This window comes from Paraburkholderia silviterrae (assembly GCF_004353915.1).
Classification (GTDB): Bacteria; Pseudomonadota; Gammaproteobacteria; order Burkholderiales; family Burkholderiaceae; genus Paraburkholderia; species Paraburkholderia silviterrae.
On record NZ_SMRP01000041.1, the window covers coordinates 1 to 52486 of the forward strand.

The window sequence follows — 52486 nt, forward strand, 5'->3', positions numbered from 1 at the left end:
GTCGATGAAGGACGGTTCGGACGCCGTGAGCGACTGGCCGCTGCTCAACGCACTGCTGAATACGGCAGGCGGCGCATCGTGGGTGTCGCTGCACCACGGCGGCGGCGTGGGCATGGGCTTCAGCCAGCACTCGGGCGTGGTGATCGTGGCGGACGGCACGCAGGCGGCGCATGAGCGTCTGGGCCGGGTGCTGCTGAACGATCCGGCGACGGGCGTGATGCGTCACGCGGATGCCGGCTACGAGCTCGCGCAGCAGACGGCGCGTGAAGCGGGTCTCAAGCTGCCGATGCTGGGCCGATGAGTCAGGCCCACGAAACGGGTACCGCGCAGCTCACGCTGCTGCGCGGCGCCGATCTCGTGGCGTCGCCGTGGAAGAACGGCGGCGGCGTCACGCGGGAGATCGCGGTCGCGAATGTGTCCAAAGCGGTGGCCAAAGCGGCGCCCAATGCGGCGCCCGGCGCTGCGCCGGACGCGTTCGCGTGGCGCGTGAGCGTAGCGGACGTCGCGCAAGCGGGTCCGTTTTCGCGCTTCGAGGGCGTGGCGCGCACGCTGGTGCTGCTCGAAGGCGCCGGCATGGTGCTCGACGAGACGGCGCCCTCCGGTGGCGCGCTCGTGCGCACGCATACGCTCACGCGCGCGCTCGACGTTGCGCGTTTCGATGGCGAAGCGCCGATCGACGCGCGCCTCGTCGACGGGCCCACGCGCGACTTCAACCTGATGGTGCGCCGCGACGCGGCGCGCGCGTCGTTCGACGTGTGGCGCGATAATGTGGCGCGCCGCATCGAAGCCGACACGGTGCTGCTCTATTGCGCACAGGGAGCAGTGAACGTATGCGTGAATGGCGGCGAGCCCACGCGGCTTGCGGCAGGCGACACGCTGCGCATCGACACCACCGCGGCAGCGGATTTGGCGCGTGCCGTCCGGATCGAGACACGGATCGAAACGCAGGGCGGGGGCGCGCTGCTCGCCATCGCACTGGACCTCGTGAACGCACACGCGGATTGAGAACCTGATAGCGACGCGGCGCATCGCAGCGCCGTGCAATCTCCATGAACCAGACTGTCTGGCATCACCTGAAACTGTGCGCGCAGGGCGACCCGCGGCACACCATCGAAGACGCCGCGATCGCCGTCGAGAACGGCAAGATTGCGTGGCTTGGCGCGGCGTCGGCCTTGCCGGCGCAGTTCGCGCAGTGGCCGCGCGAGGACCTCGGGGGCGCCTGGGTGACCCCGGGCCTCGTGGATTGCCACACGCACCTCGTGTACGGCGGCCAGCGCGCCGACGAATTCGCGCAGCGCCTCGCGGGCGTGAGTTACGAAGAGATCGCGCGTAACGGCGGCGGCATCGTTTCCACGGTGCGCGCAACGCGCGCTGCGAGCGAAGCCGAACTCTACGCGCAGTCGGCCGCGCGCCTCGAGCCGCTGCTCGCCGAAGGCGTCACCGCTGTCGAGATCAAGTCGGGATACGGCCTCGAACTCGCCGCCGAGCGCAAGATGCTGCGCGTTGCGCGCCAGCTTGGCGAGCGCTACCCGGTCACGGTGCGCACGACCTTCCTCGGCGCGCACGCGTTGCCGCCCGAATACGCGGGCCGCGCCGACGACTATATCGACGAAGTGTGCGAGCGCATGCTGCCCGCACTGGCCGACGAAGGCCTTGTCGATGCCGTCGACGTGTTCTGCGAACGCATCGGCTTTTCGATCGCGCAGAGCGAGCGTGTGTTCGAAGCGGCCGCGCGCCGCAATCTGCCGGTCAAGATGCACGCCGAGCAATTGTCGAATAGCGGCGGCGCGGCGCTGGCCGCGCGCTATGGCGCCTTGTCGTCGGACCATCTGGAGTTTCTCGACGAGGCGGGCGTGGCGGCAATGAAAGAGGCGGGCAGCGTCGCGGTGCTGTTGCCCGGCGCCTACTATTTCATCCGCGAGACGCAATTGCCGCCGCTCGAATTGCTGCGCCGCTACGAGGTGCCGATCGCGATTTCGACGGACAGCAATCCCGGCACGTCGCCGACAACTTCGCTGCTGCTCATGATGAACATGGCGACCACGCTGTTCCGCATGACCGTGCCCGAAGTGCTGCAAGGCGTGACGCAACACGCGGCGCGCGCGCTCGGCGATGCCGAACGCCACGGCACGCTCGCAGAAGGACGTCCGGCGGACTTCGCGGTGTGGGACGTGCAATCGCTCGCGGAGCTGGCTTACTGGATCGGCCGGCCGCTTTGCGCGCGCGTCGTGCGCGGCGGCAAGACCGTTTTCGAGCGTCGTTTGACCACGAATTGAACGCATGAATCAGGCATCGAACATGAATTCCAACTCTCGCGCGCTGTTCGCGGCGCATGCCTGGCTGCCGCAAGGGTGGCGCCGCAACGTGCTGCTCGAATGGGACGCTTCGGGCACCCTGCAACGCGTCCAGGCGGATCTTCCCGCCGCGCCCGCGGGTGTTGCGCAGGCGGCAGGCCCGGTCATGCCAGGCATGCCTAATCTTCATTCGCACGCATTCCAGCGCGCGATGGCCGGCCTCACCGAATACCGTGCAAACCCCACCGACAGCTTCTGGAGCTGGCGCGATCTGATGTATCGCTTCGCCGCGCGCATCACGCCGGACGACCTCGGCGCCATCGCGCGCTGGCTGTATGTGGAGATGCTCAAGGCCGGCTATACGTCCGTCTGCGAATTCCACTACGTGCATCACGCGCACGACGGGCAACGCTACGCCAACCCGGCCGAGCTTGCGCAGCGCGTGGTCGACGCCGCGAGCGAGACTGGCGTCGGCATGACCATGCTGCCGGTGCTCTATCAGTACAGCGGCTTCGGCTCGCGTCCGCCGCGCGACGACCAGCGGCGCTTCATCAATACGCCTGAGCAACTCCTTTCGATCATCGAGACGGTGCGCGGCGAGCGGCCAGAGCACGGCGCATTGCGCTACGGCGTGGCGCCGCATTCGCTGCGCGCGGTCTCGCAGGCCTCGTTGCGCGCGTTGCTCGAGGGGCTCGATGCGTCGTTGCCCGGCGCGCCGGTGCATATCCATATCGCCGAGCAAACCGCCGAAGTCGACGCCTGTGTCGAGACCGAGGGTGCGCGGCCCGTGCAATGGCTGCTCGACCGTTTCGACGTGAACGCCCGTTGGTGCCTCGTGCATGCCACGCACGTCGATGCGCAGGAGACCCAGGCACTCGCGAAGAGCGGCGCGGTGGCAGGGCTGTGCCTCACCACGGAGGCGAATCTCGGTGACGGCATTTTCCCGGCGCACGATTACCTCGAGGCGCAAGGCGTGTTCGGCGTGGGCTCGGACAGCCATATCGGCGTGGACTGGCGCTCGGAATTGCGTCTGCTCGAATACGGCCAGCGTCTCGTGAGGCGCGAGCGCAACGTGCTTGCCGCGCCGCAGGCGGCCAACGTGGCGGACCGGCTCTATACCGCCGCGCTCGCGGGCGGCGCACGCGCGGCTGGCCGCGCGGTGGGCGCGCTCGAAGCGGGCGCGCGTGCCGACTGGATCGTGCTCGATCCGCAGCATCCCGATCTCGCGGAAAAGACGCCGCAAACGTGGCTCTCTTCGGTCGTGTTCTGCGAACACGGCGAAACGCCCGTGCTCGATGTCTACACTGCCGGCGAGAAAGTAGTCGAGGGCCGGCGCCATCGTGCGGAGGAGCGCCTCTACGCGGACTATCGCAAGACGCTCGCACGCCTGCTGGCCGACGCTTGAACGCCGTAAGCGCCGTGCACTGTGCGCCGTAATCCGCCGTAACCTGTTGAACGGACCGACTCATGACAGACCTCTACACACTCGAGCGCGGCGACGCGCCCCTGCTCATTTCGATCCCGCATCTGGGCACGTCCATTCCCGAGTCGCTGCGCGGCCAATATACGGACGTTGCCCTGAGCCTCGCCGATACCGACTGGCATCTCGACCGCCTCTACGCTTTCGCCAAGGCGCTGGGCGCGACGATTCTGGGCGCGCGCGTGTCGCGCTACGTGATCGACCTGAATCGTCCGCCCAACGACGAAAGTCTGTATCCGGGCCAAACCACCACGTCGCTGTGCCCCACCGAAACGTTTCGTGGCGAGCCGCTCTACCGTGAGGGCTGCGCGCCCGACGCAGCCGAGCGTCAGCGCCGCGTGGCCGCTTACTGGCAGCCCTATCACGACACGCTGCGCGCCGAGCTGCAGCGCCTGCGCAGCCAGCACGCGAACGTGCTGCTTTGGGAAGCGCATTCGATCGCGAGCGTGTTGCCGCGTCTGTTCGAAGACAAGCTGCCGGACCTGAATATCGGCACTCAGGAAGGCCGCACCGTGCATGCTTCGGTGCAGGCGCGCGTCGAGCAGGCGGCCGCGGGCAGTGCATATACATGGGTGGCGAATGGGCGCTTCAAGGGCGGCTATATCACGCGCCATTTCGGCGTGCCGGTCGATGGCGTGCATGCCATTCAGCTCGAAATGTGCCAGTCCACCTATATGAACGAGCACGCTCCGTTCGATTACGCGCCCGCGCTTGCGGAGAAGGTCGAGCCGACGCTGCGCGAGATGGTGGGCGGCGCGCTCGATGCCGTGGAGGCGTTGAACGCCGTCGCGGCCTGAAGACGCGAAGCTGACGTGATTGCGCGCGTTGCGCGCAATAAAAATGGCTCTGGATTATTCATCCAGAGCCATTTTTCATTTCAGGGCATTCAAAGTTATCGTGCGCAGTGCGCCGATCGCGCACTGCGCCGGCGGCGCATCAGTCGCGTTCCACCGGCAGAATCAGGCGCTCGGGAATGGCTTGCGGAGCGCTGCGCATCGTGACGTAGTAGACCACGCCCGGAACGACGAGCCCGAGAATCCACGAGATATCGGTGCCGCCCAGCGCATCCACGAACGCACCCGTATAGAAGCTCGTGGACATGAACGGCAACTGCACGAGCACGCCGAGCACGTAGATGGCGATGGCCTTCACGTTCCAGCGGCCATAGCGCCCGTTGGGGTCGGAGAGCGCGGGCACGTCGTAGCGCGATTGCGTGAAGCAGTAGTAATCGACCAGATTGATGGCGCTCCACGGCGTGAAGAACGCCAGCAGGAACAGGATGAACGCCGTGAATTCCTTGAGGAACGAATGGCGCCCGGCGAGCGCGACCAGCGTCGAAAGCCCCACCATGCCGACGATATAGACGAGGCGGTGGCGCGTGGAGATCGCGCGCCGTGAGCGAAACGCGCTGACAACCGTCGCCATCGACATGAAGCTACCATAGGCGTTGAGCGTGGTGACGGTGAGCTTGCCGAACGCGATGCTGAAGTACAGCATGGCCGCGACCGCGCCGCTCGCGCCCAGGCCCACGATATACGCGACTTCGTGATGCGCGAACGCGTGCCCGGCGAGCGCCGCGGCGAATACGCCGAACACCATGGCGGCCTGCGCGCCGATCACCGAGCCGAGCCCAACGGCCAAAAACGTCTTCGCGGGCGAAGTCGAGCGCGGCAGATAGCGCGAATAGTCCGCAACGTAAGGGCCAAACGCGATTTGCCACGAGGCGGAGAGCGACATGGAGAGCAGGAAGCTCGCTATCGAGAAGTGGCGGTTGGCGAGCAGGGCGCCAACGTCGTGATGCGCGAAGAGCTGCGCGAACATGTAGACGAAAGCGAGCACGCCGATCACGCTGGCAATACGGCCCACGAAGTGAATCGAACGGTAGCCGAGAATCGTCAGCACGACGATCAGCGCCGCGAACAGGCAAATTCCGGTCGTATCGGAAACGTTCAGCAGCTGGGCGGTCGCCTGGCCCGCGAGCACGGTGCCGCTCGCCGAAAAGCCCACATACATGATGCACACGAGCACGATGGGTATGGCGGCGCCATAGACGCCGAACTGCACGCGGCTGGAGATCATCTGGGGCAGCCCGAGCTGTGGGCCCTGCGCGCCGTGCAAGGCCATGACCGTGCCGCCCACGAGTTGTCCAATCAACAGCGCAATGAGCGACCAGAACACGTCGCCGCCGAGCACGACGGCCAGCGCCCCCGTGATGATCGCGGTGACCTGCAGATTCGCCGAAAGCCACAGCGTGAACTGGCTGAACAGGCTGCCGTGCCGTTCTGCGTCGGGGATGTAGTCGATGGAACGCGTTTCCAGCAACTTGCGGCCTTCAGGCTCGAGCTTGACGGTGGATTCGGGAATAGCCAAGGGTTGCTCCGATTTCGATAACCAGACAGGGTGCCCGCGCGAGCGGACGATGAGATGGTCCGATCTTCTTGTATAGACAACTGTGAGGGAATCGGGAAATACCCAGGCGCGGCGCGTTGAACGCGCAAGTTTCGCTTCGGAAATAAGTGTGCGGTGCCGCTTACAGCAGCCACTCGATGGGGAGAATGGAGAAGAACCAGACCGCGAGGCGCGTGCTCCAGCGCGAGTTTGGCTCCGTGTCGTAGCGGATGACGTTCTCGCCGGATTGGCGGATCCAGTAGAGCGAGCCGTCGGGAGCGAGCTTCACCTGATACGCGAGCTGGGGAACCTGGGTCCAGAACGCCGATTCGATGCGGCTCGCAAGCACGGAGCTTTCGATCACGAGGCCGAGTTCGGTATTCAGGTTGGCGGAACGCGGGTCGAAGTTGAGCGAGCCGACGAAGACGCGCTGCGCGTCCACCGCGAAGGTCTTCGCGTGCAGGCTCGAGCCCGAGCTGCCGAAGCTGCCCGGCGCCTGTTCCTTGCCCGCGCTCGCGCCCGCGGCCCTGCGCAATTCGAAAAGCTCGACGCCGCTTTTCAGGAGCGGCTTGCGTCTGCGCGCGTAGCCGGCGTGCACGGGCAGCACGTCGGTGGCTTCGAGCGAATTCGTGAGCACGCGCACGGTCACGCCGCGTGCCGCGAGCCGCGTGAAGTACTGCGTGCCCACCTCGCCGGGAACGAAGTAAGGCGAGACCAGGTCGAGCTCGCGCTCGGGCTCGCCGAGGATGTCGTGCAACTGGCTGAGCACGAGCGACTCCGGCGCGGCTTTGCCTTGTGCTTTCGCGGGGTCGTCGCTCACGAGCCGCGTACGGGCCCATTCGAGCGGCAGCGTGCCGTCCAGCAGGCGGCTCACATCGGTCTTTTCGTGCAGCGTTGCGGTATAGGCCGCGGCAGCGGGATTGTCCTGAACCGCGTGCGCCGCGCGGTCGAGCGCGTCGAGCCCACCGGGGGGCGGCGCAGGCAGGATCTCATGCAAGGGCCATGCGGGCGCGCTCGCCCAGTAGCGGTCGAAATCTTGCGCGACATCCGTGGCCGCCGGGCCGATCGCGAGCACGTCGAGATCGGCAAAGACGACGCCATCGGTTGCGCCGAAGTACTCGTCGCCGATATTGCGCCCGCCGAGGATCGTGGCGATGCCATCGGCGGTCAGCGATTTGTTGTGCATGCGCCGGTTCAGGCGCGAGAAGTCCGTGAGGTAGCCGATGAACTTCGGCTTGCGCACGACGAACGGATTGAACAGGCGCACTTCGACGTTCGGATGGGCGTCGAGCGCGGCGAGCGTGCCGTCGAGCGAATGGGGAATGCCGTTGTCGTCGAGCAGGAGCCGCACGCGCACGCCGCGGTCGGCGGCTTCGCGCAGTTCTTCGAGCAGGAGCGTGCCGGTGAGGTCGTTGCGCCAGATGTAGTACTGCACGTCGAGCGTGCGCTGCGCGCTGCGCACCAGATCCACACGTGAGGCGAAGGCTTCGAGCGGATTCGTGAGCGGATCGATGCCGGTCAGGCCCGCATGCGTCGCCAGCGCGCCTTCGATCGCCACGCCCAGCGGGGTGCCGCGCGCCTGCACGGCAGTGAGGGCGGACGAATGCGTGCGCTCGCGTGGCGGCGGGAGCTGGCACGCGGCGAGCGCCACGGCGCACAGCAGGACCAGCGCCCAGCTGGCGGGTCCGTGGCCAGGCTTCGTAATCCGGGAGAGGAGCGAACGTTGCATGGAGCGGGTGTGCGGAGGATCGCGCTAGCTTAAGCGATTGTCGGCAACCATTCCACTCACGCGTGCGCACGGCGAGGGTGTTCTTTCAACGTGCCTTTTACCTTGCATTCGTTGCAAAGAAATTCGGATCACTAATGATCAATCAACGCAGCATTTCCGCGAGCGTAGTGAACAGCAACGTCCGCTTGTTCGACTTACGGTGAATCATGCCCACCGTGCGCATGAACGGGGGATTGCAAAGGGGAATCAGCCGCAGGTTGGCGTCTTCGTGCCAGTTGCCGTTGTGGAGGACGGGCAGCACGCTCACCCCCACATCGTTGCGCACGAGCGAGACGATCGTTTCGATCGAGTTGAGCTCCAGATGCTCCTGCGGCTTGATGCCGAGCGTGCGCAACGCTTCGTCGATCACGACGCCCGTCGGCACGCGGCGGTCGAAGCGCAGGAAGCTGCGTTCGCGCAGAATGCGGCGCGCGTCGCTGCCCGCCGTGGCGCGGCTCGTCACCAGCATGAGCGGCTCTTCATAGAGCGGCGTCCACGACAGCGATTCGTGCAGGGTGCCGTCCGCGTTGCCGACCACCACGGCGAGATCGACTTCGCCCGCTTCCACCAACTGAGCGAGCTCCGCGGAGCGCGCGGAGGTGAGCCGCACTTCGAGCTCGGGATGCTCGGTCTTGAGGTGCGCCACGGCGAGCGATAGCGCGCCGATCACGGAGACCACGGCGCCGACGATGACCGAGCCGCGGATCGTGTCCTCGGCGCGGGCCGGCAGTTCATCGATCAGCTCGAGAATGCGCTCGACCTTCGCGCAGACATCCCGGCCCTCGCGTGTCAACGCCACCTGGCGCGCGCGGCGATCGAAGATCTGCCGGCCTAGTGCCTCCTCGAGCGCGCGCATCTGCAGGCTCACGGCCGCCTGCGTGAGCGCCGTCTTTTCCGCCGCGAGGGCGAACGAGCCGCTACGGGCCACGGCTTGCAGGGTACGCAGCATGCGCAAGGAGAACATGTAAGAAAAATTTAAGTATCGAAAACAAGATATTAATATTTTCTTGCCTTAGTTTTCAAGATAATCGTCAGGTTGACTGGCGCGCCCCTATTGCACGGATTGCACGGATTGCAGGGGCGCGTGGCTTGCCGCGCAGCCCGCACGGCCTGCGTTTCTCCGCTCATTCCATCGATACCGCCATGACACGCTTCAACTGGCAGAACCCCTATTCGACGCCGCGCCTGCCGGTGTTCGCCCGCAACATCGTCTCGACCTCGCATCCGCTCGCCGCACAGGCGGGGTTGCGCATGCTCTGGAAGGGCGGCAACGCCGTGGACGCCGCGATCGCGGGCGCGGCGGCCATCACCGTGGTCGAGCCGGTGTCGTGCGGGCTAGGCGGCGACGCGTTCGCGCTCGTCTGGGACGGCGCGCAGCTGCACGGCCTCAATGCTTCGGGCACGGCGCCCGCCGCATGGAACCCCGATTACTTCCGGCGCAAATACGGCGAGGAAAACGGCCACGCGAAACAGCCGAAACGCGGCTGGGATACCGTCACGGTGCCCGGCGTGATTGCCGGCTGGGAAGCGCTGCACGCGAAGTTCGGCTCGCTGCCGTTCGCCGATCTGATGGCGCCCGCGATCGAAATTGCCGAGCGCGGCTACGCCCTCGCGTCGATCGTCGCGCGTAAATGGCAGGCCGCCATTCCCGAGCTGCGCGACCAGCCCGGTTTCGCCGAGACCTTCATGCCGCGCGGCCGGGCGCCCGAAGTGAGCGAGCGCGTGTGCCTGCCGGGCCACGCGGCCACGCTGCGGCGGCTCGCCGAGCTTGGCCCGCGTGCCTACTACGAAGGCGAAATCGCCGAACGCATTGCCGCGTTCGCGCGCGAAGGCGGCGCGGCGCTCACGCTCGACGACTTGCGCAACTATCGCGCGCAATGGGTCGAGCCAATTTCGAAGGGGTACCGCGGCTATCGGGTGCACGAGATTCCGCCCAACGGGCAGGGCATCGCCGCGCTCATCGCGCTGGGCATACTCGAGCAATTCGACGTGGCCTCGTTGCCGCGCGATGGCATCGAATCGCAGCATCTGCAGATCGAGGCCATGAAGCTCGCATTCGCCGACGTGTATCGCTACGTGTCCGATCCGGACTCGATGGAGGTGACGCCCGAGCAGATGCTCGACGACGCGTATCTCAAGGCGCGCGCGAAACTCATCGACCCGAAGCGCGCCATGCATTTCGACTTCGGCATGCCGAGGTCGGGCGGCACGATCTACCTGTCCGCCGCAGACGAACGCGGCATGATGGTGAGCTTCATCCAGTCGAACTACATGGGCTTCGGCTCGGGCGTGGTGGTGCCGGGGCTCGGGATTGCACTGCAGAATCGCGGCTGCGGGTTCTCGATGGACCCGGTCTCGCCCAATGTCGTCGCAGGCGGCAAGCGCCCGTTCCACACGATCATTCCCGCGTTCCTCACGCAGCAGGTGGACGGCCGCGAAGAGGCGGTCATGAGCTTCGGGGTGATGGGCGGCGACATGCAGCCGCAAGGCCATCTGCAGACGCTCGTGCGCATGCTCGACTACGGCCAGCAGCCGCAGGCCGCGTGCGACGCGCCGCGCTGGAAAGTGAACCGCGATTTCTCGGTCGATATCGAATCGACCTTCGACCCGCAGGTCGCGCAAGCCCTGGCCGCGCGGGGCCACGAAATCAAGGGCATCGACGATCCGTACATGGACTTCGGCTCCGGCCAGTTCATCTGGAAGCTCGATTGCAACGATCCCGAGCGCGGCTACGTGTCGGCGAGCGACACGCGGCGCGACGGTCTGGCCGCAGGATTCTGAGCGCACGGTTGCGCCGGGCCGGCTGCGTGTGCAACGCGGCCGGCCTGTGGTGGAACGCCGGCGACCGGCTCAGACGAATCGATGAGTAGAGCAAAATAATAGGGCGGGGAGACGAAGCATGAGAGGCGATTCGCAGTCCGTATCGGATTTCGTGGAGGTGGAGGAGGCCGGGAGCGCGCAGCCGCCGCTCACGCGTGCCATGGTGCGTCGCATCGTGTTCTCCTCGTCCATTGGCAATGCGCTCGAATGGTTCGATTTTCTCGTCTACGGCTATTTCGCGCCCGTGATCGCGAAGCAGTTCTTTCCCGTGCACGACGAGTGGCTTTCGACGCTGCTCGCGATCGGCACGTTCGGCATTTCGTTTCTGATGCGCCCGCTAGGCGCCATCGTGCTAGGGGTGTATGGCGACAGGAAAGGGCGCAAGGCCGCGCTGACGCTCTCCATCGCGCTCATGATGGCGGGCACGCTCGCAATGGCTGTGATGCCGCCGTATGCCACGATCGGCCTCGCGGCGCCGTTGCTCGTCCTGCTCGCGCGTCTCGTGCAGGGCTTTGCGGTGGGCGGCGAATTCGGCAGCGCGACAGCGTTCATGGTCGAGCACAGCAGCACGAGGCGCGGCTATTACGCGAGCTGGCAATTCGCCAGCCAGGGCGCCGCGGCGATTCTCGCGGCGGCTTTCGGCTCGCTGCTGGCGCTGTGGCTGCCGCCGGCGCAGCTTGCTTCGTGGGGCTGGCGCGTGCCGTTTTACTTCGGACTCGTGCTTGGCCCGATTGGCTATTACATTCGCTCGCATCTCGACGAAACGCCGGAGTTTCTTGCGAACCGCGAGGCGATGGTCACGCAGCGACCGGTCGATGAGACGAACCAACCGGCCGGCCGCCGCTGGCTCGATCTGCTGCTCGCGGTGGGCATCGTCGCGCAATCGACGGTGGGCGTATATATCCTCCAGCTCTATATGCCGCTGTATGCGGTGAAGCAGTTGCACATGGCCGCGGCGACTTCATTTGGCGTGGTCGTGCTCAACGGTGGCCTGCAATTCGCGCTTTCGCCCGTGATGGGCGCGTGGTCCGATCGCATCGGACGCCTGCGCATCATGCTCACCACGTCGGTTTTGCTGGCGGCGTTCACGTACCCCATGTTTGCGCTGCTCAAGGCGCATCCAACGCTCGGATGGCTGCTCGTGCTGCAGGGTGCGGCGGGCATCTTCAAGGCCGCCTATTCGGGCCCCATGCCCGCGCTGATGTCCGAGCTCTTTCCGGTGCGCATGCGCTCGGCCGGATTGTCGATCGCATATAGCCTCGGTGTAACGCTGTTCGGCGGTTTCGCGCCCACCATCGCCGAGGTGCTGATTCACTGGACCGGCGACACGCTGGCGCCCGCCTATTACGTTTCGCTCGCCGCGGTCGTTTCAGGCATTTCGCTGTCGATCGTGGGCTGGCGCATGCGCCAACCATCGCATGCCCGCTGAATGCAATACAAAAATTCTTTTTTTGCCGCGATTGTCCGCGTCGCTGAACGGATTGCGAAGCAGTGCTATATTCGCGATCCTCGTCGCAATTTAGCGATGAAATGTTTACGTTTTGACAGGTAGCGGAGAGTGTATGGCGATCGAATACCGAGGCTTTCAAATCAATGTCGATACGAAAGCGGACGCAACGGACACGCAATGGCTGTGCCGCGCGGAAATCAACGGGGCAGAGGATGAAGTGCGCGACGTCGCACTGCCTTGTGTGGAGCTTACGTTTCCCAAACTCAAGATCGACGTGCTGATGGTGGTCAGCATGGTGGAGCACAAGGCGCGTCAATCCGTCGATGAATGGTTTGCAGCGCAGCCTGCAATGGCGTGAGCGTCATGACGCAGATTGGCTTTCAAGTTTGAAAGACTGAGAGTCATCGCAGGGGCCCGAAAGGGCCCCTTGTCGTTTGTATCGCGGCATTTGCTTATCATCTGTCGCTTGTTTCCGGCAGGAAACTCCGCATGGCAATCAATCCGGGCGCACGATATTGCGCGGGCGGCCGGCGTAAAAGCTGGCAATGTTGTCGATCAGTTGATCGGCGAGCGCCTGGGTGGCCTCGTCGCTGGCCCATGCCACATGGGGCGTGAGAATGAAACCCGGGTGCGAGAGTATCGCCTGAAACGGGTGCGTGGCCGGCAGCGGCTCCTGCGACACGACATCGAAACCCGCCCCCGAAATTTGACCGGACTGCAGCGCTCGTACGAGCGCCGCTTCATCCACGAGCCCGCCGCGCGCCGTATTGATGAGGAGCGGGCGGCGCGCCATGCGCGCGAACGCGTCAGCATCGATCAGGTGGCGCGTCGCGGGCGTGAGCGGGCAGTGCAGCGAGACGATGTCGCTGTGCGCGAGCAGCGCGTCGAGCGGCATGCGTTCGTCGTCCGGGCGGGCGCCGCTGCCGCAATGCTTCTGCGTCTCATGAGAGGCGAATACCACGCGCAGGCCCAGCGCGCGGGCCATGGCGGCCGTCGCGCGCCCGAGCGCGCCGGCGCCGACGATTCCCAGCGTCGAGCCGGCCAGGTTGCGGATCGGAAAATCGAAAAAACAGAACTGACCCGATTCGAGCCAGCGCCCGGCGCGCACGGCCTCGCGATAGGCCAGCAGACTGCGCCGTAGCGCGAAGATCAGCGCGAACGTATGTTCCGGCACCGTGTGCACCGCATAGTCGCGGATATTGCTCACGATGACGCCGCGCGCCGCACAGGCCTGCAAGTCAATGTTGTCCGTCCCGGTGGCGGCCACCGCGATCATGCGCAGCCGGGGTGCCGCCGCGAGCGTTGCCGCCGTGATGGGGGTCTTGTTGGTGATGACGATCTCGGCGTCGCCAATGCGCTGCGCGACTTCGGCGGGTGCCGTGCGCTCGAACGTATGCAGCACATGCTCGAACGGCAAGGGACGTAACCGGGTTTGCGGCGGGAGCGTAGCGCGGTCGAGGAAGACGATCTGGGTTGGCGCGGCGGAGCGGGTCATGGGCGAGCGCGAAAGAAATGAGCGGAAGCGGAAACGCGCGAAACAAACGGCGCGCTGGGTCACGGCGTACGACGAGGCCGCATTGTGGAGCGCGCCGGGCCCGCGCGGCTTGCTCATTGCGACACGCGACTTTCCGATGCGGAAACAGGCGGCTCCCGTTCCCGCTACGCGCGCCATGCGGCACGGCTCGGGGCCGCTCAGCCTTTCCATTTGATCAAGCCAGATTGAGCAACCGTCGATTATCAACGCGTACGATCCGGCTCATCATGATGTCCAGAGTCGAAACCCTTCTGGAGACAGCCATGTCACGTCCCCTCACCGGCATCCGCGTGCTGGAGCTCGGGCAGCTCATCGCGGGCCCGTTCGCCGGGAAAATGCTCGCCGAATTCGGTGCGAGCGTCATCAAGGTCGAGCCGCCGGGCACCGGCGATCCGTTGCGCAAATGGCGCCTGCTGCACGAAGGCACTTCGGTCTGGTGGGCCGCGCAGTCACGCAACAAGCAGTCGCTCACGCTCGATCTGCGCTCGCCGGAAGGGCAGGATGTGATCCGCCGTCTCGTATCGGAAACGGATGTGCTGATCGAGAATTTTCGTCCCGGCACGCTCGAAGGCTGGGGGCTCGGCTGGGAAGCGCTCAGCGCGATCAATCCGGGACTGATCATGCTGCGCGTGTCCGGCTATGGACAGACCGGGCCCTATCGCGACCGGCCCGGCTTCGGCGTGGTCGCCGAGGCGATGGGCGGCTTGCGTCATCTGAGCGGCGAGCCGGGGCGCACGCCGGTGCGCGTGGGCATTTCGATCGGCGATTCGCTTTCGGCGCTGCACGGCGTGATCGGCGTGCTGCTTGCGCTGCGCCACCGCGAGCAGCATGGCGGCAAGGGCCAGGTCGTGGACGTCGCGCTCTACGAGTCCGTCTTCAACATGATGGAGAGCCTGTTGCCCGAGTATTCGGTGTTTGGCGCAGTGCGCCAGCCGGCAGGCAGCAGCCTGCCCGGCATTGCGCCGAGCAATGCGTACCGCTGCAGTGACGGCAAGTACGCGCTGATCGCGGGCAACGGTGACAGCATCTTCCGCCGCTTGATGGAGCTGATCGAGCGGCCGGACCTCGGCAGCGATCCGGCGCTCGCGCAGAACGACGGGCGCGTCGCCCAGGTCGAGCGCATCGATGTGGCCGTTGGCGACTGGTGTGCGCGCCACACGCTCGACGAGGTGCTTGCGGCGCTCAACGAAGCGCGCATTCCGGCAGGGCGCATCTATGACGTAGCGGACATTGCCGCCGACCCGCACTATCAGGCACGCGAGATGATCGTCGCGGACACGCTGCCCGACGGCACGCCGGTGAGCGTCCCCGGCATTGTGCCGAAGCTGAACGCCACGCCTGGCGTCATCGAGCACAGCGCGCCCACGCTCGGCGAGCACACGGACGCCGTGCTCGAATCCATTGGCGTGGATGCCGCGACGCGCGAAGCATGGCGTGCACGCGGCGTGATCTGAACGGAGACGAATGCAATGACGCAAGAGACCAAACCGGCCACGCAGGCGAAGCGCCTGTATCTGAACGAGGTCGCCACACGCGATGGCTTCCAGAATGAAGCGGCGTTCATCGACACCGACGACAAGATCGCGCTCATCGACGAGTTGAGCGCATGCGGCTACGCGAAGATCGAGGTGACCTCGTTCACGTCGCCGAAGGCGATACCCGCGCTGCGCGACGCCGAGGCGGTGATGCACGGCATCGCGCGCGCGCCGGGCGTCGTCTACACGGTGCTGGTGCCCAACGTGCGTGGCGCGGAGCGTGCGCTGTCGTGCAACGTCGGTGAAGTGAACCTCGTGATGTCGGTGAGCGAAAGCCACAATCGCGCGAACCTGCGCATGACGCGGGAGCAGTCGTTCGCACAGCTATCCGATGTGATCGAGGCCGTGCGCGGCACCGGCGTGGCCATCAACGTCTCGCTTTCCACGGCGATGGGGTGTCCGATGGAGGGCGACGTGCCCACCGCAACGGTGCTCGAATGGATGCAGCGTTTCGCGCAGCGCGGCGTGAGCGGCTTCACCCTCTGCGATACGACGGGCATGGCGCATCCGGCCCAGGTTCGCGCACTCTGTGCGCGCGCGAGCGAGGCGTTCGCGGCGCTGGAACTCACGCTGCATTTCCACAATACTCGCGGCATGGCGCTCGCGAACACGCTTGCCGCGCTCGATGCGGGTATCGTGCGCTTCGACGCCTCGCTCGGCGGCCTGGGCGGGTGTCCCTATGCACCGGGCGCGACCGGCAATGTCTGTACCGAAGAGCTCGTTCACATGCTCGAACTCGACGGCTACGACACGGGCGTGAATCTTGCGGCCGTGCTCGAGGCAGCCGCGCGTCTGCCGGCGCTGATCGGACACGACGTGCCGAGCCAGATTCTCAAGGCCGGTCGCCGCACCGACCTTCATCCGTTGCCCGCTGGCGCGCAGGACATGCCGGAGCAGCGCGCATTTCTTTAAGGAGCGAAGCATGGCACTGATCGATCACCTCGACCATCTGGTGGTGACCTGCGTGGACCCCGAGGCCACGAAGCATTTCTACACCGAGGTGCTGCAGATGCAGCTCGAGACATTCGGCGCGGGCCGGATCGCGTTTCGCTTCGGCAACCAGAAGATCAATCTGCACGTGCGCGGCTCGGAGTTCGAGCCGAAGGCGCATGTGCCGGCGCCGGGCGCGCTCGATTTGTGCTTCATCGCAGCGGTGCCGCTCGACGACGTGATCGCGCATCTGGGCAAATTCGACTGGCCGATTGTCTTGGGGCCGGTCGAGCGCACGGGGGCGACGCAGAAGATCCGCTCGGTCTACGTGCGCGACCCGGATCTGAATCTCATCGAGATCTCGGAGCTGATCTGACGATCCGGCACGCGGCGTTTCCGATCAGGGAATAACTTTTCTCGTTTTCTCTATCGGTGCGTGGCCGCATTGCGCAGGGCTTGTCGCTTTCGTTGCCCATACAGAGACGCGCCGTGTGCGCGTCTTTTTACTTCTCCGCAGGCCAGCGGTCCTTCACTGCGACGCTCTCCCAATCCGCACGCGATGGCCGCATGCCATGCGGCGGGCGACTTTCGCGCGCGTCACGGATGCCGCACAATGGCCACTTCAAACCGCTTTTCCTCCAGCGTATCCACCATGGTCAATCCGCTTCATTTCGATCTGCAGTCGCTGCGGGTCTTTCTGCTCGTCGCGGAGCATGGCAGCCTGACCAAGGCGGCCGAGCACGGCCAGCTCACGCTTTCCGCGGTCAGCAAGCGCATCGCGGAACTCGAAAGCGTCACGGACTGCGCGCTTTTCATCCGGCGCGCGCGCGGCGTGGAGCTGACGCCGGCCGGCCTCGCCTTGCTCGAGCATGCGAGCCGCGTCATCGACCAGGTCAACCGCATGGCGAACGAAATGGGCGACTACGCCGCCGGCGTGCGCGGGCATGTTCGCATGTGGGCCAATACGTCGGCGATCGTGCAGTTCCTGCCCGTCGATCTCGCAGGCTTTCTGAACGGCCATCCGGGCATCAAGGTGAGTCTGGAAGAGCGCCTGAGCCACGAGATCGTGGATGCGATCGGCTCGGGCAAGGCCGACATTGGTGTGTTCGCCGACAACGTGCCCGCGCAGGGCATCGAGCGACGTCTCTACAGGCGCGACGAGCTGGTGCTGCTCGTGCCGCAGGGGCATCGTTTCGCGCAGCAGGAAATCATCCGCTTCGCGGATACGCTCGACGAAGACTACGTGGGCTTGAGCGACGGAAGCTCGCTGCTCGCGCGCATGACCGATGCGGCGTTCGCCGTGGAGCGTTCGCTCAAGCTGCGCATTCAGGCGTCGAACTTCGACGGCGTGTGCCGCATGATCGAAGCAGGCTTGGGCATTGGCGTCCTGCCGCGCGATTCGGTCAGCGACGAGCGCGGCAAGATCGGTGTTTCCAAAGTGAAACTCAGCGACGCATGGGCAATGCGCACGCTCTGGGTCGGGGTGAAGGCGGGCAGCGCGTTGAGCTCCGATGTCTTGAGCCTGTTCGATTACATGTCGGCGCGCACTTGAGGCGTGCACTTGAGGCATGCACCTGAAGCGCGCGCGGGCCGTGGCCACGCGAGGCGTGACTCACGGACCCAGGCCCATGATGCGGGAGCGGCGGCTGGCGTGGTCATCAGACGGGATTGATCTCGTCCTGGCTGCGCCGCGTGGTGAGCGGCCCGAGCGCGCGCAGCGTCACGGCGACAATGGCGAGGGCGGCGGAAATCACGCCGAACATCGCGAGCGGGCCGTGCTGGTTGAGCACGGGCAGCAAGATGAATGGCAGGGCGCCACTGACGAAGCGCGAGAGCGAGTAAGTGCTGCCGATTGCCGTCGAGCGCACGCTGGGGGGAAAGATCTCTGCCTGGTAGACGTGGTAGGCGTTGCTGAACACATTCGACGCGCAGGTGGTCAGGAGACCAAACAAGACGATCAGGCCGATGTGGTTCGAATAGGCGAAGCCGAGGCCGAACAGGGCGATCGCAACAAGCGAGGCGATCACGAGCGTGCGCCGCTCGATCCAGTTGAGCAGCGGCACGGAGAGCAACGAGCCGATGGGGTAGCCGAGAAACGAGAGCGCGACGAAGAGCGTGCTGCCCGTCACGTCGAAGCCGCGGCTCTTGACCACGACGCCGGCGAGCGTGCCGAAGCCGTAATAGCCGAAGCCCTGGAACAGGTGGAAGATGGTGAGCATCAGGTAGCGCTGGCCATACGGCGCACGGCGCAGTAGCGCGACGCGTTCGCGCAGCAGCAGCGGGTGCTTGCGTTCGCCGGATTCCGCAAAGGCGGCGGGCATGGCTACGCCCGCGCTTTGCGCGAAGCGGCGCAGGGTGGCATGCGCTTCCTCCACGCGCCCTTGCGCGAGCAGCCAGCGCGGGCTCTCCGGAAGGCGCTGCTTCACAGCCAGCACGAATACGGCGCCAAGTCCACCGAGCGCGAGTATCACGCGCCAGCCAGTGATCGCGCCGGCGTGCAGCGGATTGAGCCAGACGGCGAGAAAGCCCACGAGCGGCACGGCCACATACGAGGCGGTATAGGCCCACGCCGCGAGGCGCCCGCGGCGATCCTTCGGGAGGATTTCGGAGAGGTAGCTGTCGGCGACCGGATAGATTGCGCCCACGCCAACGCCCGTGAGAAAGCGGCAGGCCACGAGCATGGCGGCGTTGACCGAGAACGCGCCGAGCAGCGAGAACGCGCTGTACCAGACGAGCGTGAGCAGAAACGCACGGCGCCGTCCAATGCGGTCAGCGAGGCTGCCGAGGCAAAGCGACCCGAAGAACATGCCGATGAACGCCGAAGCGAGCAGCAGCTTGAAAGCGGCGCTGTGGCCGTCGAGGCCGTACTCGTTTTGCAGCGCCGAGCCGATCGAGCTGACGAGAAAGATCTCGTACATGTCGAAGAACAGGCCAATCCCCACGACCCACACCACGAAGCGGTGCAGCGCGCCTACGGGCATGTCGTCCATGAAGCTGCCGAGCGTCGAAGCCGCGCGGTCGAGCGTTTCGCGCTGCGCGGTGGCGAGCGCAGCGGGCGAGCTATCGCGGGCCGCGGGGCCGCCCAGATCCAAAGGTTGGCTGTTCATCGTGTCTCCAGATATAGGTATGCCGCGGCTGTGCCAACGGTCGATCTCGCTGCGCAGCAGCGCCGGTTGAACCGCTGCCCGGGGCGAGGCGCGCCGCATGGATCCCGCAGGGACTGGGCGCTGAGGACAAGTGTGGGAGATATTCGCCAGCACGAAAATTGCGGATGCCTCAAGCATGCTTTCCCGCAGAGAAAGGCTGCCGGTGGATTGGCATTGAGAGATCGGCGGCTGAATCAAGGATGACGAAAATGTCATTTTCGGATCATGTTTGCATTGCAGCAGGACCGTAGCATCGGCGCCAGGTCATTCAACGTGCAATCCGCTCATGCATCCGCGCCACTTCGTTGCTGCCGCACTCCTGGCCCTGAGCTATTCGGCGAACAGCCAGTCGCCCGCAGGCCAAATCCCATCCGCGCAGGACGCGCCGGTCATCGACTATCGCGCCGGCGTGGCTCCCGTTCAGGCGGTTCCGCTGGCGCTCTCGCTTGACGACGCACTCGGCATTGCTGCGTCGAGCAATCCCGTGTTGCGCAGCGCCGTGGCCAGGGCGGATGCGTCCGCAGGCGCCTTCATTCAGGCCGGCGCACGGCCGAATCCGAATCTCTCCTTGCTGCAGGAAGGTTTCGGGGGGCAGGAGCGCACGAGCACGGCGCTGGTCGAGCAGACGATCGAGCTAGGCGGCAAACGGCGGGCGCGGCTCGACGTTGCGTCGTATGGCCGCCAGGCGGCGCTGGCTTCGCTCGACGGGCAAGCGGCGCAGCTTCGCGCGGCGGTGATCACGGCGTTCTATGACCGGCTCGCGGCGCAGCGCCAGATGCAGGTGGCGCAGGAATCGGCCGATACGGCGCTGCGCTCGGCCGATATGGCCGACAAGCGCGCCCGTGCCGGAAAGATCTCGCCAGTCGAATCGACCAAGGCACGCGTTGCCGCCGCCGATGCGCAAATCGCGCTCGCCACGGCGCGCACGCAGGCCACGCTCGCGCTCGAGAAGCTCGCGAACGTCACGGGCAGCCCGGACGTGCGTGGCCGCACCGTGACGGGCGACCTCGATGCGCTTCCCGAGATCGAGCCGCTGTCGTCGTTGCAGTCGAGGCTTGACGAGTCGCCTTTATCGCGCGCCGCGCAGGCCGAGGTGCTGCGCAGCAACGCACTCGTGAGCGTCGAGAAAGCGCGGCGCATTCCCGATATCACCATCAGTGCGGGAATGAAGCGGGTCATCACCTCAGGTATTCCGGGCAACCAGGCCGTGGTCGGCGTGTCCATTCCGCTGCCGCTGTTCGATACCAACAAGGGCGCGATTCTGGAGGCGTCGCACAACGCAGAGAAGGCGAGCGCCGACCTCGATAGCGAGACGGCGCGCTTGCGGCTGGAGCTTGCGCAATCCTGGTCGAGCTACGAGAACGCGGTACAGGAAGCGCGTCAGCTCAAGGACGACGTGCTGCCCGCCGCGCGGCAGACGCTGGAGGCCATGCTGCGCGGCTTTCAACTGGGCAAGTTCAGCTTCCTCGAAGTGCTCGACGCTCAACGCACGCTGTTTCAGGGGCAGTCCCAGTACGTGAAGGTGCTGAGCACCGCCCATCAGGCCTATGCCGATATCGGCCGGCTCATCGGCACGCCGCTCGTTGCGGATCGTGCCAGCGCGACCCGCTTGAACTGAAGGATCGATCATGCCGCCCAAACACAGGATCGCCGCTGTGGCGACCGCACTTTTACTTGGCACTGCCATTGGTGCGTATGCACTATTGGGGGAACGGACCGCGCCGAAAGACGCCATGGCAGCCGCTTCCGAGGCGCGCGGCGCCGACGGCCCGCTGTCTGCCGAGGTCGTTGTCGCCGAGAAGGCCGGGGAGGCGCGCCTGATTGTCTATCCGCTTCTCGATGGCAAGCCTGCGCCCGATCGCACGGCGGTCAGCGCCACGGTAACGCGCTACGACGGCGCGCGCGAGGTCCTGAAATTCGCGGGCAAGGACGGGAAGTTTGGCAGTACGACAGGAATTGTCGCGCCGCACGTGTTCGATGCGGTCATCGACATTCGGGTCGATGGGCGTTCCGGCTCGATCAAGTACTCGCGCGCCGATGGCGCGGTTGCGCTCAATGCCTCGCAGATCAAGGCTGCGAATATCGGGCTTGCCACCGTGGGGCCGGCGCAAATCCGCAGCAGCTTCCAGTTGCCAGGCGAGATCAAATTCAATGAGGACCGAACCGCGCATGTCGTGCCGCGTGTCGCGGGCGTTGTCGAGCGCGTGAGCGTATCGACAGGCCAGCGCGTCGAGAAGGGCGAGTTGCTCGCCGTCATTGCCAGCACGGACCTCGCCGACCGCAGGAGCGAGCTGTTGACGGCGCAACGGCGCCTCTCGGCCGCGCGCACGGCCTATCAGCGCGAAAGGACGCTCTGGGAGGAAAAGATCTCGGCGGAGCAGGACTATCAGCAGGCGCAGATGCAACTGCGCGAAGCCGAGATCGCGGCTGAAAATGCGCGCCAGAAGCTCGCCGCGCTCAATGCCCCGGCGTCCGCATCGGCCCTGAGCCTCTACGAACTGCGGGCGCCTTTCGCCGGCACGATCGTCGAGAAGCATTTGACGGCGGGCGAATCCATCGCGGCGGACGCCAATGTATTCGTGATTTCCGATCTGTCCTCGGTCTGGGCGGAAATGGCCGTGCCGGCGCAACGCCTGAACGACGTCCGCGTGGGGCGCGAGGCGGTAGTGAGCGCGTCGGCCTTCGAGTCTCGCGCCACCGGCCCGGTTTCGTATGTGGGCGCCTTGCTGGGCGAGCAGACGCGCACGGCGCCGGCGCGCGTGGTGCTCGCGAATCCCGACGGCGCGTGGCGGCCCGGCCTGTTCGTGAATGTATCGGTGGGGGCGGGGCTGCAGGAGGTGCCGCTCGCCATCAAGGCAAGCGCCATTCAGGAGATCAATGGCGCGGCTTCGGTGTTCGTCCAGTCGCCCAAGGGGTTCGTTGCGCAGCCCATCGAGCTCGGGCGGCGCGACGAGCAGAGCGTGGAAGTGCTGAGCGGCCTGAAAGACGGCCAGCGCTACGTGGTGGCGAACAGCTTCGTGCTCAAGGCCGAGCTCGCGAAGGACAGCGTGCAAGAGTGATGTGTTCGCGCAGCGTTGCCCGCACATGGCGGTACGCGAACGCAGGCACGCAGGCGCAGGCACACAAGCGAATAGTCAAGTCTGGTCTGAGGATGATCGAAAATGTTTGAGCGGTTAATTGGCTTTGCCATTGCGCATCGCTGGCTGGTGATGTTGGCCACTGCCGCGGTAGCGGCGCTCGGTATCGGCAGCTACAGGCAGTTGCCGATCGATGCGGTGCCGGACATCACGAACGTGCAGGTTCAGATCAATACCTCGGCGCCCGGATATTCTCCGCTGGAAGCCGAGCAGCGTATTACCTGGCCGATCGAGACGGCCATGGCGGGCCTGCCGAATTTGCAGGAGACGCGCTCGATTTCGCGTTATGGCCTGTCCCAGGTGACGGTCATCTTCAACGACGGCACGGACGTCTATTTCGCAAGGCAGCTCGTCAACGAGCGCATTCAGGAGGCGAGAGACAAGCTCCCGCCCGGCGCAACGCCGTCCCTGGGGCCCACGTCGACCGGCCTTGGCGAGATTTTTCTCTGGACGGTGGAAGCCGCGGCGAACGCACGGAAACCCGACGGCACGCCCTATACGCAGGCGGACTTGCGCGAGCTGCAGGACTGGGTCGTGAAGCCGCAATTGCGCAACGTGCCGGGCGTCACCGACGTCAACTCGATCGGCGGGTACGTCAAGGAGTATCGCGTCGCGCCCAATCCGACCCGGCTGATGTCGTACGGGCTGACGCTGGCCGACGTCGTGCGTGCGCTCGAGCGCAACAACGAGAACGTCGGCGCCGGCTACATCGAGCGGCAAGGCGAGCAGTACCTGGTGCGCGTGCCGGGGCAGGCGCGCACCGTGGAAGACATCGCCAATATCGTCCTGACGAACGCGGGCGGGGTGCCGGTGCGCATGAAGGACGTCGGGCAAGTGGGCATCGGACGCGAGTTGCGCACGGGCGCCGCGACCGAGAACGGCAAAGAGGTCGTGCTCGGCACGGTGTTCATGCTGATGGGCGAAAACAGCCGCAGCGTGTCGAAGGCGGTGTCGTCGAAGATGGACGAGGTCAATCGCACCCTGCCGCCCGGCGTGAAGGCCGTGCCCGTTTATGACCGCACCGTGCTGGTCGAGAAAGCCGTCAATACCGTCAAGAAGAATCTGCTAGAGGGCGCGGTCCTGGTGATCGCGGTGCTGTTCGCTTTCCTCGGCAACATCCGGGCCGCGCTGATCACCGCGCTCGTCATCCCCTTGTCGATGCTCATGACCTTCACGGGCATGGTCAACGCTAAAGTCAGCGCGAACCTGATGAGCCTCGGCGCGCTCGATTTCGGCATCATCGTCGACGGCGCGGTCGTCATCGTCGAGAACTGCATACGGCGTCTCGCGCATGCGCAGGCCGCTGCTGGACGGCCGCTCACACGCGACGAGCGCTTCACCGAGGTGCTGGAAGCGTCGAGAGAAGCGAGACGGGCACTGATATTCGGACAACTGATTATCATGGTCGTCTATCTGCCGATCTTCGCGCTGAGCGGCGTGGAGGGCAAGATGTTCCATCCGATGGCGATCACCGTGGTGATGGCGCTTGCCGCCGCCATGGTGCTCACGGTGACGTTCATTCCGGCGGCGGTGGTGTTGTTCATCGGCGCACGCGTGCAAGAGAAGGAGAATCGCGTGATGGGTTGGGCCCGGCGCGCCTACGAGCCGGTTCTGGACACGTTCATGGGGCGCCCGAAGCGCGTGCTGGCGGCGGCCGTGGCCATCGTCGGCCTCACGTTGCTGCTGGCCACGCGCCTTGGCAGCGAGTTCGTTCCGAGCCTGAACGAAGGCGATCTCGCCATCTCCGCGCTGCGCATTCCGGGCACGAGCCTCACGCAGTCGGTCGCCATGCAGCAGTCGATCGAGGCCGCGCTCAAGGAAAAGTTTCCCGAGATCGAGCGGGTGTTCGCGCGCACGGGCACCGCGGAGATTGCCGCGGACCCGATGCCGCCCAACGCATCGGACGGCTACATCATGCTCAAGCCGCAGGATCAGTGGCCCGACCCGGGGAAAACGCGCGAGGATCTGGTGAAGGAAATCGAGGCCGTGCTGGCCGACTTTCCCGGCAACGTCTACGAGTTTTCGCAGCCGATCCAGTTGCGCTTCAATGAGCTGATTTCGGGCGTGCGCAGCGACGTGGCGGTCAAGGTCTTCGGTGACGACATGAACGTACTGAATACGACGGCCAACGAGATCGCAGCGGCGCTGCAGAAGGTGGCGGGCGCCACCGAGGTCAAGGTCGAGCAGACCAACGGCCTGCCGGTGCTCACGATCGAGCTGGATCGCGACAAGCTCGCCCGCTATGGCGTGAGCGTCGCCGATGTGCAGGACACGGTGGCTGCCGCCGTGGGCGGCCAGCAGGCGGGCACGCTGTTTCAGGGCGACCGGCGCTTCGACATTGTGGTGCGTCTGCCGGACGAACTGCGCTCCGATCTGGAGGCCATCAAGCGCTTGCCCATCGCGTTGCCGGTTGCCAACGCCGTAACCACCGCCGTGACGGCGACGCAGGGAGCCAGTGCGGCAATCGGCGCGGCCCCTTATGTTCCGCTCGCGGAGCTCGCGACCGTGAAGATCGGCCAGGGGCCGAATCAGATCAGCCGTGAGAGCGGCAAGCGCCGCGTGGTGGTGACGGCCAATGTCCGCGACCGCGACGTCGGCTCGTTCGTGGCCGACGCCCAGCAGCAGATCAGCGAGGACGTGCAGGTGCCGGCCGGTTACTGGATCTCGTGGGGCGGGCAATTCGAGCAACTGCAGAGCGCCAGCGAGCGCCTGAAGATCGTCGTCCCGGTTGCGCTATTGATGGTCTTTGTCCTGCTTTTCATCATGTTCAATAACGCAAAGGACGGCCTGCTCGTGTTCACGGGCATTCCCTTCGCGCTCAGTGGCGGCGTGGTGTCGCTGTGGCTGCGCGGGATTCCGCTCTCCATCACCGCCGCAGTCGGATTCATTGCGCTATCCGGGGTGGCGGTTCTGAACGGCCTCGTCATGATTTCCTTCATACGAAAATTGCGCGAAGATGGCGTCGATCTGCCGAGCGCCGTGCGCGACGGCGCACTCACGCGGCTGCGTCCGGTCTTGATGACGGCACTCGTGGCCTCGCTCGGCTTCCTGCCCATGGCATTCGCCACCGGCACCGGCGCGGAGGTGCAGCGGCCGCTCGCGACCGTCGTGATCGGGGGCATTCTCTCGTCGACGGCGCTCACGCTGCTGGTGCTGCCCGTGCTGTACCGGGTCGCCCATTCGGACTCGCTGCGCCGGCTCGTGCGCGAATCCCTCAAAATGGGCCGCCGCCGGCTTGCAAGCCGCGCCAGCGGCGGGTCGAGCGATAACTCGAGGTGAAATATCCATGCGCATATTGATCGTCGAAGACGAACCGAAGACCGGAAAATACCTGCAAAAAGGCCTTTCCGAAGCGGGCTACGTGGTCGACTGGGTGGAAGACGGCGTCAGCGGGCTCCATCAGGCGAGCACGGAAGACTACGACCTGATCGTGCTGGACGTGATGCTCCCCGGGCGGGACGGCTGGAGCGTGATCGAGGCGCTGCGGCGCGAACGGACCACGCCCGTGCTTTTTCTCACGGCGCGCGACGACGTGGGCGATCGCGTCAAAGGTCTCGAGCTCGGCGCCGACGACTACATGGCCAAGCCGTTCGACTTCGTCGAGTTGCTGGCGCGCGTGCGCTCCATTCTCCGGCGCGGTCAGCCGCGCGAGGCAACGACGCTGAGCGTGGCTGACCTGCATCTGGATCTCACACGGCGCAAAGCCACGCGTCAGGGGAAGACCATTCTGTTGACTTCCAAGGAGTTCTCGTTGCTGTGGCTGCTGATGCGCCGTGTCGGCGAGATCTTGCCGAGGGCGACCATCGCATCGCAGGTCTGGGACATGAATTTCAGCAGCGACACCAACGTCGTGGACGCCGCCATACGGCGGCTAAGGTTGAAGATCGACGACCCGTACGAGCTCAAGCTCATTCATACGGTCAGGGGCATGGGCTACGTTCTGGAACGTCGGGACGCAGGCGCTTCATGATCAAGCGTTTGCTGCCTACCACGTTGCGCTCGCGCCTGACGGTCCTGATCGTCATATCGACCTCGGCCATTCTCGCGCTCAGCGGATTCGCGCTCTATCAGGCACTCAAGACGCGCATAGAAAATACCGCGTCACAGGAGCTGGCGACCACCCTGTCTGCGCTGGGGGAGCATCTGGCGCGTGTCCCGAGCCGCGATGAAATCTTGCGCAACCCCGAGATCTGGATCGACCAGCTGCACGGCCATCAACGCCTCGATCTCGGCCTGTTCGACGCGGCGGGTGAGCGGATACTCGAAACGCAGGACTTCGTGGCTTATCGGCCGGCGCTCGCGGGGCCGTTGCACGACGGCATGACGGGCTATGCGGACAAGGACGCGAAGCGGCGCTACGTTGCTGCGCTCGTGACGCTGCAGGGCGGGGGCCCTGAAACGGTTCGCGTCGTCGTTCAGCTGGACGAATCGGGCGACCGCGCGCTGCTGCGCGGCTACGCGTACACGATCGTCGTGATCGAGGTGCTTGGGGTTCTGCTGGCGGCGGCGCTCGCGTATGGCATCGCGATGCTCGGCTTGAGCCCCTTGAGGCAGCTCGTGAAGCGCGCGGAGGAGATGTCCACGGCGCGTCTCGCGCAGCCCATGCCGGAGCTGGACACCGCAGGCGAATTGCGGGAGCTGGGGCGCGCATTCAACGGCATGCTGGCGAGGCTCAACGAATCCTTTGTCCGGCTGAGCCAGTTCTCTTCGAATCTCGCGCACGACATGCGCACGCCCCTGACGAACCTCGTGGCGGGCGCCCAGGTCGCGCTCTCCCAGCCCAGGACGAGCGAGGAGTACCGGGACATCATCGAGTCGAGCATCGACGAATATCAGCGGCTCTCGCGCATGATCGAAGATATGCTGTTTCTGGCGCGTTCGGAGAGCGCGAGGCAGCCGCCTGGCCTGCGCGATCTAGATGCCGTGGAGGAGGCGCGGCGGGTGGCGGGGTATTACGAGCCGATGGCGGAGGACGCATCCGTCGAACTGGAGGTGCGGGGGAAGGGCCGATTGCTGGCGGATCTCATGCTTTATCAGCGGGCGTTGAGCAATCTGCTCGCCAATGCGCTCGCGCATTCGCCTGCGGGATCGACGATCGTCATCGAGTGCGAGCCGTCCGCCTCCGGCACGCTGGTGAAGGTTTCCGATACGGGAGCGGGCATTGGCGTCGAGCATCGGGAAAAAATCTTCGAACGCTTCTACCGTGTCGATCCGTCGAGGAGCAACTCGGCGGGCGGAACCGGCCTTGGGCTCGCCATCGTCAAGTCGATCATGGAAAGCCACGGCGGAACGTGCGGCGTCGAGAGCGAACCCAACGTCCGCACGACGTTCTGGCTGCACTTCCCGGCGCGCGACGTCTAGCGGCGCACGGAGCACACGTTCGTGCGGCCGGCCGCGCGGTGTTGCGGCGCGGCCGGTATCACACTCGAAGCACAGTCGAAGCGCACTCGAACCTTAGTGCGCTGACATCTGGTCGTGCTGGTCGACCGCAGCCGAAGGTTCGCCGCGATGCGTTCCGGCCTCATGGCGCGCCTTGTTTTGCGCGATTTGCTGCGCATTGGGCGGGTACCGCGTCGGGCTCGACTGCGTCAGGCCGTCGTGTCGGGCCTGAACCAGTTCCTGGCGGACCTGATCACGTGTCTTGCCCTGTGGCTGCGTCTGCGCCAGCGCCGCCGGCGCGGTCGCGCCGAGTGCAACGGCAATCGCGACGAGCGCAATCGGGGATTTTGCGTTCATGGTGAATCTCCTTCTCTTTGGACTTCCGGATAAAGGAAGTCGGGTTGAACGGGCTTGACGGAGCGCCGGCGCAACGGCCATGCAAGCGGTCGTGAAGGGCGTGCTCGTTCGAACTGCCTGCCCGCCGCCTGGACCCGTTGCACGGCGCCCGTTGCACGGCGCCCGTTGCACGGCGCCCGTTGCACGGCGCCCGTTGCACGGCGCCCACTTCCTCGCTGGAAGCTGCGTTCAATATGGCTCACGCGCGGTGCGCCGACGTGATCGCAAGATGACGATTTGGGAGGAAAGGCGTGCGGCGGCGAAAGGCGCTGCGGGGATCGCATGACATCGTTGTCATTGGCTCGTCATGCCCCCGCACCGCCGGCACGTCACCATGCGTTCAGATCAGCACGACCCAGAGAGGATGAAATGCCGTTGCCACGCCTTCTTGTTTGTATGTTCTGCGTGGCGCTGCTGGCGGCTTGCGCACAGAGCGCGGACCGCGGCGCGTCGGCGCGCGGCCCAGTCGATAACGCCGGCCAGCCCGCACTGCTGCCCGGCGAGCAGATCGACTATGCAGGACATCGATGCGGCAACCCGAACACCCATGTGAAAACGCACCTCTGCCTTTTTCCGCGCCGGCCATCGTGACGCTGACGGCGCGGCACTGACAGCATCCGGCCATAGTCCGCACAGCCGCTATCCCAGAAGGGATAGAATCCGCTCATACTTGCATTCGATCAGGCTCCGGGTGCAACGCGCAGGAAAGCCATGCTCGCCGCAAGCGCCCATGGTGCCGGGGTTATAAGCGCAATAATAAGTTCCACATGTGAAAATCGCTATGGGCTCGAGCGGGCGCGGATGCCAGAATGCGGGCCGCTCCGCAAGGCACAAACTGTCGCCTTGGCGAGTCGCGCACGCACCTGGAGGTCCCCTCATGAAAAACCACGGCCTGTCACGGCGAGGTTTTCTCAAAGCCAGCATGCTGGCGGGCGTGGCGGTATATGTGGCGCCGTTCGGCAGCCGCGCATTCGCTGCCCTGTTCGAAGAAAAACTCCTCACGCCGGTCAAATGGGATGCCGCCAACGGCACCCCCAAGTTCCGTATCGACGGCATTGCCAAAGTCACGGGCTCGAAAATCTTCGCGCGCGATGTGCGCGCGTCGGACATGCCCCATTGGCCGCAGCAGCAGGCCCACGCGCTGATCCTGCGCGCGACCCGGGCCGACCGCCTCTATGAAGGCTTCGACCTGACGCTGCTCGGCGACGATCTCAAGCCCGAGCGCATCGTCACCGCCGAGGACCTCGCGCGTGACGGTATCGCGTTCCCGGCTTTCTACGGCGACGACATGCTGCTGCCCGCGGGCAAGACACCCGCCTACCTGGGCCACGCCGTCGCGATTCTCATCTACCACGACTTCGCGCGCTTCCGCTTCGCGAAGAACCTGCTCAAGTTCCGCGACGACGTGATTCGCTACGGCGCGGTCACCGGGCCGCTCGAACGCGATCCGTGGGGCACTTTCCGCTTCGTGCGCGTGGGCGGCAAGACGCCGTATGACGACGACGCCTATTCGAGCCTCAAGGACGCACCGATTTTCCCGAGCATGATGCGCAAGCATCAGCCGGTCTGGCCGGACGCCAACGCGCACGGCAAGGTCGACGAGCAGGGCATGGCATACGCCGCCCAGATCGCCGACGAACTCGATCATCCGTCTGCGGATTGGCTGGTGTTCGACCGCGAATACAACACGCAGTCGATCGACACCGCCGCGCTCGAGCCCGACAACGCCAACGGCTGGTACGACGCCGCCACGCAGTCGCTGCACCTCGTGGTGCCGACGCAGTCGCCGCTCGAAGTCGCGGGATCCGTCGCGGAAATGGCTGCGAAGAGCCACTACCCGGTCAAGCAGTTGTTCCTGCACCCGTGCTACACGGTCGGCTACGGCTCGAAGGATCACTTCAACGTGCCGTACTACGGGCTCGTGGCCGCGCTCTATGGCGACGGCCGCCCGGTGCGTTTCGCGAACGACCGCTATGAGCAGTTCCAGACCTCGCTCAAGCGCCACGCGTTCAAGATGCATTACCGCATCGCCGTCGACCGCAAGACGGGGCTGCTGCAGTCGTTCAAGGGCGACTTCGAGGCAAACGGCGGCGGGCGCTGCAACTTCTCGCCTTCGGTGGCGATGGTGGGCGCGACGGCCGCGCAATCGATCTACTACTTCCCGAAGAACGACTTCGCCACGGTGGCGATCGCCTCGCGCGCGATCGACGCGGGCTCGGCGCGCGGCTACGGCACGCTGCAGAGCATGGCCGCGACCGAGATGGCCATCGACGAAATCGCCGCGCAGCTCGGGGTCGATCCGATCGATTTCCGTCTGAAGAATGCGCTGCGCTCGGGCATGAAGAACACCCAGGGCGCGATTCCCGCGGGCGCGATCCGCGTGGACGATGTGCTCGAACGCGCGAAGGTCCATCCGCTGTGGACGCAGCGCGAAAAGCGCAAGGCCGAGTACGAGGCCGCCAACCCGGGCAAGCGCTATGGCGTGGGCTTCGCCTGCGTGCAAAAGGACTTTGGTACGGGCTCCGAAGCATCGCTCGCGAAGGTCGAGATCGACGAGAACGGCGCCATCACGCTTCATCACACGGGCGCGGAGATCGGCACGGGCATGTCGACCTCGCAGGCCGTGGCCGTGGCGAAGTGGCTCGGCAAGCCCGCAGCGGACATCCGCGTGGCCGTGACCGACTGGCCGGACCTGCCGATGGTCACGAGCGGCGACCCCTACATCATGAGCCAGGCCGATCAGGACAAGTTCAGCGCCAATCCGCGCTGGACGCCGAACATCGCCTCGCCGTCGAGCGCCACGAACTCCGCGTTCTACTTCACGCACAGCACGCGTGAAGCCGCGCGCGCCGTGTTCCGCTATGGCCTGTGGCCGGCGGCCATGTCGATCTGGACGCAGGGTCTCGGCGGCGGGCAGGCCGCGCCGCTCGTCGTGCGCATCGAAGACGCGCGCTGGGTGGACGGCAAGCTGACCGCCGCAGGCCTCGAGCCGCTGCCGCTCGAACAGCTCGCGAAACAGGCCCATGCGCTGGGCCTCGCGACTGGCGCGGTCGTGCACGTGTTCAATCGCTGGCAATGGGCCGAAGCCGAATTCGATGTCGGCGGTGCGGTCGAGCGCCTGCCGATCGACGGTCTTTCGCTGCGTTATGGCACGGCCAACGCGGGCGAGAGCGGCACGCCCGCAGCGGCCACGGCGGCCCCGGACGCGGCGGCACGCAAGGGCGCGCCCGTTGCCATGGCGCCCGCGACGCTGCCGCCCACGGCGAACGGCTATCGCGTGCTGGACCGCAAGCGCGTGTTCATCCCGCCGATGAGCCGCAACAACGCGGCGGTGACCTACTACAGCGCGGTCGGCACGCTCGTCGAGCTCGCCGTGCACGAGGCCACGGGCAAGGTGGAGCTGCTCACGCATCACTCGATCATGGAGTGCGGCAACCAGATCTCGCCGCAGCTCGTCTCGGGCCAGCTGCAGGGCGGTGTCGCCATGGGCATCGGCCACGCGCTGCACGAATATCTGCCGCTCTATGAAGACGGCCCCGGCAACGGCACCTGGAACTTCAATCGTTACCACGTGCCGCGCGCATCGGACGTCGCCGTCTGGACGCAGACCGGCGAAGTGCTGCCGGCGCTCTCCGAAACCGATCCGCCCAAGGGCATTGCCGAAGTGGTGATGATTCCCGTGGTGGGCGCGGTCGTGAACGGTGTCGCGCACGCCATCGGCCATCGCTTCACCGACTTGCCGGTGACCCCGCAAAAAATCCTGGAGGTGCTCGCATGACGCTCGCCCAATCCGCTGCATCCGCGGCCAGCGCCAGCGCCGCCGCAGTGGCTTCACAGGCTGCTTCGCAAGCAGCAAGCCAACCTGACGCTGCATCTGCCGCGCAACCGGCCTCGCAACCCGCCGCGCAAGCGGGTGCGGCAGCGCCCGCGCCCGTTGAGCGTCCGCTCGTGCAGTACAAGCCGAAAGCGCTCTCGCTCACCATCAACGGCAAGGACGTCGGCCCGCTGCAGGTGCCCGAGGGCCTCATGATGATCGAGTTCCTGCACGAGTACGCGGGCCTGACCGGCTCGCGCCTCGGCTGCGGGCAGGGCGTCTGCCACGCGTGCGTGGTGATCCTCGACAAGCCGGACGGCTCGAGCGAGGAAATGCGCACCTGCATCACCGGCGCGCACTTCTTCAATGGCCGCAAGATCCGCACGATCGAAGGGCACGCCAAGCGCAACGAGGCCGGCGAGGTGGTCGAGCTTTCGCCCATCCAGCAGAAGTTTCTCGATCACTTCAGCTTCCAGTGCGGCTACTGTACGCCGGGCTTCGTCAACGCGGCGACCGTGCTGCTCGAACGCCTCAAGCGCGAGCCGGTCGCGAAGGCCGACGTGGAAAGCACGATCATGTCCGCGCTCGACGGCCACATCTGCCGCTGTACGGGCTATGTGCGCTACTACGAAGCGGTGAAGGACGTGGTGATGAGCACGCCCGGACTCGTGAAGGACGCGGCATGAAGCGCGCTCTCCTGACCCGCTTCGCGCACGGCGTGCTGCTGGCCGCCTGCGCGCTCACGCTCGCGGCCTGCGGCCGCGAGGAATCGTCCACTTCGGGCGCGGCGTTCACGCCCACGCCCGAGCAGGTCGCGCGCGGCCGTTACCTCACCAGGGCCGCCGACTGCGCCGCATGCCACACCGCGAAGGACGGCGCGCCGTTCGCGGGCGGCGCGCCGCTCGCTTCGCCGTACGGCACCTTCTACGGCTCGAACATCACGCCGGACAAGGACCACGGCATCGGCAACTGGAGCGCCGACGACTTCTATGCCGCGCTGCACGACGGCAACGCGCGCGGCAAGCGGCTCTATCCGTCGATGCCGTATACGTCGTACCGGCAGCTCTCGCGCGCCGACACCGACGCGATCTACGCCTACCTGATGACGGTGAAGCCGGTCGCGGTGGCCAACCAGGCGAACGACCTGAAGTTCCCGTACAGCTTGCGCTTCGGCATGGCGTTGTGGGACATGGTGTTCCTGAAGGATGCGCTGCCCGATGCCTCGGCGGGGCAGTCCGCCGACTGGCAGCGCGGCCGCTATCTCGCGAACGCGCTCGGCCACTGCGCCGAATGCCATACGCCGCGCAACGTGTTTGGCCAGCTCGTCGATGCGAAGCCGCTCTCGGGCGCCGCGCTTGGCCGCGTGGTCGCGACGGACATCACGCCCGCGGGTCTCGCAGGCCGCGGCTGGACCGCCGCCGATCTGCAGACGTTCTTCAGCGTCGGCATTGCGCCGCAAGGCTCGGCGTTCGGCGAGATGTATCCGGTCGTGCACCTGAGCACGCAGTACCTGAACAAGGACGATGTGCGCGCGCTGTCCGTCTATCTGCTCGGCGACACGCCGCCGGCGCCGCAGCCCGTGAAGGCCGTGGACGCCGACGCAGCGCAGCTCGCGGCCGGCCGCTCGGTGTATCTCGCCGTGTGCGCGGGCTGTCACGGGCTGGCGGGCGAGGGCAAGCCGCACGTGGCGGTGCCGATGAACGGCAACTCGACGGTGCGTCAGGCCGATCCGCACAATCTGCTCGTGGCGATGCTCGACGGCATCGATACGCAGAAGTTCGCGGGCCTGGAAGACATGCAGGCGATGCCGGCGTTCGCGTCCACCCTCAGCGACGATGAGCTCTCGCAACTGGCGAACTACCTGCGCGCGACGTGGGGCGGGCAGAGCGCGAATGTTGTGGCGGCGGATGTGAAGGCGCTGCGGTAAGCGTTGGATCAAGCGCTGTATCAGGCGCTGCATACGCTAATAAAAAAGCGGGCCTCGAATTTCGAGGCCCGCTTTTTTGTGCACTTTAGTCTGCGTTCCTGCTGCTCAACAACCGCTCCAGCGGTTCAGGCAGGCCACGATTCGGCTTGACTGGCGGCTGGGCGAAACTGCCTTTGGTCGCCTTTTTCGGGCTCAGGCGGATCAGGCCTTCAAGCTGGGTGATCGCGCTCGATACACCATCGACCACTGGCACCGGCAGTTCGTGACGGATCTCGCGCGCGAGTCCTGCGAGCGGCGCGCCCGCGATGATGATGACGTCGGCGCCGTCGTTCTCGACCACCTCGTTGCACAGCGCCTTGAGGCGTTGCGCGTAATCCTGCTGCACGCTGCCGATATCGCGCAGCGGTTCCTCGAGTGCGCGGATGCTCGCGAGCCTGCTCGCCAGATGGCTGCGCTCGACCGTCTCGCGGTACCACGCCTTGATACGCGGCGAAATCGCGATGATCGAAAAGCGCTGCCCCAGCGTGGCGGCGGTCATCAGCGACGCTTCGGTCAGCCCGACCACCGGCACGTCGAGCAACTCCTTGATGCCCTGCAGGCCCGGGTCGCCGAACGCCGCGACCACGACGCCATCGTAGGTGCCAGCGCGTTCGGCAGCCACGCACGCGCTCGCGTACGCGCCCACCAATGCTTCGAAGCGCGTCTCGATGTACGCGACGCCAAACGGCGCGGTCGCGACTTCGATCTCGGTGCCGGGCGAGGCGCTGCGCTGCGCTTCCGCCTTGATCAGCGTCGAGACGCTCTCGGAGATATTAGGGTTGATCACGAGGATCTTCATGTGGCGCTCCAATCTCAGAGGTCGAGGTACTGCGGTTTGCCGGCCGCGAGAAACTGGCCCCGGCCCGCTTCAGGCTCGAGATAGCGGCCGTTCTCGACCAGCAGTTCGCCGCGCGACAGGCAGTGCTTCGGCCAGCCGTGGACGGTGCGGCCCTCGTAGGGCGTGTAGTCGACGTTGTGGTGCAGGGCGTCGTTCGCGATGGCGACTTGCTTGAGCGGGTCCCACAGCACGATGTCGGCGTCGGAGCCGACCGCGATGGTGCCCTTGCGCGGATACAGGCCGTACAGCTTCGCGGGATTCAGCGACGTCAGCTCGACGAATTTGTGCAGCGACAGCTTGCCGTGGCTCACGCCGTCGAACAGCAGCGCGAGCCGCGTCTCGATGCCGGGGATGCCGTTCGGGATGTGCTCGAACGAGACTTCTTCGCCGCCGGGCTTCTTGCCCTGGGGATCGTCGTACGAGAACGGTGCGTGGTCGGACGAAAACACGCTGAAAATGCCGCGCTTCAGTGCGCTCCACACGGCCTTCTGGCTCGACGAGTCGCGCGGCGGCGGACTGCACACGCATTTGGCGCCGTGATAGCCGTCTTCATGGCCGAGGTCTTCCGCAGTCAGATACAGATACTGCGGGCAGGTCTCGGCGTAGATATGGAGGCCGCGCCGCTGCGCCCATTCGATCTGCTCGATCGCATCCTGGCCCGACACGTGAACGATCAGGATCGGCACGTCGACGAGTTCGGAGAAGGCAATCGCACGGTGCGTTGCCTCGCGCTCGACGGCGGCGGGGCGCGAGAGCGCGTGATACTTCGGCGCGTGCTTGCCCGCTTCGGTGAGCTTGTCGGTCAGCCATGCGATGCAGTCGGAGTTCTCGGCATGCACCATGACCAGCGCCTGATTGCGGCGCGCCACGTCCATCACTTCGAGGATCTCGCGGTCGCTGAGCTTGAGATCGTCGTAGGTCATGTAGATCTTGAACGACGTGTAGCCGGCCGCGATCAGTTCCGGCAGTTCGCGCTCCAGCACCTCGGGCGTGGGATCGGAGACGATCAGGTGGAACGCGTAGTCGGTGACCGCGCGGCCGTCGGCGCGGCGATGGTAGTCGGCCACGGCGGCCTTGAGCGACTGTCCCTTTTCCTGCGCGGCGAACGGGATCACCGTAGTGGTGCCGCCGCACACGGCGGCGCGCGTGCCGCTCAGGAAGTCGTCGGCCATCTTCAGCCCTTCGGGCATGGGCTGATCGAGATGGCAGTGCGCGTCGATGCCGCCGGGCAACGCCAGCAGGCCGGTCGCGTCGATCTCGCGCGCGCCTGCGCCAAGCTCGCGGGCCAGCGCCACCACGACGCCGTCCTTCACGCCAATATCGCAGTTAAAGCGCTCGGACGCGGTCACCACGTCGGCATTGCGGATCACGAGGTCGTATCCGGTTGTCATGGTGTTTGTCATGTTGTGTCTCTCACGCAACTTCGGTGAACAGGCGGCCCCAGCCTTCGAGCCGGGTCGTGTCGTAGCCCGCGAGCTTCAGCGACTTCCACACCACGGTGGAGATCGTGTCGTAGAGCGGGATGCCGTGCTGCCGCTCCACTTCGTCGGCCAGATGCGCGGCATGCAGATTGGTGCAGTAGGTGACGATCGCATCGGGGCCCTGGGCCGCGACTTCGCGAATCTGTGCACGCAGCGTGTCTTCGGTCACTTCGGAGAACTGGAAATTCACCTTCAGGCCGAGATGGCTTTCGCAAGAGCAGTCGATGCCGTTCTCGCGATAATTGGCCACGATCTTCTGCTGGACTTCCTCGATGTACGGGCTGACCAGGCCGAACTTGTTCACGCCGGTCTGCGCCAGAATTTCGTTCAGCGCCAGGATCGAAGTGGTGGCGGGGATGCCCGTCGCCGCTTCGATTTCGCGGCACAGGCGACGGTCGCTCTCGAAGCCGAGCCAGCCCGATGACGTGCCGTTCCATGCGATCACATCGACCTTGGCGTCGGCCAGCAGGCGTGCGGCCTGAATGATGTTGGTGGTGTCGAATTGTCCGAGCGCCTGCTCGGACAGCGAAATCTCGGTAACCGTGAAGCGCGAGAAATGGGCGCTGACGCCGGGCAGTTGGGCCACCATCGCGCTCGTGATGGGTTCGAGCGCGGTGTTGGACGACGGGGTCAGCATGCCGAGCAGGACGCGTTGGGTCATGATGGAGTCTGCAATCGAAGGCTAAAGGGGAAAGAGATCAGACGGGCAGCTTGCGTTCGTAGTCGATCATCGTCGAACAGACGAACAGGCCAGCGCCCGCAGCGGCGAAAAACATCAGCGCCAGAAAGTATGAGCCGGTAGTTTGCACGATCAGGCCAACGATGATCGGCACGAGCACGCCGCCGATATTGCCGCCGAGATTCATGAAGCCGCCAAGAAAGCCGACCTTGTTGCGGGTGCCGAGGATCGAGGGCAGGCACCAGTACAGGCCGCACCAGCGCAGGAAAAACAGCGTGGAGGCGAGCAGCACCACCACCGTTACCGGATCGCGGACATAGGCGACCGAGAAGATCGATGCCGTGGCCAACACAGCCGCGATGCCGAACAGCGTGCGCATCACGCGATTGGGCGAACCGCCCGCCGCCTTCCACTTGTCGGCGATCCATCCGCCCACGAGTTCACCCACGAAACCGCTAAAGAAGATCGCGAAGCTGGCGCCGCCCATCTGCTGGATATTGAAGCCGTAAGACTTGTTCAGATAGTTCGGCATCCAGGTGAGCAAGCCGTAGAACAGCGAATTGAAGCACATCCAGCCGAAGAACATGCCCCACACCGAGCGGTAGCGGAAGAAGTCGAGGCTGCGGCCGCTGGCATTAACCGGCTCGGCTGAATGCTCTTCCTGCAGGGCTGCTTCGAGATAGTCCGCTTCGGCCTGATTCACAGCCGGATGCTCGCGCGGGTTGTTGCGGATGTAGTACCACGCAAGCAGGCCGGCAAGCATGGTGCCCACACCGGCCACCACGAAGGAGGTGCGCCACGAGCCGAACTCGCTGATCAACCCGGAAATGATCACCGCGCCGAGCGCCGCGCCGAGCGGGGCGCCCCCGTCGAGCAGCGTCGCGCCACGGCCGCGCTCGTGGCGCGTCATCCACAGGGTGTTGAGCTTGCCGCCCGCGGGGTAGATCGGTGCTTCGGCTGCACCGAGGCCCAGACGGGTGAGGATCAGCGCAGGGGCCGTCGTGCAGATGGCGGCGATGCCCTGGAAGAAGCCCCAGAACAGCGTGGCGCACGCGATCACGATGCGCGGCTTGAAACGGTCAGCGAGCATGCCGCCCGGAATCTGCATGAACGCATAGGTCCAGAAGAACGAGCTGAGAATCAGCCCCTGCATGCCAGGGGCGATATTGAATTCCCTGGCGATGAGCGGCATGGCGACGGACAGCGAGGCGCGGTCCACATAGTTGATCGAAATGAGCATCAACATGATCAGAAAGATTCGCCAGCGTACGCCGGTCCTGGCCTCGGCCTGCACGGCCGCATTTGCGGTTCGCATCTATGTCTCCTCCGTTCGCCTGGTCACGGCCTTCGGGTTTCATGTCTGTGGCCGGACCGCTCCCGGCCCGGTGCGCTGTGTGCGCAAACGCAGTATATGATTTCTAATTATAAATTACAAGTTACGTAAACTTATGATTTTATTGATATTTAATTTTTGTAGATAGTCGGAGGGGAGTATAGGAAAATTAAGCAAGGGCGGAAGACACAAACGGATGCAAGCAAGGAAGCAAGCAACATGGACACGAAGTCACTACCGGCCGATGCACGCAAGCGGATCAGCCTGCGCGGCACGGGGATGTATGCGGCAATCGCGGAGCGATTGCGCGAGATGATTCTCGAAGGGGAGTTGCCGCCCGGCGAACATATCGACGAGAAAGCGCTGTGCGAGCAGTTCGACATTTCCAGAACGCCTTTGCGCGAAGCGCTCAAGACGCTGGTGACCGAGGGGCACGTGACGCACCGGCAGCACATGGGCTTTCAGGTTGCGCCGATCAACAAGGACGAGATCGCCGCCATCTTCGAAGTCCTGCACGGGCTGGAGGAAATTGCCGGACGGCTCGCCGCGCAGCGCATCGACGACAAGCAGATGAAGGTGTTGCTGGAGCGCCATCATGCGATGGAAGCGTTTCATCGCGACGGCAAGCGCACGGCCTACTATCGCGCCAACCAGAAAGTGCACCAGCAGATCGTCGATGTCGCGAGCAATCCGGTGCTCTCTGACTTGTACGCCTCGTTGATGAGCAAGATTCACCGTGCGCGAGGGGCGGCCAATGCCGATGTGTTCCGCTGGGCCGAATCGCTGGGCGAGCACGGCGCAATCCTGGACGCGCTGGGCAAGCGCGATGGCGCGAGCCTCGCGCGGCTGCTGCGCGAGCATTCCGAGCACACGGCGGCGGAAGTCATGAAAGTGCTGCAGCCGGCGAGCGACGCGAGCCGGCGTTCACGATGATCTTTTTCATGTTGTCCTCGAAGGTTGGGAGTAGTCTTCGATACGCCACGCGAGGGCGCTAACCTTGCCGGGTCTGCACACGCGCGCGCATCAAACCCTGACGAATTACTAACGATATGACCTGAGGAGCCACGCCGATGCCAAGCCCTGACGGAACCCTTGACGGAAGCCTCATCGCAGTCGTGGCGGCGGCAGTCGCCTTCGTGGGCAGCCACTTCATCTTGTCGCATCCATTGCGCAAGCCGCTGGTGGGCGTGATCGGCGAGTTCGCGTTCATGGTTCTCTACTCGCTGGTCTCGTTCGCGACGCTCGGCTGGATGGTCGTGGCCTACCGGCGCGCGCCGCTGACCGAACTGCTCTGGGCGGTCGGCAACGGCCTCTGGGTCGTGGTGACGGTGGTCATGCTGATCGCCTCGATCCTGCTGATGGGCTCGCTGATCCGCAATCCCGCGTTGCCCACGGGCGGGCGGCCCGGCGCGTTTCCGGAAGCGGCGCTCGGCGTGTACGCGGTCACGCGGCATCCGATGATGTGGGCCTTCGCTCTGTGGGGGCTGTGCCATATCGCGGTGTATCCGGTCGGCAAGAACATCGTGGTTGCGGTGGCAATGATCGTGCTCGCGCTGGTGGGTTCCGCCTTGCAGGACCGCAAGAAGGAGCGCCTGCAGCCCGCGCAGTGGCCCGCGTGGGAGGCGAAGACGAGCTACCTGCCGTTCGCGGCCATCGTGGCGGGCCGTGCGCGGCTTGGCGGCTTCGGCATGCATGCGCTGGCGGGCGGTCTCGTCGTCTGGCTCGTCGCGACCTGGGCGCACGGGCCGCTCGCCGGCATGGCCGCGGGCATCTGGCGCTGGTTTTAACCCCGGTTTTTGCGCCGGTTTTTGCGCGGACTCCAGCGTCGCCGCGCGAGCGCGTCGCGCGGCGACGCATCAGGGCCTCAGAGCTTCGGCTGATCGGTCGGGTCCATCGAGGTTCCCGGCATGCCTTGCGTGCGCGCGCTGACCTCGAGTTCCTGCGCGAGCGCCGCGCGACGCTCGTCGGTGGGCTTCGCGTGCTGTGCATTGTCGAGCGCCGGAACGATATAGCCGCTCACCATCTGCCGGAACATCTGCACGTTCTTCGCGTCGCGCAGGCCGCCTTCGATCGGCAGCATGCTCGTCATCACGATCACCGTGTTGCGCTTGGGCAGCACCGTGATGAACTGCCCCTTGAAGCCCATCGCGTCGTACTCGGGCTCGCTCTGCACGATGTTGTTGACCCACCAGTAGTAGCCGAAGTAGGGCGACACCGCCGGTGTCGTCATCTGCGCGATCCACTGCTGGGGCACCACCTGGCGGCCCTGCCAGCGGCCGTGATCGAGCACGAGCATGCCGATCTTCGCCATGTCCACCGCGCGCAGCCGCAAGCCCCAGCCCGCCGAAACCAGCCCCTTTTGATCGGCGCGTTCCCAGGCCGCGTGCTGCATGCCGAGCGGCTCGAACAGATGCGTCTGCGCGTAGCGCTCGATGGGCTCGCGCGCCGCCGCGCTCAACATGGCCGAAGTCAGAATCGGATTGATGTCCGTGTATTCGAACACCGTGCCGGGCGCGGCCTGTGGACTCGTTGTGGCCGCAAGCTTCAGGCGATCGGGCGCGGCGTAGTAGATGGGATCGTCCTTCGGGCGGAAGTCGTAGTGCAGGCCGCTCGACATCGACAGCACGTGGCGCAGTTCGATGTTGCGCTTGTCGGCGAGGTCTGCACGCAAGTCGGGACGCCACGCGCCCAGTTTGTCTCCCACCGAATCGTTCAGACCGATCGCGCCCTGGTCGATCAGGATGCCCGCGACCAGTGACGTGACCGACTTGGTCACGGAATACAGCTCATAGTTGGCGTTGCGCGATGCGCCCGCGCCATAGCGCTCGAAAATCAGCTTGCCGTCCTTCACCACGAGCAGGCTGTAGACGTCGAGTTTCTGATCGCGGATCCATTGCGAGAGCCGCACGAGTTCGCGCGAATCGACGCCCACGTCCTCGGGCGTAGTGGACTCGATGCCGGCTTCGATGCCGGTTTCGTGGAGCGGGGCGGGCGCGGCGCCCGCTTGCTGTGCGCAAGCCGCGAAGGGTGCGAGCGCGCTCGCGCCGAACACGAGCGGCGCGACGCGCGCGAGCAGCGCGCGCACGACCGGCGATGCGCGCCGTGAATGGGACGGCGAAAACACGGGGAGCGGCGGGACCGGCAGGGTTGTCATCGTCGCGGTTTCCATCAGGTTTCAGGGGCGTCGTTGAATGCGGTGGCCGTGCCAGGAATCCCCTGGGTCTGGCGGCTCTTTTCGAGTTCCTCGCGCAGCGCCTGGGTTTTCGCGGCGGTTTGCGCCGGTTTGCTCGCGGGCTGGAGCGCGGGAAGAATGTAGTCGTTGACCATGCGCCGATACTGCTGGAGGTAGGTCGCGTCGCGCAGCCCGCCTTCGGTGGGCAGCAGGCTCGTCATCACGACCACGGCGTGCTGCGCGGGCAGCACCGTGATGAATTGCCCCTTGAAGCCCATCGCGCCGTACTCGGGCTGGCCTTTCTCGACCACGTGCTGGATCCAGCAGTAATAGCCGTAGTCGGCGGCGGCGGGCGAGGGCGTCGCCATCTGCTTGATCCATGCGGCTGGCACGACCTGCTTGCCGTGCCAGCGTCCGCCGTCGAGCAGCAGCATGCCGATCTTCGCCATGTCCACGGCGCGCAGGCGCAAGCCCCAGCCGCCCGATACGGCGCCCGTCTTGTCGGCGCCGCTCCAGCGGTAATGCGACATGCCGAGCGGCCCGAACAGCTTCTCGCGCGCGAACTGGTCCTCGGGCTCTTGCGCGGCAATCGCGACGGCCGTGCCCGTGAGCACGGGATTCACGTCGATATAGTCGAAGTGCGTGCCGGGCGCCGCCGCCGTGGCGCGGCTCGTGACCGCGACGCGCAGCCGGTCGGGCGCTTCGTAGTAGAGCGGGTCCGTGCCTTCGCGCGTCTGGTAGCTAAGGCCGCTCGACATCGACATCAGGTGGCGCAGCTCGATGTTCTGCTTGTCGGCGAGTTCGCTCGCGAGGTCGGGCCGCGCCTGCGCGATCATGGGCGCGACTTTCGTTGCGGGGCTGAGCTTGCCTTCGCCCACCAGGATGCCGGTGAGCAGCGCGGTAATCGTCTTCGTGACCGAGTACAGCTCGTAGTTGTTGTCACGCGCGAGGCCGTCGCCGTAGCGCTCGAACACGATCTTGCCGTCCTTCACGACCACGAGGCTGCGCACGTCCATCTTGTCGGTGCGCAGCCATTGCGACAGGCGTACGAGCGGCGCCGAATCGACGCCGACCGATTCGGGCACTACCGTGGGCATGTCCTGTGCCGCTGCATCGGCGGCTTGCGCTGCGTGCGCCGCCGATGCGCCGGCGACGATCGCCGCTGCCGCCGCCATCCGGCACAACGTTTGAGGCACTCTCATCGATTGCTCCTGATTCGTTTTGCTTAATAATGCGGCGCGACCGCCCGCTCCTTAAACGACCTCGCTGAACAGACGCCCCCAGCCCTTGACACGGCGGGTGTCGTAGCCGGCGAGCTGGAGCGACTTCCAGACCACCGTGGAAATCGTGTCGTAAACGGGAATGCCGGTCTCTTCCTCGAGCGCACTCACGAGATGCGCGGCCTTCAGGTTCGTGCAGAAGGTCGTGATCGCGCGCGGCCTGGCAGCGGCTACCGCAAGTACCATCTCGCGGATCTGGTCGGCCGTGACTTCGGAGAACGAAAAATTGTCCTTCAGGCCCAGGTGCCGCTCGGCGACGCAGTTCAGGCCAACGCTGCGGTAGTTGGCGACGATCTTGTCCTGCACCTCTTCGAGGTAGGGCGTGACGAGGCCGAATTCGTCGGCGCCGGTCTTCCTGAGGATCTCATTGAGCGCGAGCACGGAGGTCGTGGCGGGGATGCCGGTTGCCTCGGTGATGCGGCGGCACAGGCGCTCGTCGGCCTCGAAGCCGAGCCAGCCCGAGGACGTGCCGTTCCATCCGATCACATCGACCTTGGCGTCGGCGAGCAACTCGGCGGCTTGCAGAATTTTCGTGTCGTCGAACTGGCCGAGCGCCTGGTCCGAGAGCGAAATCTCCGTCACGGGAAAGCGTGCGAAGTGCGCGGAGACATCGGGCAGGCCCGCGACCATCGCGCTCGTGAGCGGCTCGAGCGCGGTGTTGGACGACGGCGTGAGCATGCCGAGAAGGGTACGCTTGTTCATGTCGATATCTAAAGGTGAAGTGCTGAATGAGTGAGACGAGATGCGGATGCAGCGGATCGCGTCTATAGAGATTCAATCGGGATTCAAACGAGATTCAAATGAGATTCAAACGGGAATCTTCTTTTCGTAATCGATGATGCTCGAGCACACCAGCAGGCCGACGCCGGCTGCCGCGAAGAACATCAGCGCGAGGAAGTACGAGTGAGTGAGCTGCACGATCGCGCCGACGATGATCGGCACCGAGATGCCGCCGATATTGCCGCCGAGATTCATGAATCCCCCCAGAAAGCCGACCTTGTTGCGTGTGCCGAGCGAGGACGGAATGCACCAGTAAAGACCGCACCAGCGCAGGAAAAAGAGCGTGGTCGAGAGCAGCGCCACCACGGCGACGGGGTTGGTGACGTAAGCAACCGAAAAGATCGACACGGTGGCCACCACCGCCGCGATGCTGAAAAGCGTGCGCATCACCACGTTCGGACGGCCGCCCGCGGCCTTCCACTTGTCGGCGATAAAGCCGCCGATCAGCTCGCCAACAAAGCCGCTGAAAAAGATGATGAAGCTCGAGCCGCCCATCTGCTTGATGTCGAAGCCGTGCACCATGTGCAGGTAGTTCGGCATCCAGGTGAGGAGTCCGTAGAACACGGTGTTGAAGCACATCCAGCCGAAGAACATGCCCCACACCGAGCGGTACTTGAAGAAGTCGCTCGAGCGGCCCGAGAGCGAGGCGGGCTCGAGCGCGGCGTCGCTGGCGTGCGATTCCTCGATATACGCGGCTTCCAGTTCGTTCACGCCGGGATGCTCGCGCGGCGTATTGCGCACATAGGACCACGCGAGGATGCCGGCGAGCACGGTGCCGATGCCCGCCACCGCGAACGCGAGGCGCCACGAGCCGAGCATTGCGATGAGCCCGGTGATGAGGATCGCACCGAGCGCCGCGCCAAGCGGTGCGCCGCCATCGAGCAGGGTCGCGCCGCGGCCACGCTCGGTCTGCGTCATCCACAGCGCGTTGAGCTTGCCGCCGGCGGGCATGATCGGCGCTTCGGCGGCGCCGAGTCCGAGGCGCGTGAGCAGCAGGCTCGGGGCGCTCGTGCATAGCGCGGCGATGGCCTGGAAGAAGCCCCAGAAGACCGTGGCGCAGGCGATCACGATGCGTGGCTTGAAGCGGTCGGCGAGCATGCCGCCGGGGATCTGCATGAACGCATAGGTCCAGAAGAACGAGCTGAGGATGAGCCCCTCCATGGCCGGGCCGACATTGAACTCCTTCGAGATGAGCGGCATTGCAACCGACAGCGACGCGCGGTCGATGTAGTTGATCGCAATGAGGCTCAGCATGACCAGAAAAATCTTCCAGCGGACGGTGGACTTGCGTACCGCCATTGCGGCAACACCGGATGTTGATGACATGAACTGCTCCTGGGATGGGCGGATGTTTTCATGACGTCGCGCAACGTTGGGACAGAGTATAGAATTAGAGATCTATAATTACAAATGCATTAAGTTATTGATTTATATGAAAACATGAAGAAATTCAGGGTATGTCCCAGGATCGTGTTAAGCTTCGACCACGATGAATCAGTCGAACGGAACCCCACTGTTGTTGCGCACCCGCGGCATGGCCGCGGAGATCGCTGCGCGCCTGCGCGTCATGATCGACGAGGGCGAGCTGCCCCCCGGCGCGCGCATCGACGAGAAGGACATGTGCACGGCGTTCGACGTCTCGAAGACGCCTTTGCGTGAGGCGCTGAAGGTGCTGGTCTCGGAAGGGCGCGTGACGCACCGGCAATACATCGGCTACCGTGTGGCGGCAATCGATCTCGACGACCTCGCCAGCACCTTTGAGATGCTGCACGGGCTCGAGGCCATGGCGGGAGAGCTCTTGCGGCAGCGCGTGAGCGCGGCGCAGGTGGCGGCCATTGCGGCGAAGCACCGGCGCATGGTGGAGTGCCACAACTCGGGCAAGCGGGTCGAGTATTTCCGGCTCAACCAGCAAATCCACCAGATGATCGTGGATGCGGCCACGAATCCGGTGCTTTCGACTGTCTATGCGACGTTGATGGCGAAAGTGCATCGCGCGCGTGGCGCTGCCAATGCCGACATGCTGCGCTGGTCCGAATCCATGGACGAGCATGAAGCGATTCTCGCCGCGCTCGAAGACCCCGCCCACGCCGATCTGCCCCGGATCCTGCGCACGCACTCGGAAAATACGGCTCGCGAAGTGCTGGCCGTGATCAATCGCACGCGCGCCAATAACGCCTCGGCGCAGGACGCGGGCATGCCCCAAGCCTCCGGCGAGCCCGAAGAAGTGGCAGGCTCAGATCAGGTTTGACGCTCGCGCAGCGGCATGCGCGGTTAGCTTCGCTTCGAACGCCTGATGCGCTTGATCACGAGCAGGCATAGCGCCGGCACATGAACGACGCCCATCCCGCATGCGATCACGGCCCACGGCGGTGCGGCTGGGCCGGTCAGCATGGCGCTCACCACGCCGAACCCAAGACCCACGAGCAGCAGCGCCGCATGCGCGACAAGCCGTTTCGGCCCTGCGGGCGTGAAGCGGGGAATGTTCGCGTGGACAAAGACAACGATCAAGAGGGCGAGTGTGGCGACCAGCGGGGCCATGGGATTCCTGTGTTTTCCGTGTTCGCGACGATGGGGCGTTCGCGAGAGCGTATTTCGTGATTGTGCACGGATAAGCGGCGCAATGTCATGACCTGGGGCGCGACGAACATGGCTCACGGGCGAATCGCATGGGCACGCTTGCGCTTGTGCATCGCTTGCATCACAGGGCTCACGATGCGTAACCGTCGAAGCCGGGCTCACCCTCGATTCGGCCATGATGAAGGTCGAATCGTCCGGAAACGCCCATCAAATCGCCTAAACTACAAAACCGGCGGCGACGGGCCTTTCCCGCGCCGCCACCCCGCCATGGCCCACATCTTCTTTGCCGCCTCGATTCAGCGGCATGTCGCAACGCCCGAGCGCGAGATCGACGCGCGCACGCTGGGCGAGGCGCTCGAGGCCGTGTTCGCGGCACAGCCGCGGCTGCGCGGCTACATCCTCGACGATCAGGGCGCGCTGCGCCAGCATCTGGCCGTGTTCATCGACGGCCGGCGCGTGCGCGACCGGCAGCATCTGTCCGATGCGATTGGCGAGGAAAGCCGCGTTTATGTCGTTCAGGCGCTGTCGGGCGGCTAATTTCGGCGCAGATCTGCACCGCGAAGCATGGGACCGCACTAAGCGCTAAAGCGCCAAGTTCGGTCGACCGCGAAGCATGGGACCAGAGTAAGGAGCTTTGCATGGGGCTGGAGTAAGTGCTGAAGCACTAACTCCAGCCGACAGCTAAAGCGCCAACTCTGGTCGACAGGAGGCATTACACATGACCGATCGATTGCTTGTTGCAACGCGCAAGGGACTGTTCGTACTGCAAGACGATGGCAAGGGCGGCTGGGCGCCCAGCGCGCCGCATTTCGCGGGCGAGCCGGTGAGCATGGTGCTGCCCGATCCGCGCGACGGGACGCTCTATGCCGCGCTCAATCTCGGCCACTTTGGCGTGAAGCTGCACCGGCTGCGCGCGGGCAAGACGGATTGGGAGGAGTGCGCGGTCCCCGTCTACCCGCCGCAGCCTGCCGAAGCAACGCGCGCCGGCAACGGCGCAAGCGCGGACAAGGGTGCCGATAGCGGCGCGCAAAGCAGCACGGGAACAGCCGTGGACAGCGGCACGGACAACGCGGACGCCGCCGAGCCGCGCCCGCCGTCCCCGCCCTGGACGCTGCAGCAGATCTGGTCGCTCGAGGCGGGCGGGCCGGACGAGCCGGGCGTCCTGTGGGCCGGCACGATTCCCGGCGGCCTGTTCCGCTCGGACGACGGCGGCGACACGTGGGTGCTCAACCGTGCGCTGTGGGACCGCCCGGAGCGCCCCGAATGGTTCGGCGGCGGCTACGACGCGCCGGGCATTCATTCCGTGATGATCGATCCGCGCGACAGCCAGCACGTGACGATCGGAATATCGTGCGGCGGCGTCTGGCAAAGCTTCGATGGCGGCGCGAGCTGGCGCCTGAGCTCCGAAGGCATGGAGGCCGACTACATGCCGCCCGAGCGGCGCGGCGACGCCAACGTGCAGGACCCGCACCGCGTCGTGCAATGCGCGGCGAACCCCGATGTGCTGTGGACGCAGCATCACTGCGCGATTTTCCGCTCGACCGACGGCGCGGCGCACTGGCAGCGCATCGAAGCGCAGCCGTCGAGCTTCGGCTTCGCGGTGGCCGTGCATCCGCGCGAGCCCGATACCGCCTGGTTCGTGCCGGCCGTGAAAGACGCCTGCCGGATTCCGGTGGACGGCCAGTTCGTGGTCACGCGCACGCGCGACGGCGGCCGCACTTTCGAGCGCTTTTCGAACGGGTTGCCGCCCGCGCCGGCCTATGACCTCGTCTATCGGCACGGCCTGGTCGTGGACGATTCGGGCACGCGTCTCGCGATGGGGTCGACGACCGGCGCGCTATGGACCTCGAACGACGGCGGTGAAAACTGGCGCCTGATTTCCGCGCATCTGCCGCCGGTTTATTGCGTGCGGTTCGGCTGAGGATTCCTGATTAAAATCGCCGCGCGATGCCGGTACTCCGCATAGCTGAAGAGGGCGGGCGGACCCGGTGCGCTCTGCGGCGCCAGGCTCGCCCGGATTTTGCGGGGGCCGCCGCTCTGCCGCGCTCGATGCGCGCGGGCATGCCCCCGAAAAAGTTTTACGACTTGACGTGGTGGACCCAGCCTGCCGGGTCGGCAACCTTGCCGCGCTGGATGCCGGTGAGCAACGTGCGCAGGCGACGCGTGACTTCGCCTTCGCCGCCGTCGCCGATCGCGAACTCGCCGCCCGCATGGCGCACGCCGCCGATCGCCGTGACGACCGCCGCCGTGCCGCAGGCGAACGTCTCTTTCACGCGGCCCGATGCTGCGTCGTCGCGCCAGGCGTCGAACGAATAGGGCGCCTCATTGACGGTGAGACCTTCCTTGCGCGCGAGCTCGATGATCGACGCGCGCGTGATGCCCGGCAGAATCGTGCCCGAGAGCGGCGGCGTGACGAGCGAGCCGTCGTCGAGCACGAAGAACACGTTCATGCCGCCGAGCTCCTCGATCCAGCGGTGCTGCGCCGCGTCGAGGAAGACCACCTGGTCGCAGCCGTGCGCCGACGCCTCGGTCTGCGCGATCAGGCTGGCCGCATAGTTGCCGCCGCACTTGGCCGCGCCCGTGCCGCCCGGCGCCGCGCGCGTGTACTGGTCCGAGACCCAGACCGTGACCGCCGACTTGCCCGACTTGAAATAGGGACCGACCGGACAGGCGATCACGCAGAAGATGTACTCGCTGGCGGCCCGCACGCCGAGGAAGCTCTCGTTGGCGAACATGAAGGGGCGCAGGTAGAGGCTGCCGTCGCCGCCCGGCACCCAGGCGCGGTCGATGTCGACGAGCGCCTCGACGGCGCGCAGGAACAGCTCTTCGGGCAGGTCGGCCATCGACATGCGCGCGGCCGAGTTGCGGAAGCGCTTGGCGTTTTCCTGCGGGCGGAACAGCGAGATCTGGCCGTTTTCGCCGCGATAGGCCTTCATGCCCTCGAAAATCTCCTGCGCGTAGTGCAGGACGGCGCAGGCCGGGTTGATCTGGAACGGGCGGCGCGCCTCGACCTTGGCGTCATGCCAGCCGGTGCCTTCCGTCCAGCGGATCGTGACCATGTGATCCGTGAAAACGCGTCCGAACACCGGATTGGTCAGCCGCGCGGCGATTTCGTCGGCCGGCGTGGGATTCGGGTGCCGTTCCACGGCGATTTCAAGGGGACGGGGGGTGTTCATATGCGTCGTCTCTCGCGGTTATTGATCGAAAAAGCCCAGGCCGATGTTCTATCAGATTTCGCGAGGTTCGGCGAATCGGCGTTTCCGTTTTCCGCAGCGCCGCTTCGGGGCCGGCCTTTGGCGAGTTGGCGTAAACGTGGCAAACGTACCGAAATCGCCGATAATCCTGGCAAATTGCCACCCGGAGCGGGCATTTTGACAAGTTGGCATGGCGCAAGCCCATGCCTCGCTGCATATTCGCAGCTCTCTCGCTCCCGCCAGGAATAATTACGACATGATCAGCCTCGACGACGTCGACCGACAACTCATTGCGCTGCTGCGCGACAACGCCCGTACTTCCGTCGTCACCCTGGCGAAGCAGTTGCGGGTGGCGCGGGCGACCGTCCAGAACCGGATCACGCGGCTAGAGGCAAACGGCGTGATCGTCGGCTACACGGTGCGCCTGAAGCCATCGGCGGAGAAGCACCGCATCCGCGCGCTGATGTCGATTGCCGTCGATGGCAACCGCGCCGCCGAGGTCGTGAAGGCGCTGCGCGGCTATCCGAACGTGGCGGCCATCCACAGCACCAACGGGCGCTGGGATCTGGTTGCGGAACTGCAGGCAGATTCGCTCGAGAATTTCGACCGCGTGCTGGGCTCGATCCGCCTCGTCGACGGCATCGCCAACACCGAGACCAGTATCCTGCTCTCGACGCACAAGGCCTGAGCGGCCGCCCCCGCGAGCAAGATGCCAGCCGGGGCTGGCAAAGTGGCCAGTTTGCTGCGCGTTTTGCCAGCTTTGCCTGCTTTTTGTTGGCGCGCTTCATCGAAATAATCTCCTCATTGCGCGGCGCACCAGCGCCGCAGGCCGTCCAGCAAAACCAGGAGACATTTCATGACCCGCTTTCTTGACGTTCCCGCCACCAGCAAGCTGATCGCGCAAATCGGCGTGCCTCGATGCCTGAGCGAGCTCGTCGATGCGCTCGAAGCCGATTACCGGCGCTGGGCCGATTTCGATAAATCGCCGCGCGTCGCCTGCCATTCGCGCGACGGCGTGATCGAGCTGATGCCCGTAGCCGACTCGAAACTGTTCGCGTTCAAGTACGTGAACGGTCATCCCGTCAATGCGCAGCGCGGCCTGCATACCGTGATGGCGTTCGGCGCGCTCGGCGACGTCGACACCGGCTATCCCGTCCTGCTTGCCGAGCTGACGCTGACCACGGCGCTGCGCACGGCGGCGACGTCGGTCATGGCGGCGAAACAGCTCGCGCGTCCCGACGCGCGCACGATGGCGCTGATCGGCAACGGCGCGCAAAGCGAATTCCAGGCGATCGGCTTTCATACGCTGCTGGGTATCGACGAGATTCGCGTCTTCGATATCGACGCGCAGGCCACCGACAAGCTCGTGCGCAATCTCGCGGCGTTTTCTCAATTGAAGATCGTGCGCGCCCGCTCGACGGCGGACGCGGTGCGCGGCGCCGACATCGTCACCACGGTCACGGCGGACAAGGCCAATGCCACGATCGTCACAGCGGAGATGATCGAGCCCGGCATGCATCTGAACGCCGTCGGCGGCGACTGCCCTGGCAAGACCGAACTGCACGAGAGCGTCGTGCGCATGGGCCGCGTGATCGTTGAATACGAGCCGCAGAGCCGTATCGAAGGCGAGATCCAGCAATTGCCGGCGGACTTTCCCGTGGTCGAATTCTGGCGCGTGCTGCAGGGCGAAGTGCCGGGCCGCGAAAGCGCCTCGCAGGTCACCATCTTCGATTCGGTGGGCTTCGCGCTCGAGGACTATTCGGCGCTGCGCTACCTCTATGAGCGCGCGATGCAATACGGCGTGGGCGACGACATCTCGCTGATTCCGCCTGCCGCGGACCCCAAGAATCTGTACGCACTGATTGGCGGGCACGCGCCTGCGTCGCCGGCGGCCAGCGAACCTGAAGCCGTCGTGCTGGCGGATTGAGCGCACAGCATCGCCTGATTCCCGTTGCCCGACACTCGCTACCCCTATGAGCCTTCTTTCGATTCAGGCGCCGTCCGCTGTCGTGATGATCCGGCCGCACCGCTTTCACCCGAACCCCGAAACCGCGGGCGACAACGCGTTTCAGTGCGCGCCGACGCCGGGCGACGCCACGGCCGCCGACGCCATTGCCGAAGCGGCGCGCGACGAGGTCACCGAAGCCGCGCAACGGCTGCGCGACGCGGGCGTGCAGGTGCACCTCTTCGACGACTTCGGCGAGCGCAGCACGCCGGATTCGGTGTTCCCGAACAACTGGTTCTCCACGCATCCCGGGGGCCACGTCGCGCTTTATCCGATGTATAGCGGCAATCGCCGGCGCGAGCGGCGCACCGATGTGATCGAGATGCTCAAGTCCGAGTATCGCGTGCAGGACGTGATCGATTTTTCCGGCCTCGAATACGACGATATCTTTCTCGAAGGCACGGGCGCGATGGTGCTCGATCATGTCGCGCGCGTGGCCTACACGGCGCGCTCGCGCCGTGCCGATCCGGTCGCGCTCGAACGCTTCTGCACGCATTTCAATTTCGAGCCGATGTGCTTTAATACGGCTGGCAGCGATGGTCAGCCCATTTATCACACCAACGTGATGATGAGCGTTGCAACCGAATTTGTGCTGATTGGGCTCGATATGATTAGCGATGCCGCGCGGCGTGAGGAGATTCATCTGCGTCTCGCGCAAACCGGTCGCACCGTGATTGGCCTCGAGAACGCTCAGATCGATAACTTCGCGGGCAATGCCATTGAATTGTCGGGGCGTGAAGGGCGTGTGCTTGCGATTTCTCGGCGTGCGGTCGATTGTCTTTCGGTGTGCCAGCGGCGGATGATCGAGCGCTCGGCGCAACTGTTGCCGCTTGATGTGGCGACTATTGAAATGGCGGGTGGATCGGTGCGCTGCATGCTCGCTGGGATTCATCTCGCGAAGCGTTTTTGAGGACCTGGATGGCTGGCGCCGTTGGTTGGGATGCGTAGGCGCATTGCGATTATTCTCGTGTTTCCGCTTGGTTCTCGGTGTTTTGGCCTTTCCTTGTTTTCATGTCGGTATATTGGTGTTGCCCCTGTGCGGGGCGGCACTGTAGTGGTCCAATGTTCCTGGACACCTCTAAAGGGGATAATTGCTCCAACTGAGGTGAG

At 65.3% G+C, this 52486-nt stretch carries 43 protein-coding genes and 1 pseudogene; 28 read left to right on the forward strand and 16 right to left on the reverse strand.

Annotated features, from left to right (window positions below; translation table 11 throughout):
- From EYW47_RS37025 to hutG, 5 genes and pseudogenes are all read left to right on the forward strand, one after another.
- Window positions 1-301: pseudogene (locus EYW47_RS37025) on the forward strand (urocanate hydratase); the annotation flags it as partial.
- Window positions 298-1005 (forward strand): HutD/Ves family protein, encoded by a 708-nt coding sequence (locus EYW47_RS37030; RefSeq protein ID WP_133199767.1) that lies wholly within the window; start codon window positions 298-300, stop codon window positions 1003-1005. The pseudogene EYW47_RS37025 and the gene EYW47_RS37030, both read left to right, overlap by 4 nt.
- A 44-nt stretch (window positions 1006-1049) precedes the next feature.
- Window positions 1050-2276, forward strand: a complete 1227-nt coding sequence (gene hutI, locus EYW47_RS37035; RefSeq protein ID WP_133199768.1) for an imidazolonepropionase — start codon at window positions 1050-1052, stop codon at window positions 2274-2276.
- Window positions 2277-2298: 22 nt separating this feature from the next.
- A complete protein-coding gene (locus EYW47_RS37040) occupies window positions 2299-3699 on the forward strand; it encodes a formimidoylglutamate deiminase (RefSeq protein ID WP_133199769.1) in 1401 nt (466 codons plus the stop codon).
- Window positions 3700-3761: 62 nt separating this feature from the next.
- On the forward strand, window positions 3762-4571 hold the full coding sequence (gene hutG, locus EYW47_RS37045) for an N-formylglutamate deformylase (protein WP_133199770.1): 810 nt from the start codon (window positions 3762-3764) through the stop codon (window positions 4569-4571).
- A gap of 139 nt (window positions 4572-4710) precedes the next feature.
- Here the strand turns inward: hutG and EYW47_RS37050 are convergent, their stop codons facing one another.
- From EYW47_RS37050 to EYW47_RS37060, 3 genes are all read right to left on the reverse strand, one after another.
- A complete protein-coding gene (locus EYW47_RS37050) occupies window positions 4711-6096 on the reverse strand; it encodes a purine-cytosine permease family protein (RefSeq protein ID WP_133199806.1) in 1386 nt (461 codons plus the stop codon).
- 208 nt (window positions 6097-6304) lie between these two features.
- On the reverse strand, window positions 6305-7891 hold the full coding sequence (locus tag EYW47_RS37055) for a phospholipase D family protein (protein ID WP_133199771.1): 1587 nt from the start codon (window positions 7889-7891) through the stop codon (window positions 6305-6307).
- A gap of 142 nt (window positions 7892-8033) precedes the next feature.
- Window positions 8034-8894, reverse strand: coding sequence for a LysR family transcriptional regulator (locus EYW47_RS37060; protein ID WP_133199772.1), 861 nt, complete (start codon window positions 8892-8894; stop codon window positions 8034-8036).
- 179 nt (window positions 8895-9073) lie between these two features.
- Here EYW47_RS37060 and EYW47_RS37065 point away from each other — a divergent pair, with 179 nt between their 5' ends.
- From EYW47_RS37065 to EYW47_RS37075, 3 genes are all read left to right on the forward strand, one after another.
- Window positions 9074-10711, forward strand: a complete 1638-nt coding sequence (locus EYW47_RS37065) for a gamma-glutamyltransferase family protein (protein WP_133199773.1) — start codon at window positions 9074-9076, stop codon at window positions 10709-10711.
- 199 nt (window positions 10712-10910) lie between these two features.
- Window positions 10911-12179 (forward strand): MFS transporter, encoded by a 1269-nt coding sequence (locus EYW47_RS37070; protein WP_240764083.1) that lies wholly within the window; start codon window positions 10911-10913, stop codon window positions 12177-12179.
- A 133-nt stretch (window positions 12180-12312) separates the two neighbouring features.
- Window positions 12313-12558 (forward strand): hypothetical protein, encoded by a 246-nt coding sequence (locus tag EYW47_RS37075; RefSeq protein ID WP_133199775.1) that lies wholly within the window; start codon window positions 12313-12315, stop codon window positions 12556-12558.
- 138 nt (window positions 12559-12696) lie between these two features.
- Here the strand turns inward: EYW47_RS37075 and EYW47_RS37080 are convergent, their stop codons facing one another.
- On the reverse strand, window positions 12697-13695 hold the full coding sequence (locus EYW47_RS37080) for a D-2-hydroxyacid dehydrogenase (protein WP_133199776.1): 999 nt from the start codon (window positions 13693-13695) through the stop codon (window positions 12697-12699).
- 302 nt (window positions 13696-13997) lie between these two features.
- Between EYW47_RS37080 and EYW47_RS37085 the strand changes: the two genes are divergently transcribed.
- The 4 genes from EYW47_RS37085 to EYW47_RS37100 all read left to right on the forward strand — a co-directional run bounded on the left by EYW47_RS37085 (window position 13998) and on the right by EYW47_RS37100 (window position 17751).
- Window positions 13998-15188: a CaiB/BaiF CoA transferase family protein gene (locus EYW47_RS37085; RefSeq protein ID WP_133199777.1), complete on the forward strand. Its 1191-nt coding sequence runs from the start codon at window positions 13998-14000 to the stop codon at window positions 15186-15188.
- 15 nt (window positions 15189-15203) lie between these two features.
- Window positions 15204-16181, forward strand: a complete 978-nt coding sequence (locus tag EYW47_RS37090) for a hydroxymethylglutaryl-CoA lyase (RefSeq protein WP_133199778.1) — start codon at window positions 15204-15206, stop codon at window positions 16179-16181.
- 10 nt (window positions 16182-16191) lie between these two features.
- Window positions 16192-16575 carry a VOC family protein gene (locus tag EYW47_RS37095; protein ID WP_028221947.1) on the forward strand — a complete coding sequence of 128 codons (384 nt, stop codon included), beginning with the start codon at window positions 16192-16194 and terminating at the stop codon, window positions 16573-16575.
- Between the two features lie 276 nt (window positions 16576-16851).
- Window positions 16852-17751, forward strand: coding sequence for a LysR family transcriptional regulator (locus tag EYW47_RS37100; RefSeq protein WP_133199807.1), 900 nt, complete (start codon window positions 16852-16854; stop codon window positions 17749-17751).
- Between the two features lie 106 nt (window positions 17752-17857).
- Here the strand turns inward: EYW47_RS37100 and EYW47_RS37105 are convergent, their stop codons facing one another.
- A complete protein-coding gene (locus EYW47_RS37105) occupies window positions 17858-19306 on the reverse strand; it encodes an MFS transporter (RefSeq protein ID WP_133199779.1) in 1449 nt (482 codons plus the stop codon).
- Between the two features lie 325 nt (window positions 19307-19631).
- On the opposite strand from EYW47_RS37105, the gene EYW47_RS37110 reads away from it, so the two are divergent.
- The 5 genes from EYW47_RS37110 to EYW47_RS37130 all read left to right on the forward strand — a co-directional run bounded on the left by EYW47_RS37110 (window position 19632) and on the right by EYW47_RS37130 (window position 27843).
- Window positions 19632-20963, forward strand: coding sequence for a TolC family protein (locus tag EYW47_RS37110; RefSeq protein WP_133199780.1), 1332 nt, complete (start codon window positions 19632-19634; stop codon window positions 20961-20963).
- A gap of 10 nt (window positions 20964-20973) precedes the next feature.
- Window positions 20974-22404 (forward strand): efflux RND transporter periplasmic adaptor subunit, encoded by a 1431-nt coding sequence (locus EYW47_RS37115; protein WP_133199781.1) that lies wholly within the window; start codon window positions 20974-20976, stop codon window positions 22402-22404.
- Window positions 22405-22506: 102 nt separating this feature from the next.
- Window positions 22507-25761: an efflux RND transporter permease subunit gene (locus EYW47_RS37120; RefSeq protein WP_133199782.1), complete on the forward strand. Its 3255-nt coding sequence runs from the start codon at window positions 22507-22509 to the stop codon at window positions 25759-25761.
- A 7-nt stretch (window positions 25762-25768) separates the two neighbouring features.
- A complete protein-coding gene (gene irlR, locus EYW47_RS37125) occupies window positions 25769-26452 on the forward strand; it encodes a heavy metal response regulator transcription factor IrlR (RefSeq protein WP_133199783.1) in 684 nt (227 codons plus the stop codon).
- Window positions 26449-27843 carry a heavy metal sensor histidine kinase gene (locus EYW47_RS37130; RefSeq protein ID WP_133199784.1) on the forward strand — a complete coding sequence of 465 codons (1395 nt, stop codon included), beginning with the start codon at window positions 26449-26451 and terminating at the stop codon, window positions 27841-27843. Before irlR ends, EYW47_RS37130 begins: the two co-directional genes overlap by 4 nt.
- Before the next feature lie 93 nt (window positions 27844-27936).
- On the opposite strand, the gene EYW47_RS37135 is transcribed toward EYW47_RS37130, so the two are convergent.
- A complete protein-coding gene (locus tag EYW47_RS37135) occupies window positions 27937-28218 on the reverse strand; it encodes a DUF4148 domain-containing protein (protein WP_133199785.1) in 282 nt (93 codons plus the stop codon).
- Between the two features lie 916 nt (window positions 28219-29134).
- On the opposite strand from EYW47_RS37135, the gene EYW47_RS37145 reads away from it, so the two are divergent.
- The 3 genes from EYW47_RS37145 to EYW47_RS37155 are packed head-to-tail and all read left to right on the forward strand — an operon-like array spanning window position 29135 to window position 33998.
- A complete protein-coding gene (locus EYW47_RS37145; RefSeq protein ID WP_133199787.1) occupies window positions 29135-32035 on the forward strand; it encodes a xanthine dehydrogenase family protein molybdopterin-binding subunit in 2901 nt (966 codons plus the stop codon).
- Window positions 32032-32757 carry a (2Fe-2S)-binding protein gene (locus EYW47_RS37150; protein ID WP_133199788.1) on the forward strand — a complete coding sequence of 242 codons (726 nt, stop codon included), beginning with the start codon at window positions 32032-32034 and terminating at the stop codon, window positions 32755-32757. Before EYW47_RS37145 ends, EYW47_RS37150 begins: the two co-directional genes overlap by 4 nt.
- Window positions 32754-33998: a cytochrome c gene (locus EYW47_RS37155; RefSeq protein WP_133199789.1), complete on the forward strand. Its 1245-nt coding sequence runs from the start codon at window positions 32754-32756 to the stop codon at window positions 33996-33998. The genes EYW47_RS37150 and EYW47_RS37155 overlap by 4 nt, the downstream gene beginning before the upstream one ends.
- Before the next feature lie 85 nt (window positions 33999-34083).
- Here EYW47_RS37155 and EYW47_RS37160 read toward each other — a convergent pair whose 3' ends face one another.
- The 4 genes from EYW47_RS37160 to EYW47_RS37175 are packed head-to-tail and all read right to left on the reverse strand — an operon-like array spanning window position 34084 to window position 38350.
- On the reverse strand, window positions 34084-34836 hold the full coding sequence (locus EYW47_RS37160; protein WP_133199790.1) for an aspartate/glutamate racemase family protein: 753 nt from the start codon (window positions 34834-34836) through the stop codon (window positions 34084-34086).
- Window positions 34837-34850: 14 nt separating this feature from the next.
- The gene (gene hydA / locus EYW47_RS37165; RefSeq protein ID WP_133199791.1) at window positions 34851-36266 is read right to left on the reverse strand and encodes a dihydropyrimidinase; all 1416 of its coding nucleotides are present in this window, start codon (window positions 36264-36266) and stop codon (window positions 34851-34853) included.
- 22 nt (window positions 36267-36288) lie between these two features.
- A complete protein-coding gene (locus EYW47_RS37170; protein WP_133199792.1) occupies window positions 36289-37017 on the reverse strand; it encodes a maleate cis-trans isomerase family protein in 729 nt (242 codons plus the stop codon).
- 37 nt (window positions 37018-37054) lie between these two features.
- The gene (locus tag EYW47_RS37175; protein WP_133199793.1) at window positions 37055-38350 is read right to left on the reverse strand and encodes an MFS transporter; all 1296 of its coding nucleotides are present in this window, start codon (window positions 38348-38350) and stop codon (window positions 37055-37057) included.
- Between the two features lie 237 nt (window positions 38351-38587).
- On the opposite strand from EYW47_RS37175, the gene EYW47_RS37180 reads away from it, so the two are divergent.
- Both EYW47_RS37180 and EYW47_RS37185 read left to right on the forward strand, forming a co-directional pair.
- Window positions 38588-39301: a GntR family transcriptional regulator gene (locus EYW47_RS37180; RefSeq protein WP_133199794.1), complete on the forward strand. Its 714-nt coding sequence runs from the start codon at window positions 38588-38590 to the stop codon at window positions 39299-39301.
- A gap of 137 nt (window positions 39302-39438) precedes the next feature.
- Entirely contained in the window at window positions 39439-40155 is a 717-nt protein-coding gene (locus tag EYW47_RS37185) for an NnrU family protein (protein ID WP_133199795.1), read from the forward strand.
- A 77-nt stretch (window positions 40156-40232) separates the two neighbouring features.
- Here the strand turns inward: EYW47_RS37185 and EYW47_RS37190 are convergent, their stop codons facing one another.
- The 4 genes from EYW47_RS37190 to EYW47_RS37205 form a co-directional block, all read right to left on the reverse strand.
- The gene (locus EYW47_RS37190; RefSeq protein WP_133199796.1) at window positions 40233-41522 is read right to left on the reverse strand and encodes a serine hydrolase domain-containing protein; all 1290 of its coding nucleotides are present in this window, start codon (window positions 41520-41522) and stop codon (window positions 40233-40235) included.
- A gap of 14 nt (window positions 41523-41536) precedes the next feature.
- The gene (locus EYW47_RS37195; RefSeq protein WP_240764082.1) at window positions 41537-42742 is read right to left on the reverse strand and encodes a serine hydrolase domain-containing protein; all 1206 of its coding nucleotides are present in this window, start codon (window positions 42740-42742) and stop codon (window positions 41537-41539) included.
- 51 nt (window positions 42743-42793) lie between these two features.
- A complete protein-coding gene (locus tag EYW47_RS37200; protein WP_133199797.1) occupies window positions 42794-43522 on the reverse strand; it encodes a maleate cis-trans isomerase family protein in 729 nt (242 codons plus the stop codon).
- 105 nt (window positions 43523-43627) lie between these two features.
- Entirely contained in the window at window positions 43628-44926 is a 1299-nt protein-coding gene (locus EYW47_RS37205) for an MFS transporter (RefSeq protein WP_133199798.1), read from the reverse strand.
- 208 nt (window positions 44927-45134) lie between these two features.
- Here EYW47_RS37205 and EYW47_RS37210 point away from each other — a divergent pair, with 208 nt between their 5' ends.
- Window positions 45135-45848, forward strand: coding sequence for a GntR family transcriptional regulator (locus EYW47_RS37210; RefSeq protein WP_133199809.1), 714 nt, complete (start codon window positions 45135-45137; stop codon window positions 45846-45848).
- Between the two features lie 23 nt (window positions 45849-45871).
- Here EYW47_RS37210 and EYW47_RS37215 read toward each other — a convergent pair whose 3' ends face one another.
- Complete coding sequence (locus EYW47_RS37215) at window positions 45872-46138, reverse strand: hypothetical protein (protein ID WP_133199799.1); 267 nt, start codon at window positions 46136-46138, stop codon at window positions 45872-45874.
- Window positions 46139-46444: 306 nt separating this feature from the next.
- On the opposite strand from EYW47_RS37215, the gene EYW47_RS37220 reads away from it, so the two are divergent.
- Window positions 46445-46714 (forward strand): MoaD/ThiS family protein, encoded by a 270-nt coding sequence (locus EYW47_RS37220; RefSeq protein ID WP_133199800.1) that lies wholly within the window; start codon window positions 46445-46447, stop codon window positions 46712-46714.
- A gap of 181 nt (window positions 46715-46895) precedes the next feature.
- A complete protein-coding gene (locus tag EYW47_RS37225) occupies window positions 46896-48098 on the forward strand; it encodes a WD40/YVTN/BNR-like repeat-containing protein (RefSeq protein WP_133199801.1) in 1203 nt (400 codons plus the stop codon).
- Between the two features lie 157 nt (window positions 48099-48255).
- Here the strand turns inward: EYW47_RS37225 and EYW47_RS37230 are convergent, their stop codons facing one another.
- Window positions 48256-49353, reverse strand: a complete 1098-nt coding sequence (locus tag EYW47_RS37230) for a branched-chain amino acid aminotransferase (RefSeq protein WP_133199802.1) — start codon at window positions 49351-49353, stop codon at window positions 48256-48258.
- Window positions 49354-49627: 274 nt separating this feature from the next.
- On the opposite strand from EYW47_RS37230, the gene EYW47_RS37235 reads away from it, so the two are divergent.
- The 3 genes from EYW47_RS37235 (at window position 49628) to ctlX (ending at window position 52286) form a co-directional block, all read left to right on the forward strand.
- Window positions 49628-50059 (forward strand): Lrp/AsnC family transcriptional regulator, encoded by a 432-nt coding sequence (locus EYW47_RS37235; protein WP_133199803.1) that lies wholly within the window; start codon window positions 49628-49630, stop codon window positions 50057-50059.
- Window positions 50060-50227: 168 nt separating this feature from the next.
- Entirely contained in the window at window positions 50228-51298 is a 1071-nt protein-coding gene (locus tag EYW47_RS37240; RefSeq protein WP_133199804.1) for an ornithine cyclodeaminase, read from the forward strand.
- A gap of 46 nt (window positions 51299-51344) precedes the next feature.
- Window positions 51345-52286, forward strand: a complete 942-nt coding sequence (ctlX, locus tag EYW47_RS37245; RefSeq protein ID WP_133199805.1) for a citrulline utilization hydrolase CtlX — start codon at window positions 51345-51347, stop codon at window positions 52284-52286.
- Window positions 52287-52486: the final 200 nt, after the last annotated feature.

Excerpts from the sequence above, each read along its gene's own strand:
- EYW47_RS37205 (WP_133199798.1), bottom strand. The coding sequence starts at position 44,926 with ATGTCATCAACATCCGGTGTTGCCGCAATGGCGGTACGCAAGTCCACC.
- hydA (WP_133199791.1), bottom strand. The coding sequence starts at position 36,266 with ATGACAACCGGATACGACCTCGTGATCCGCAATGCCGACGTGGTGACC.
- EYW47_RS37160 (WP_133199790.1), bottom strand. The coding sequence starts at position 34,836 with ATGAAGATCCTCGTGATCAACCCTAATATCTCCGAGAGCGTCTCGACG.
- EYW47_RS37195 (WP_240764082.1), bottom strand. The coding sequence starts at position 42,742 with ATGAGAGTGCCTCAAACGTTGTGCCGGATGGCGGCGGCAGCGGCGATC.
- EYW47_RS37225 (WP_133199801.1), top strand. The coding sequence starts at position 46,896 with ATGACCGATCGATTGCTTGTTGCAACGCGCAAGGGACTGTTCGTACTG.
- EYW47_RS37070 (WP_240764083.1), top strand. The coding sequence starts at position 10,911 with ATGGTGCGTCGCATCGTGTTCTCCTCGTCCATTGGCAATGCGCTCGAA.
- EYW47_RS37145 (WP_133199787.1), top strand. The coding sequence starts at position 29,135 with ATGAAAAACCACGGCCTGTCACGGCGAGGTTTTCTCAAAGCCAGCATG.
- EYW47_RS37185 (WP_133199795.1), top strand. The coding sequence starts at position 39,439 with ATGCCAAGCCCTGACGGAACCCTTGACGGAAGCCTCATCGCAGTCGTG.
- hutI (WP_133199768.1), top strand. The coding sequence starts at position 1,050 with ATGAACCAGACTGTCTGGCATCACCTGAAACTGTGCGCGCAGGGCGAC.
- EYW47_RS37180 (WP_133199794.1), top strand. The coding sequence starts at position 38,588 with ATGGACACGAAGTCACTACCGGCCGATGCACGCAAGCGGATCAGCCTG.
- EYW47_RS37130 (WP_133199784.1), top strand. The coding sequence starts at position 26,449 with ATGATCAAGCGTTTGCTGCCTACCACGTTGCGCTCGCGCCTGACGGTC.
- EYW47_RS37120 (WP_133199782.1), top strand. The coding sequence starts at position 22,507 with ATGTTTGAGCGGTTAATTGGCTTTGCCATTGCGCATCGCTGGCTGGTG.
- EYW47_RS37150 (WP_133199788.1), top strand. The coding sequence starts at position 32,032 with ATGACGCTCGCCCAATCCGCTGCATCCGCGGCCAGCGCCAGCGCCGCC.
- EYW47_RS37110 (WP_133199780.1), top strand. The coding sequence starts at position 19,632 with ATGCATCCGCGCCACTTCGTTGCTGCCGCACTCCTGGCCCTGAGCTAT.
- ctlX (WP_133199805.1), top strand. The coding sequence starts at position 51,345 with ATGAGCCTTCTTTCGATTCAGGCGCCGTCCGCTGTCGTGATGATCCGG.
- EYW47_RS37095 (WP_028221947.1), top strand. The coding sequence starts at position 16,192 with ATGGCACTGATCGATCACCTCGACCATCTGGTGGTGACCTGCGTGGAC.
- EYW47_RS37100 (WP_133199807.1), top strand. The coding sequence starts at position 16,852 with ATGGTCAATCCGCTTCATTTCGATCTGCAGTCGCTGCGGGTCTTTCTG.
- EYW47_RS37215 (WP_133199799.1), bottom strand. The coding sequence starts at position 46,138 with ATGGCCCCGCTGGTCGCCACACTCGCCCTCTTGATCGTTGTCTTTGTC.
- EYW47_RS37090 (WP_133199778.1), top strand. The coding sequence starts at position 15,204 with ATGACGCAAGAGACCAAACCGGCCACGCAGGCGAAGCGCCTGTATCTG.
- irlR (WP_133199783.1), top strand. The coding sequence starts at position 25,769 with ATGCGCATATTGATCGTCGAAGACGAACCGAAGACCGGAAAATACCTG.
- EYW47_RS37200 (WP_133199797.1), bottom strand. The coding sequence starts at position 43,522 with ATGAACAAGCGTACCCTTCTCGGCATGCTCACGCCGTCGTCCAACACC.
- EYW47_RS37080 (WP_133199776.1), bottom strand. The coding sequence starts at position 13,695 with ATGACCCGCTCCGCCGCGCCAACCCAGATCGTCTTCCTCGACCGCGCT.
- EYW47_RS37230 (WP_133199802.1), bottom strand. The coding sequence starts at position 49,353 with ATGAACACCCCCCGTCCCCTTGAAATCGCCGTGGAACGGCACCCGAAT.
- hutG (WP_133199770.1), top strand. The coding sequence starts at position 3,762 with ATGACAGACCTCTACACACTCGAGCGCGGCGACGCGCCCCTGCTCATT.
- EYW47_RS37115 (WP_133199781.1), top strand. The coding sequence starts at position 20,974 with ATGCCGCCCAAACACAGGATCGCCGCTGTGGCGACCGCACTTTTACTT.
- EYW47_RS37030 (WP_133199767.1), top strand. The coding sequence starts at position 298 with ATGAGTCAGGCCCACGAAACGGGTACCGCGCAGCTCACGCTGCTGCGC.
- EYW47_RS37055 (WP_133199771.1), bottom strand. The coding sequence starts at position 7,891 with ATGCAACGTTCGCTCCTCTCCCGGATTACGAAGCCTGGCCACGGACCC.
- EYW47_RS37065 (WP_133199773.1), top strand. The coding sequence starts at position 9,074 with ATGACACGCTTCAACTGGCAGAACCCCTATTCGACGCCGCGCCTGCCG.
- EYW47_RS37220 (WP_133199800.1), top strand. The coding sequence starts at position 46,445 with ATGGCCCACATCTTCTTTGCCGCCTCGATTCAGCGGCATGTCGCAACG.
- EYW47_RS37170 (WP_133199792.1), bottom strand. The coding sequence starts at position 37,017 with ATGACCCAACGCGTCCTGCTCGGCATGCTGACCCCGTCGTCCAACACC.
- EYW47_RS37105 (WP_133199779.1), bottom strand. The coding sequence starts at position 19,306 with ATGAACAGCCAACCTTTGGATCTGGGCGGCCCCGCGGCCCGCGATAGC.
- EYW47_RS37190 (WP_133199796.1), bottom strand. The coding sequence starts at position 41,522 with ATGACAACCCTGCCGGTCCCGCCGCTCCCCGTGTTTTCGCCGTCCCAT.
- EYW47_RS37040 (WP_133199769.1), top strand. The coding sequence starts at position 2,299 with ATGAATTCCAACTCTCGCGCGCTGTTCGCGGCGCATGCCTGGCTGCCG.
- EYW47_RS37155 (WP_133199789.1), top strand. The coding sequence starts at position 32,754 with ATGAAGCGCGCTCTCCTGACCCGCTTCGCGCACGGCGTGCTGCTGGCC.
- EYW47_RS37075 (WP_133199775.1), top strand. The coding sequence starts at position 12,313 with ATGGCGATCGAATACCGAGGCTTTCAAATCAATGTCGATACGAAAGCG.
- EYW47_RS37175 (WP_133199793.1), bottom strand. The coding sequence starts at position 38,350 with ATGCGAACCGCAAATGCGGCCGTGCAGGCCGAGGCCAGGACCGGCGTA.
- EYW47_RS37085 (WP_133199777.1), top strand. The coding sequence starts at position 13,998 with ATGTCACGTCCCCTCACCGGCATCCGCGTGCTGGAGCTCGGGCAGCTC.
- EYW47_RS37060 (WP_133199772.1), bottom strand. The coding sequence starts at position 8,894 with ATGTTCTCCTTGCGCATGCTGCGTACCCTGCAAGCCGTGGCCCGTAGC.
- EYW47_RS37235 (WP_133199803.1), top strand. The coding sequence starts at position 49,628 with ATGATCAGCCTCGACGACGTCGACCGACAACTCATTGCGCTGCTGCGC.
- EYW47_RS37240 (WP_133199804.1), top strand. The coding sequence starts at position 50,228 with ATGACCCGCTTTCTTGACGTTCCCGCCACCAGCAAGCTGATCGCGCAA.
- EYW47_RS37210 (WP_133199809.1), top strand. The coding sequence starts at position 45,135 with ATGGCCGCGGAGATCGCTGCGCGCCTGCGCGTCATGATCGACGAGGGC.
- EYW47_RS37135 (WP_133199785.1), bottom strand. The coding sequence starts at position 28,218 with ATGAACGCAAAATCCCCGATTGCGCTCGTCGCGATTGCCGTTGCACTC.